We start from the raw sequence: 57,671 nt of genomic DNA on the forward strand, positions 1-57,671 counted from the left end.
AATGTTGACCTTGCCGAGCGGGTCGTTTAGCGCAACCAGAAAAAGCACTCCCCCGTGAACCCCTGACTGCGCATGAGCGGGATACCTTTGCCACGAACTCCCCGATAAACTGCAATTTAAAGAAAGTCCGCTGACAACTTCGTCAGTGGACTTTTAGCGTTATAGGGGCTATTTTTTTACCGGTTCTTGCTGATTTAGCCGGTGTTTATTGGGGGATAAGGCGGAACAAGATGGTATGGGCTGAGATAATCTGGGCGTGGCGGGCGAAGAAAATCAGGCCGTCATGCGGGGCGCGGATTTCTTCGTATACTTCTGCCGTATATGGATCTACAATATTGGCGATGATTTCGCCGCTTTTGACCTGCTGGCCTACCTTGCGGCAGTGGAGCAGGATGCCTCCGTAGCAGTTCCGTACGGTGAGAAGATTATTCTCTTTTATTTCCTGCGTCAGTGCCCCTGCTGGCAGCGCGGCGTCTTTAAGGAAGCCGTGACAGGCCAGAAAGCGCAGAATGCTGTCTGTGGCTTCCTGTGCGCTTTCCTCGTCAATGAAATCGGTGGCCTTGGTATAGAGGGAAAAGGTACGGGTTTCCCAGACCTGCCAGTTATAGTTCAAGGTGGTGGTGTCGTAGGGATGGGGCTTGCGGGTGATCAGATAGGGCAGGCCGAAGTCCAGCCCTTCCTCGTTATCCTGCCAGCCCGTGTCCATAATGCGGATATGGGGCACGAAATCACCGGGCAGGTAGAGGCTGGTCAGATGGATGCCAAAGGTATAGCCCTTGAGCGCCGCAAAGATGCGGGCGGCCAGCCGCTGGGTGGTTTCGCCTTTTTCATAGCCTGGGAACATGCGGTTGATATCCGTATTGTCCAAGGGCCAGAAGCGGCGGCTGACATTCATGGAGAACTGGCCCGCGCAGGGAATGACCAGGATGCCGCAATCATCTGCCAGTTTACCTGCGGCTTCCAGCTCGGAAAGCTGCTGTACCAATTTGGCCGCCGTATACATCTGCTGGAACTCATCACCGCGGATGGCGCCCATCACCGCCAACGTCTTTTTCTCGCTGCCAAAAAAATAGCCATAGACCGGAATAGATTGACGGTAGGGCTGGGCATCTATCGTGAATAAAGTTTTTCTCTTCATAGGGTAGTGCCTCCTAGTATCCGGGCAATCAGCGAGCCTTCATTGACCACCGGGTATTCCCGCAGGGTGAAGATAAGACCGCTGGCAGGGCTCTGCAGTTCTTCCCGGATTGTACCGGTCAGCGGGTCGGCAATTATGCCGATAAGCTCACCCTGCTCCAAACGGTCGGCATGCTGTACCTTGGGGATAAAGATGCCCGAGGTATTGGCATTGACAAAGGAAACACTGCCGTCACTGCTGATGATGGGCGGCGCCACGGGCGGGGCCGGTTCGGTCAGCATTCCGAGTTTTGCCATCACAGAAAGGATTCCCGTAATCAGCTGGTCGCCGTAACTGCGGGTAATCCGCATGCCAACGCCCATTTCTACCACGAGAGTGGGCGTACCGATGGCGTTGAGGCTGTAGGCCAAAGTGCTTTCCAGCACTGTGGCGGCGCTGTGAATCCAAAGAAAGTCCATGTTCAGATGCCTGGCCAGCGGCACCAAGGTTTCGGCACTGATTTCGTTGATGCGCACTTGGGGGATTTCCCGCAGGAAGATATTGCTGGCATGGATGTCAATGCAGAGGTCGGCACCGGCAATATCTTCCACGATGCCATGGGCGATGTATTCGTACATGGTCTCGTCCGGACTCCCTGGGAAAATCCGGTTCATGTCCAGGTCGAATCCCGGTAGTCCTCGGTATATCGTGCTGATGCCCAAGGGGTTCAGCGCCGGGTATATATCTACCGTACCGCAGAGGGCGGGCAGTTTTTTTTTCAGTACCCGGGCCAGCTGGAAGGCCACATACTGACCTTCCAGTTCATCTCCATGGGTGCCGGTGACGATGGCCAGCCGGTGCTTGTGCGGCTCCTGGCCTTCGATGCGGTTCTTTTGTATCACGAGTGTCTCGCCCACGGGCAGGCGGGCGGACACCACTTCTTCAATCATATTCATGCCTCCGTCACTTTCATAAATACGGTTTGGAGCTGATCGGCTTTGCCGGAAAACATCCCTCGTTCCAGTGGGCAGTCGTTGTAATCCCGGCCCACGCAGAACTTGAGATAGCCTTCGTCGGCAGGGCAGTCCCTTGTTGGATCAAGTCCGTGCCAGAAGCCATCGGCCCAGATTTCTGCCCAGGCATGGCTGGCCCCTTCGCCGAGGGGCAGGCCACTGACATAGCGGGCGGGGATATGGGCCATGCGGCACAGCGTCAGGAAAACATGGACGTAATCCTGACAGACGCCAGTGCCCTGTTGGAAAGCCTCGGCGGCAGAGGTAGACACGTCCGTTTTGCCCGGGGCATAGGTAAAGTGGCGGTGTACCCGGGCCGCCAACCGTTTGGCTGTTTCCAGGGTTCCCTGCTTTATGGGCAGGGCGGCAAAGAAATCCTCCAGCTCCTTGGTGGGCTGCGTCAGCGGGGAAGGATAGAGATAATAGGGCGCCGCAGGGGCTTTTTCCCGCTGCGTATCATCGCGATAGCCTTTTCCCTGCAGGGTATAATGGAATATTTTGTGGGGCTTTTCCACCCGGCCGGCGCAGTAGCGGTTGCCGAAGGCATCCTTGCCCAGACTGGATACCGTACATTCCGGCAGCAGGGACAGGGAATGTTTTTCTATTTTCTGCTCCGGCAAATCGGCGGGCAGGCAGCGCAGGAGAAATTCGTGTTCCGTAATGGGTTGGGAAAATTCCAGTTTCGTATCAAAGTAAAATTCCAGAGAACGTCCCATGGCCGTTCGCCTCCTTTTCAGCAGCTAAATTTCAAAGGGAAAAATACGCTTCTACCGCCCGCAACAGAGTCAGGCGATTATCTCCTTTCAGGGGCAGCGGCGTGTCCTTGATAATCTTGAAGCACTCCGGTGCTGGCGTCAGCCTGGCCCGCTTGGTGCGATAGAGGAGCCGTCCCACCTCGGTGGGCAGGAATTCCAGACGCCAGCCCAGGCGCAAGTAGAGGCTCAGCCGTTCCACGCTGGCGCCGCATTTGATGATGTTGCGCACTTCCATATCGGGAATGCAGTCATCATAACAGCCCCGGAAGGCCAGAATGTAATCGATGGTGCGCTGCAGCGGCAGAGTGGGTGAGAGGCTGCCAATGCCGCTGTCCATGGCGGTGACGGCCAGTTCCAGATAGGACAGGGTGCGGCTGCCGATGGTTTCTCGCAGCATCATGCCATTACCCAGCATATTGTCCGCCGCCATGCGCAGGGAGTCGGGATTGGTACTGTCAAAGACATAATCCTGCAGGAATTCCTCGGCGGAAAGATAGAAGCAGTCAATCTCCAAGGCCTTGCAGAACGTCTTGTAATCGGGGGGCTCCCCATCAATCACTTTGTCATACCAGCTCCAGAGATAGGTGAGCGTGGTAACCGTGCGTTCGTAGTAGCGTCCCAGCCAGAAGAGCCGGGAGGCTTTGCTTAATGGCATAGAATCCATGTGTCCTTGAAACCTCCTCCTTGTGACGAGTTGACAACGAAGCTGTCGGGATTGCGGGAAAAGCGGGTAAGGCCGCTGGGCCAGACCACGGGCTTTTCCGCCGTGAGGACAAAGGCCCTGAGGTCAGCCTTGCGCTGGACGATTTCCTCTCCTTCGGTCACGGGCATATCCTGGAAATCCACTACCTCCTGCGCGATAAAGCGGCGGGGAGAGGTGCGGATGGCAGCTTTTAGTTCATCGAGCTGGCCCTTGGTGAGGTCTTCGCCGAAGATGACACCATAGCCACCTGCTTCCGACACATCCTTGACGACCAGCTGGCCAATATGCTCCATGACAAAGGCAAAATCCTCGGGAAAATAGGGCAGGTAAGTCGGGGCGTTCTTGAGGATGGGCTCCTCGCCCAGATAATAGGAAACCATGCGGGGCACGAAGTAATAGATGCCCTTGTCATCGGCCACGCCATTGCCCGGCGTGTTGAGGATGGCCACATTGCCGGCCATATAGGCATCCATCAGATTGGGAATGCCAATCAGGGACGAGGCCTCGAAGAACAAGGGATCAAGATACTCATCGCTGATTCGGCGGTAAAGGGCGCCCACCTGAGTGGCCCCGCAGCTGGTATGGCAGTAAAGCTTGCGGTTCTCTACAAAGAGGTCGCCGCTTTCTGCCAGCACAGCGCCTGCCTGCTCGGCCAGATAGGCATGTTCAAAATAGGCGGCATTATAACGGCCGGGCGTGAAGATGACGTTGATGCCGCCGGTGTTCACATAGTCCATGGTATGCTTGAGCAGTTTGCCATAGTCCCGGTTGTCTACCACCCGGTGCTGCCGGAAGGTGGCAGGGCTGCAGCGGCGGCAGAGTGTCCGGGCAATCAACGGATAGGAGGCCCCGGAGGGAATGCGCAAATTGTCCTCCAGCACATACCATTCCCCGTCCTTGCCCAAAACCAGATCGATGCCGGAAATATGGCTGTAACGATCCTTGGGCGGTGTGATGTCCTCACATTGGGCCAGATATCCCGGCGAGCGGTAGACGAACTCCTCCGGCACGATCTTGTCCTTGATGATCTTCTTCTCGTGGTAAATGTCATAGAGAAAATGATTTAAGGCGGCCACCCGCTGGGCAAGGCCCTTTTCCAACTGCCGGAAATCGTCAGCGGCAATTTGCCGGGGATGGGGATCAAAGGGGAACAGCCTTTCCTTGAAATTGCCATCCTTGTAAATCCCAAATTTTACGCCATAACGGGCGAGCTGCTCATTGATTTCATCTTTATGGGCTAGTAATGCGTCCATATCGTCTCCCTCCTAGTCTTTTTCGGGCAAAGCAAAAAGTGCCTGACGGGCGGGGATAAACCGCCACAGTCAGACACCTTTGTCCTGCCTTTGGTAGATGTGTATAGGCCGATAGCGTGTTATCCAAGGAGCGGGAAAGACAGAATAAAAGCCCGGACGAATCATTATCATTCGTCCGGGCTTCGTTGCCACGCTATCGATGCTTTTATTTTACGCGGAAAGACACATGTTTGTCAATAAAAATATTTGCGATTACAAATTGCATATGTTTGCGGCCGCAAAACTGTAATCATGTTCATGGGGTTATGCTTGGGGATCCTGGGCCAGGATAGGGGCCAGTTCCTGTTCATCCGGGGTGATGTAGAGGGTTTTCTGATTGGTGAAAATCACAAAGCCCGGTTTGCTGCCGGAAGGTTTCTTGACGTAGCGGATTTCCGTATAGTCCACGGGAACCTTGGAGGAGCCCTGTGCCTTGCTGAAATGGGCGGCAAGGCTGGCGGCTAAAAGAATATTATCCTCGCTAAGTTCTTCGCCGCCATTGCGTACGATCACATGGGAACCGGGGATGTTCTGGGTATGAAACCAAGTATCATTGAAGCTGGCGGTCTTGCAGGTCAGTTTGTCGTTCTGGTAGTTGTTCTTGCCCACAAGGATCTGCAGGCCGTCTGGTGTAGTGAAGCGGAAGGGATGGGAGGGCTTGTCGTTGTTCTTGCGCTTGAGTTTTTCGCGCAGGTAGCCGCCCTCTACGAGTTCATTATGGATTTCGGCGATTTCGCCGAGGCTCGATGAAGCGGAGAGGGATGCTTCAATGCTTTCGAGATAGCTGATGGAAGCTTCGCATTCCTGCCGCTGTACCTGCAAAAGTTCCTGGGCGCGTTTGAGCTTGTCGTATTTTTTGTAGCAAAGCTGCATATTCTGGATGATGGTGAAACGCTGGTCGAGGGGAATCGTGATTTCCTCGCCGGTTTCACTGTAGATATTGACCACGGTGATTTCAGCATCTTCATGGTCATTATATTGATACTGATAGGTCATAAGGTTGTCGCCGCGGACTTTGTATTCCTCGGCATTTTCGGCGGCGGCTATTTCCTCATCGAGCTTCACCAGCTTGTTTTCGGCGCGGTGCAGTTCGTTCTTCACGAGTTTCTTGAAGCGGTCCTTATCGGGCAGCACATAGCTGCCGGCCAGTGCGCTGGCCTTTTCGAGCATGGCGCTGATGGTATCGAAGTCCAATGTGACAGCCTGAGGCAGATAGTGGAGGGGGAAGGAGGCCATGGCCAGCACTTTCTGGTTTTCGTCCATCAGGATTACGGGCTGGGCTTCTTCACTGCTGGCGGCCTGGCGGATTTCGGCCAAAGCCTGCTCGATGGAAGTAAAGTCAGCTTCGTCCAATGTATTCAACCTGGTGCTCGGAGCAAAGCCCGCGCAGAAGCAGACTTCCTTAGCTGACACGGGGCCAAAGCCCATGCAGGCGCCAAGGATGGCTTTGTCGAGACGTTCTTGGCTGTCTGTTTCTTTGATGCGCTCCATGACTTGAGCCAGGTCTGTGGCAAAGAGGTCGAGCTTATCCTGCCCCGGGGGCAGTTCATAGGCATCGCCGGGCAGTACTGTGCGCACGCGGCTGCTGTTGCTGCCAATCTTGCGCAGAGCATCGATGATAGTGCCATCCTGTACGAGGATGATATTGCTGTATTTGCCCATGAGTTCCATGACGAGCGTCTTGGTCACGATCTTGCCGCCCGCGGCAATGGAGTCCACATCCATCAGGATCAGACGGTCAAGGCCGTGTTGACGGATAGCGGCAATGCGGCCGGTTTCCAGCTGCTTGCGGAGAACCATGCAGAATACGGGCGGTTCGGGCGGATTTTCCAGATTCTTGGCCATGATATGGGCGGCAGGATTCTGGGAATTGATGCTGATATGCAGTTGATGGTTCTGCCCCGGCTGGCGGATGGACAGGACGATGGATTGTTTATTGGGTTGGGTGATCTTATCGATGCGGCCCCCGGCAAGCTTGTCATTCAGCTCGCGCACGAGAGGACGCATGGAAAAGCCGTCAAGACTCATAGTGGTAAATCTCCTTGTATTACGAAATATAGATTAAATCATTATACTTTAGGTGCGGGGAACGGTCAAACCTCAGCGAAATACAACTGGCGGATGTTTTGGGCTGCTTCCCGGATATTGGTGGGACGCACATGGACGCCATAACCGATGAACAACGGCGGTGTGGCAAAGCGCGGCACGATCTTTCCATAGATTTGCCCGGCCAGCTGATAGAAAAAGATATTGTAGCTTTGCACGCGTCCCTTGTGGAATTGACTGGTCAGATAACGTGTTCCGGTTTGCAGGAAATGAGCCATAGCCTGGATGGCGCAATCGCTTTCAATTTCCTGCGGTACGATATTCAGTTCCCAGAAGCCAATCCGCGGACTCGTGGAAATATTGAATTCTACATTATGTTCCGTGGTAATGATTTCACCGGAAAATTCCTCCGGGTAAACCTGCAGGGGCTGATTTAGATGGGGGAAGGCCACGATTTGCATATGGGGATGTCGGATCGTGCCCCCGGACAGGGGGCCATAGTTTTTGAAGAAGACCACATCCGCGTATTTTCCGGAATGCAGCATTGCCTGCCAGTGATGAAGGCCAAAGCGCAACAGTCTTTGCATATGTTCGGGGCTGTAATCCGGGATATCGCTCTGGCAGATGTCGCTTTCAATCAGCACGAATTGTTCTGTGCCGGCAAGGACATTATATTTATTGCGCAGGAGGATGATGGGGCCATCGGTCGCTATGATGTCGGTCAGTTCCTCGGGATGGCAAAAAGGACAGTAGTTATCCGGATGACGGATGGTCTCCGGTTTCTGCCGTCCGATTTTCATATCAAAGTCGATGAGATTATATGGTAAAGCCATGATTTTTCCTCCCTGGTGCGCCCGTCGTTAAGTCCTAGTTTAGCACAGTGATTCTGGAAAAACAATGAAGGATGAGATTCGCCGATTTTTTACAAAAATTTATGAATCGAGCGATAATTCTAGCAGGAAAAATTTACCCTCCTGTCGTATAAGAAAAGCAAGTGTAGTGAGGTGTATAGGAAGTGCATAAAGGAGATGAGGGAATGGGCGGATTATTAGACCGGCTCAATGTCAAACAGAAGATAATGGTATCCGTGTCGGTGCTCTTTATCTTTGTGATGGCAGTGCTGGGATTTGTGCTGGATGGTATCATCACCGACAGCCAGATGAACAATTTTGAGGAAGAGGCAGATCTGCAGTCTACACAGGTGGATAATGCGATGGATCTGTTCCTCATTGGCTTGCGGGATGGCCTGGTGAATATGGCCAATGATCCTGTACTCAGGGCGGGCGGCGAAATCACCCGCTATATGGATGAGGCCGTAGCTGCTACGGCAGCTTCCGATGGCAATATCACCATGGATCCGCAGGCAAAGGGCGGCTTTGAACTGGCAGCTTATCAGGTCTTCCAGCGATTTGGCGAATCCCATAAGACCGCTGTATCGGTAATCAGCTATGGTACGACGGATGGCGGTTATCTGCAGTATCCGGCCGTGAAACGCAAGAAGGGCTATGATTCCCGCAAGCGCGACTGGTTCAAGGAAAGCATGGCCGATGTGAGCAAGGTTCGCATCACGAAGCCGTTCAAGACTTCCAAAGGGACGCCGACCGTTGGTATCTTCGCGACGGTCAAGGGGATGGATGGCCAGCCTTTGGGTGTTCTGGGGCTCAATATCGATTTGCCGGTGGTTACGGATATGATTTCCGAGATCAAGGTGGGGGAGACCGGCTATATCATGATGTTGGATGCGGATGGCGTGATTATCGCAGATCCCAAACATCAGGATGCAGCCTTCAAGAAACTGGCGGAAGCAGAACTGGGTGAGTTGTCCAACCTGGATACGGCCAAGAGTCTCAAAGGCCTGCGGGAAGTGAATCTGGATGGCAGCAGCAAGATGGTCAATACCTATGTTTCGGAAAAGACCGGTTATCGTTACCTGACCATTGTGGATCGTTCCCAGCTCATGCAAAACGTCAATCACATGCGCATGATTCTGGGCGGTGTTTTGGTCGTTGCTCTGCTTTTGATTTTTGCGGCTACCTATTTTATCTCCAATCTCATCGTATCCCCGCTCAGAGGCCTGCAGGCTTCGGCAGAGCGGCTGGCCGATGGCGATTTGCGTAATAACCAGCTCGCTGTTGATTCGGATGATGAAATCGGCACGCTGGCGCAGTCGTTCCATAAGATGACGACGGAACTTACTACACTTTTGAAACAGATCAAGGGCAGTGCCGATGAAGTATCCAACTCTTCCGGTCAGATGTCCAGCGGCGTAGAGCAGGTGGCTGAGACCATCACCCACGTAGCTGAACAGGTCGGTGATATCGCGGAAGCTGCCAGCCATCAGAGTGAGACCATCAATAATGTCGTGGGCAATATACGGCAGATGACGGACCATGTCAACGGTATTGCCGATAAATCGGCCAATATCAGCAAGACCTCCGGCATGGCAGGCGTAGCGGCCAAAGAGGGTGTTGCCGCCATTGAAGCAGCGGTAGAACAGATGAAGGTTGCGCATAAGACGGTCGTGGAATCCGCAGCAAATGTGGATGAACTGGGCAAGAGCTCCGAACAGATTGGCGAAATCATCAACACCATCCAAAGCATTGCCGAACAGACCAATCTTCTGGCACTGAATGCCGCTATCGAAGCAGCACGGGCCGGTGAACAGGGCCGCGGCTTCTCCGTTGTGGCTGATGAAGTTCGCAAACTGGCTGAGCAGTCCTCCGAAGCTGCTACGGAAATCGCGCAGATGATCAGTGGCGTGCAGCAGGTGACCAAACGTGCCGTGGAATCCATGAATGTGGGTACGGAACAGGTCAGCACCAGCGGCCGCACGGTTGTCGAAGCCGGTGAGAAATTCCGCCAGATTGCTTCGCATATCGAAGAAGTGGATAATCTGGTCAAGGATGCGGCACATAGTGCTTCTCGGGTAGCCGATGACAGTGTGAGCGTACTGCGGGATGCTGAAGATGTGGATGAAACCACCAAGCAGATCACTCAGAACATCGCGTCCATCTCGGCGGCAACCGAGGAACAGTCTGCTTCCATGGAAGAATTGGCTGCTTCCAGCCACAGACTGGCTAATATGGCAGAAGAACTCCAGAAGGAAAGCGCAAGGTTTAAATTCTGATTGTTATAGCAAACTTTGTGTAAAATAAGAAACGTGCAGTGAAATCGGATCACTGCACGTTTTTCTTATTATGATATTCAGTCTTTATCTACACCCCAGGCATGGATGCCATGTTCGTCGGGCAGGATAGCCGGATCGAAGACCGGTTCAACGCCGCGTTTTTTCTGCTCTAAGTAGCTGACGAAGGTTACATGAGCGTATTTATACAGGCGGGAGATCGCATAGAGGTTGGTCAGGCACAGGAGCCCCATAAAGAGGTCGGCCAGGTTCCAAACCAGAGAAAGTTCGGCCATGCTGCCGAAAACGACCATGAAGATGACCAAAGCTCGGAACAGGAAAAGAGCGGTCTTGCCCTTGGCTTCGAAGAAGGCGATGTTGATTTCACCATAGTAGTAGTTGCCGACGATGGAACTGAAGGCAAACATCAGAATCATGAAGGAAACCGCTGCCGGTGCCGAAGCACCGAAGATGCTGGCCAGCGATGCCTGTGCCAGTGCAATACCCGTAAGCTCGCCGCCCACGGTATACTGACCGGCTAGCAATACGATGAATGCGGTAGCCGAGCAGACCAGCCAGGTATCCACATAAACGCCGAACGCCTGGATCAGGCCCTGTTTGACCGGATGGCTGACATCGGCCGTGGCGGCAGCATTTGGCACGGAACCTTCACCGGCCTCATTGGAGAACAGGCCGCGTTTTACGCCCGTGAGGATGGCAGAGCCAAGGCCGCCGCCTACTGCTGCCTGCGGGGAGAATGCGTCATGGATGATCATGGCAAACATCGCCGGCACCTTGTCGATATTGATCACGGTAATGATAATGGCCACGAGGATGTAAAGGCCTGCCATGATGGGAACCAGGAATTCCGTGACCTGGGCAATGCGCTGAACGCCGCCACAGATTACGAGCCCCGTGAAGAATGCCAGCACGCCAGCTGTTACATATTGTGGCACATTGAAGGCCGTAGCGGCCGAAAGGGCAATAGTGTTGGCCTGTACGGAGTTGTAGATCAGGCCGAAGGTGACAGCCAGCAGCACGGCAAAGAGCTTAGCCACACCCGTCTGATGCAGGGCATTCTTGATGTAGTAAGCCGGACCGCCATGGAAGGAACCATCGGGACGCTGAATCTTGTAAATCTGCGCCAGGGTACTTTCCACAAAACCCGTAGCGCTGCCGATAAAGGCGATAACCCACATCCAGAATACGGCACCGGGTCCACCTGTGACGATGGCAATGGCCACACCGGCGATATTGCCGACACCTACACGGGAGGCTGTACTGACGCAAAAGGCCTGGAAGGAGCTGACAGCCCCGCCTTCTGTCTTTTTGCCGATGCCCTCTGTCAGGAGCTTTACCATCTCCGGCAGCAGGCGCAGCTGCACGAATTTGGTGGACAGGGTGAAGTAGATGCCGCACCCAATCAGGATGACGATGAGCACATAAGACCAAAGAATGGTATTGATGCTATCGACAACAGAGTTTAACAAGATCATAAACAACCTTCTTTCTATAAAAAATATAAAACGCCCTTTGTTTCTGCCGATAAATAGAGACAGAAATCCTGTCTGCTTTGCCGGGGAGAAGCAAAAGGCGCCATTGCCTAAGAATATAATCTTTTATGCATAGATATTATAACTAAAAAGTTTACATGTTGTCAATGATAAGACAGTTTTCTGTAATCTTATCGGTTAAAATTGACAAAGCAGAGCGGAAAGGGTAAAGTATTAGAAAGAGATTAGATTTTTATGAGAGCTTTCTTAAAAGTGACGGTGATACAGATGAAGCAACAGTCGAATAACGCTCATGGCAAGGGGGAGAAATCCCTGATGATACTGGCCGTGTTGGTATTGCTGCTCGTGTCCTTCTGCCTCTTTGGTATCATCTGTGATCCAGGCGGGGGCGGATATGTGGAGGAACCTCCTAATATGGTGACGGCTGCCAATACCGGCAGTGATGCGGAAGGGCCGAAAATAGTCGGTGGGTTTGTGCCGGAACGTCATATGGGACCGCCACAGGCCAAGGAAGCGCCATTGTTCCTGAGTTGGAATTTCATCAATGGGCTCTTTGTCATCATCATCCTTTTTGAAATCATCGTGTTCCCGTTGTTATTCTGGTTGTGGTTTGGCAAACAGCAGCATATAGAAGAACAGTCTGACCGGTCAAATTGACCGGTTTTTTCTTTGTTTACCGGAAGAGAAGAAATTTGTTTCGCATCAGGTACTAGGAAAAACAAGCAAAAGACGCTATAATAAGAAGGAATGTTTACAGATAGGACGATAGTTTATGATAATCACCATCGAAAATTTTACCAAGAGTTATGGCGAGAAGGTCTTGTTTTCGGGCATTAACTTCAGCATGGATGCTGGGGACAAGGTGGGCATTGTCGGCGTCAACGGTACCGGCAAGTCCACTTTCATGAAGGCGGTAGCTGGACTGATTCCTGTGGATGAGGGCACGATGACCACCATGCGTGGCTTGCAGCTGGAGTATCTGGCGCAGGATAAGGTCTTTGCCCCGGGAAATACGGTGCTCATGGAGGTGTTCCGCGGACTTTCGCCGTTGATGCAGGCTTTGCGCGGCTATGAGCTGGCCATGGCCAAGGCGGCGGAGCATCCGGATGATAAGGCCCTGCAGCAGGAAATCATGCGTTATACGGCCGTGATTGACGAACATGACGGCTGGCAGCTGGAAAGCTCGGCCAAGACGGTGCTGACGAAATTGGGCATCAACGACTTCACGGCGCCTGTGGGCACGCTGTCTGGCGGCCAGCAGAAGCGGCTGGCGCTAGCCACAGCCTTGATTCAGCCCTGCGACCTGCTGATCCTCGATGAACCGACCAACCATCTGGACAGTGAGACCATTGTCTGGCTCGAGGAATATCTGCGGGGGCTCAAGGGTGCGCTGTTGATGGTGACACATGACCGGTACTTCCTCGACAATACGGCCAACAAGATCTTGGAACTGGATCAGGGTTTGGCCTATACCTATACGGGCAATTATTCGGAGTTTCTCGAGCAGAAGGCCGCACGCCTCGAGCGTTTGCAGGCCACGGAGGCTAAGCGGCAGAACTTCCTGCGCAATGAACTCAAATGGCTGCGCCGCGGTGCGCAGGCCCGTTCCACGAAACAGAAGGCGCGCATCCAGCGCTATGAGGAAGTCAAGAGCCAGAGCGTAAGTATCAGCAATGACACGGTGGAAATCGGGTTGGCAGGCAGCCGTTTGGGGCGTACGGTCATTGAGCTCGACCATGTGCACTATGAGGTGGATGGCCGTACCATCGTGCAGGACTTCACCTATACGGTGCTGCGCAATGACCGCGTGGCCATTTTGGGGGCCAATGGCACGGGCAAGACCACGCTGCTCAATATCATCGCCGGCCTGCAGCAGCCGACCTCCGGCACGGTGACCATCGGCCAGACGGTCAAGATCGGCTACTTTGCCCAGCAGGCCCGGGAGATGGATGAGCGTCTGCGGGCCATCGAATACGTGCAGGAAGCTGCTCATTATATTACCTTGGCGGATGGCACGCGGATTTCGGCTTCCCAGCTCATGGAGCGTTTCCTGTTCCCGGGAGACCTGCAATGGACGCCCATTGCCCGGCTGTCCGGCGGCGAGAAGCGGCGCCTGTATCTCCTGCGGGTGCTGATGGAAGAGCCCAATGTACTGCTGCTCGATGAGCCGACCAACGATTTGGACTTGGAAACCATGGCCGTGCTCGAAAGCTTTATCGACGATTTCCAGGGCGCAATCATCTTCGTGTCTCATGACCGCTTCTTCGTAGACCGGTTGGCCGATAAAGTCTTTGCCTATGAGGAAGGTGGCAGGCTGCGGATGTACGCCGGTGGCTATTCCTATTACAAGGAGAAGCTGGCCGCGGAGCAGGCAGAAACAGAAGTCCTGGCTAAAACCGAGAAGCCTGCCGAGGCTAAGCCAAAGGCAGCGGCCAATCATAACAGTGAACCTGCCGCCAAACGGCGCTTTACCTTCAAGGAACAGAAGGAATATGCGGAAATCGAGGGCATCATAGCCAGCAAGGAAGGGGAACTCAAGGTGGTGCAGCTGCAGATGGCCGAAAACGCCACCGACTTCGGCAAGCTCAACGAGCTGGCCAAGGAGGAAACACGGCTGAACGCCGAGCTCGAACATCTGATGGAGCGCTGGGAGTATCTTGAGGCCATTGCCGAAGAGCAGGCATAAAAAGCCTTCCCCTTGAGGGGAAGGGGGACCGCGTAAGCGGTGGATGAGGTGTCAAGCATTTACTTGCTTAATATACAAAAAAGGGGAAAAAGAAAATGGCATTTAACAAGGAACAATTTGCAAATCTGATTGAGGAGTTCACGGTCAAGACCGAACAGCTACGCGAAATCGCCGCTGACTTCCGCTATGACCTGCGTCTGGGGCTCAAAGATCCGGATCAGTCCTCCCTGCGCATGCTGAAATCCTACGTGGGTCTGCCCACGGGCAAGGAAACAGGGGAATACCTCGCTCTGGATTTCGGCGGCACGAACCTGCGTGTCCTGCGCATCAAACTCTTAGGGGAAGGCAAGTTTGAAGTGCTCAAGAAAGTCGCTAAGCCGCTGAAGGTGGAAGGCGTCTATGACTTTATCGGTGCAGATTCCACTGCTGAAGAGATGTTTGACTTTATCGCCGAACTTGTGGATGAAGCCGTGGAAGGCGACCACACGACGAAATATCTCTTGGGACATACGTTCTCTTTCCCGTCTGAGCAGACGGATCTCTACAATGCTAAGCTGATCATCTGGACGAAGGAATTTGCGACGCCGGGCGTGGAAGGCAAGGTTGTCAATGACCTGCTCAAGGAAGCGCTGCACCGTCAGGGCATCGACAATGTTGAACCGACGGCCGTTATCAACGATACGGTAGCCGTACTGCTGGCTGCTGCTTACAAACAGCCGGATATCTACATCGGTTCCATCTATGCGACGGGCCACAACACCTGCTATCTCGAACCCTATGCCGACAGTGCCGATGCGCCGATGATCCTGAATCTCGAATCCGGCGGTTTCATGAAGCTCGTGCCAAGCCGTCTCGATATTGAATTCGACAAGGCATCCGAGAAACCGGGCGAACAGCGTCTGGAAAAGATGGTGTCCGGCCGCTATATGGGCGAGCTCTTTGGCATGGCTCTCGCAGAACTGCTGGATGAAAAAGGCAAGAACTATGGCTTTACCAGCATCGATATGAGCAACATCATCCTCGACGAAAGTGCTGACAAGGCTGAAGTCGTGAAAATCGTAGCGGCTAAGACCGGCAAGACCATCGACGCAGCCGATGCCGAAATGGTACGCGAATTGGCCAGCACGCTGGTCATCCGTTCTGCCCGTCTTGTGACGGCTTCCTTTGTCGGCATTATCTGGCAGCTGGCTGGTGAAGGCAAGGCACCGAAGCAGCATATCGCTGTGGACGGTTCTGTCTACGAGAAAATGCCACTGGCCAAGGAAAACATCATGCGTGCCCTGTCCGAACTGCTCGGCGAAGAAGCCAGCGTGGTGGACACGGTACTCGAAAACGGTGGCAGCGGCTTAGGCGCAGCGATTGCGGCAGCCATGTCCCAGAAATAAGCAACAATCACAATGAAGGAGTATCTCCATGCAGCAGGAACAATCCCTAAATATGAACCTCTCGCAGCATCTGGCCATGACCATGAAGCTGCAGCAGGCCATACAGATCTTGCAGTTATCCGCACAGGATCTGAAAAGTGAAATCGAAAAAGAATATTTGGAGAATCCTGCGCTGGAGATGGAATACGGCGATGGTGCCGGCGAAAATCAGGGCGAGCTCTTCCGGGCGGATAACCTTTCGGCTTTGGCTGATTATCTGGGGGAGGACGCGAGTGATTTCAGCGGCGGCTTCGCCGAGCGGGAGCATGTCTTCGAATCGGCGGCGCCCGTGAGCACGACGCTTGAGACTGAATTGCTGGAACAGGCGGAATTTGCCTTTGCCGACGAGCAGGAACGGGCTATTGCCACCTTTATCATCGGTTCCATTGACGATTGGGGGTATCTGACCTTATCGTTAGAGGATATCGCCAAGACCATGGAGGCAGATGTAGCCTTGGTGGAGAAGGTTTTGACCGTAGTGCAGGGCTTTGAGCCGGTGGGGGTTGGCGCCCGCAGCCTCAGCGAATGTCTGCGTCTGCAGGCACAGAAACTGGGCATTTACGATGGCCTGGTGGCAGCACTGATTGACAAACATCTGACCGCTGTGGCCGATGCCCGCATCAAGGAAATCGCCGCAGCCGAGGGCTGCAAGCCTGCCGAAGTGCAGATGGCCGTGGATATCCTGCGCAAGCTCGATCCTAAACCAGGCAGTGCCTATGGCGGCGAAGCTGCCAATTACATCACGCCGGATGTACTGGTGCAGAAAACGCCGACGGGGTATCAGGTAAGTCTTAATGATACTTACATCCCGAAACTGAAGATCGCCCCCATGTATAAGGAGGCGGCAGATTTCGACAAGGATACCCAGAAGTATATCAGCAAGCGTCTGAGTGCGGCCTCCTGGCTCATCAACAGTATTGAACAGCGCCGCAGTACCATCAAGAAAGTGGTGGAAGAAATCATCCGTGTGCAGCATGATTTCCTTGAGGAAGGCCATGCGAGCCTGCATCCCCTGACCATGGGGGATGTGGCCGAAGCCATCGGCGTCCATGAGTCAACGGTCAGCCGTGCAGTAGCCAATAAATACGTGGAACTGCCCAACGGCATCATGGCCCTGCGGAAATTCTTCACCGCCAGCCTCAACAAGAGCAGCAATGGCGAAGACTTCATCGCGAGCCAGGCCAAGGCCGCTATAGAGGAGCTCATCAAGGGCGAAAATCCCCAGAAGCCCCTGAGCGACCAGAAGCTCTGCGAACTCCTGCAGGCCAGGAATATGGAACTGTCCCGCCGTACGGTCATGAAGTACCGGGAACAGCTGGGTTATCCATCATCCGTGAAACGTAAACGATATTAAAAAATTGACCGGTCAGATTCTGACCGGTCAATTTTTGTCCTGCTATATATATGGTATGATAAGATTAGTTCTTGTCGCAGCTATCAGCTTTAGCCAGTTTGGCGCAAGCGGCAGCAATACGGTCGATGAAATCATATTCCATGGAAGTAGCTTCAAAAGCCTCCTGGAATTCACGGCTGCCCAGTTTCTGATCGAGAATCTTTTCGCAATCACGCATGGTCAATTGTCACCTCCAAATTTTTGTTGGTACCTCTTAGTACCTGCTAACAGAAATCTATTATAGCAGGTTAAATCATTTTTGCAAGTAATTTTTTGAAGTATTTACCATAAAAATTTTTTATAGCGAATAGGGGGAAACTATGTGTTTGCTGACAGGAATACCCTTTACAGTTCAGCCGTTCTTGTGTATAATCTAATATATTAACACTTTACGACACTAAAGGAGAAAGACGCATGGAAAAACTTTGGGACACATTCCTGCTGATGCTGGATGGTTCGGAAATAACATTGGAAATATTCTTCGTCACGCTGATACTGGCTTTGCCTTTGGGGATGCTGGCGGCTTTGGGGCGCTTGTCCACCTTTAAACTGGTGAGCCGGCTGGTGGAATTCTATATCTGGATCATGCGCGGGACACCGCTGATGTTGCAGTTGCTGTTCGTTTACTTTGCCCTGCCGATGGTGGGCATCCGCCTGCCGGATATTGCGGCGGCGCTGCTGGCGTTCACGCTGAACTATGCGGCCTACTTTGCCGAAATTTTCCGCGCGGGCATCCAGGCCGTACCCAAGGGGCAGTATGAGGCAGCCAAGACTTTGGGCATGAGCTATCCTCAGACCATGCGCCGCATCATCCTGCCGCAGGTCATCCGCATTGTCCTGCCACCGGTCAGCAATGAGACCATCAACCTGGTCAAGGATACCTCTTTGGTCTACATCCTGGCCATGAATGACCTGCTGCGCGTGGCCCGTACCATTGTCCAGCGTGAATTCGATATGACGCCGTTCCTGTTTGCGGCCATCTTCTATCTGGCAATGACTTTTGTCCTGACCTGGGGCTTTAAGAAACTGGAGGCATATTATGGCAAATATTGATAAGGGCGAAGTCATGCTGAAAATGACGGATATCCATAAATCTTATAATGACCTGGATGTATTGAAGGGCATCAATCTGGAAGTGCGCCGGGGAGAGGTGCTGGCTATTATCGGTCCGTCCGGTTCCGGCAAGAGCACGCTTTTGCGCTGCATCAACAAACTCGAAACCATCGACAAAGGCAGTATCGCCATCAAGGACCGCTTCCTCGTGCAGACAAAAGCGGATGGAGCACAGTATGCCAGCGGCAAGGAGGAACGGGAGATTCTCGCAAGCACAGGCATGGTATTCCAGCAGTTCAACCTGTTCCCGCATATGACGGTGCTGGAAAACCTGCTGGAAGCTCCCATGCAGGTGAAGGGGCAGAAGCGCAATGAAGTGGAGCCCTATGCCCGCGAACTGCTCGCTAAGGTGGGACTCTCAGACCGGGCGGATTATTATCCCTCCCAACTTTCCGGCGGCCAGCAGCAGCGCGTGGCCATCGCCAGGGCCTTGTGCATGAAGCCGGATATCATGCTCTTTGACGAGCCAACCTCGGCGCTCGATCCCGAACTGACAGGTGAAGTCCTGAAGACGATGCGCGAACTGGCTGCTGAGCATATGACCATGGTGGTTGTGACACATGAGATGGCTTTTGCCCGCGAAGCAGCCAGCCATGTCATCTTCATGGCTGATGGCAATATCGTGGAAGAGGGAGAGCCGGAGTCGTTCTTTGCGGCTCCCAAGGAAGAACGTACCAAGGCATTTTTGCAGAATATGTTGTAGGATGGACATTGACCTATGGAAAATTCCTGCGAAGGGCGTTATAATTAGAATTATCAAAGGATATATTTAAATCCGGTGTAAACTTGTAAACCTTCGCCACATATTGTAAAATAGGTAATGTTGAGTGTAAATACTGTATGAGGATTTTGCTATATGAGTACATCTACCTATACGAAACGCATTATTCCCTGTCTGGATGTCAAAGCCGGCAGGGTGGTGAAGGGCACGAATTTTGTCGGCCTGCGGGATGCCGGTGATCCGGTGGAGCTGGCAGCCCGTTATGACAAGGAACGTGCAGATGAATTGGTATTCCTGGACATTACCGCTTCGAGCGATCAGCGGGATACCATTGTACAGGTTGCCCAGGATTGTGCCAGTCAGGTGTTCATTCCTTTTACCGTAGGCGGCGGCATCCGCACGGTGGAGGATATGCGCCGCATGCTGAAAGCCGGTGCGGACAAAGTATCCGTGAATACGGCGGCAATCAAGAATCCCGAACTCATTCGGGAAGGCGCGGCGAAGTTTGGCCGCCAGTGCGTGGTTCTGGCCGTGGATGCCCGGCGCAGCGGTGAGGACAAATGGGAAGTCTATGTCAATGGCGGCCGCACGCCGACAGGGCTTGATTGTCTGGAATGGATAAAGAAGGCCGTGGATCTGGGAGCAGGCGAGATCTTGCTCACGAGCATGGACGCCGATGGCACAAAGGACGGCTATGATATTGCCCTGACCAGAGCCGTTTCCGAAGCGGTGGATGTCCCGGTCATCGCTTCCGGCGGCGCAGGCAAGTTGGAACATTTCTATGATGTGCTGACTGAAGGCAAGGCAGATGCGGTACTGGCAGCTTCCGTATTCCATTACGGGGAGTTCACGGTACGGCAGGTCAAAGAATATCTGAAATCGCGGGGCGTGGAGGTAAGATTCTGATGAATGAAGTTGACATTTCCATGATTAATTTTGACGAAAAAGGGTTAGTGCCCGCAGTGGTGCAGGAAGAAAACGGCCAGGTCCTGATGCTGGCCTATATGAACGCCGAATCCTTGCAGAAGACCATCGAGACGGGTTACACCTGGTTCTACAGCCGCAGCCGCCAGCGCCTTTGGAACAAGGGCGAAGAATCCGGCAATAAGCAGAAAGTAAGGGAAATCTCCTACGACTGCGATGGCGATACCCTGCTGATCAAGGTTCATCAGACCGGTGTGGCCTGCCATACGGGTACTTATACATGCTTCAGTGGCCGCAAGCTCGTGGAAGAGAAGGAAAAAGGCCTGGTCGTGGTTGAGCCGGAAGAGGAAACTTCACTGGCTACCGTGCTGAACGATCTGTACAATGTCATCCAGAACCGTCAGCTTAACCCCGTGGAAGGTTCCTATACGAACTACCTCTTTGAAAAGGGGCAGGACAAGATCCTCAAGAAGGTCGGCGAAGAAGCCGTAGAAACGGTTATCGCTTCCAAGAACAACAAGAGCGAGGAAGTCCTTTATGAGATGGGGGACCTCTGGTATCACTGCCTGGTGCTGCTGGCGTTCCACAAGCTCACGCCGGACCAGTTGCTGGACGAACTCATGAGCCGCCGCAAAGGTGCCTCCTATCACAAGTTTACCGGCAAGACGGGCGTAAGACCTGATCTATAAGATTTATTTCGGATTAAGAAAGGACATTTTTCTGCTTTATGGCGGGGAAATGTCCTTTTTCCGTTGCAATATGCCTTCCGGAATGATAAAATAGGGGAGAATGAATTGTTCGGACTTTGATTGCGCAGACGCAATGAAATATATGAGTTAAAAATTTGAGTAAGAAGACAATTGAATTATGGAGGTGTAATTTTTGTCAAAAGCACAAAAACTACAGATTATTCCCTTAGGCGGACTGGGGGAAATCGGCAAGAACATGACCGTTGTTCGGGTTGAGGATGAGATTCTCGTAATTGATTCCGGTCTCATGTTCCCCGAAGAAGATATGCTGGGGGTTGACCTGGTTATTCCGGATATCAGCTATCTTTTGGAGAATCGCGATATGATCAAGGCGATTGTCCTGACGCACGGCCACGAGGACCATATCGGGGCGCTCCCGTATGTTCTCAAGCAGCTGAATGTACCGGTATATGGTACCCGCCTGACGCTGGGAATCCTGGAAGGCCGTCTCAAGGAAAACGGGGTGGATTCCAGCAATCTGCATTCGGTGATGCAGGGGGATATCATTAACGTGGGCTGCTTCAGTGTCGGCTTTATCCGCGTGAACCATTCCATTCCCGATGCAGTGGGGCTTTCCATCAAAACTCCGGTGGGCATGATCGTTCATACCGGCGACTTCAAGCTGGATTATACGCCCATCGATGGCAAGATGACGGATTTCCGCCGCTTTTCGGAGCTCGGGAACAAAGGTGTCCTGCTGATGATGGCCGATTCCACCAATGCAGAACGGGCCGGTCATACGCCTAGCGAAAGCACCGTGGGTGCGTCCTTTGACAAGGCATTCCATGGAGCACGCAGCCGCATCATCGTAGCGACGTTCTCGTCCAACGTGCACCGCATCCAGCAGGTGATTGACACGGCTGTGCGCTATAAACGCCGCGTCGCTATCTTGGGCCGCAGCATGGTGAATGTTGTGACCATATCCCTGGAGCTTGGTTATATCACCGCTCCGGAAGGAACTATAATCGATATTGATGAGATCAATAACTATCGTCCAGAACAAATCGTTATTGTCACCACGGGCAGCCAGGGTGAACCCATGTCGGCTCTTACCCGCATGGCTCTGTCCGACCATCGCAAGGTGACCATTGTTCCCGATGATACGGTCATCATCTCGGCAACACCAATCCCGGGCAATGAAAAACTGGTTTCCAAGACCATCGACAATCTGATGCGTCTCGGTGCCAACGTCATCTATGGCCGGGATAAGGAAGTCCATGTATCCGGTCACGCCAGCCGCGAAGAATTAAAACTCATGCACAATCTCGTGCGCCCGAAATTCTTCATCCCCGTGCATGGCGAATACCATCATCTGGTACAGCATGCCAAACTGGCCCAGGAACTCGGTATGGCCAAAGACCATATCTTCCTCGGCGAGAACGGCTATGTATTCGAATTCACCCGGGATAAAGGCCAGGTGGCAGGCAAGGTTCCCGCTGGTATGGTCATGGTTGATGGCTTGGGCGTCGGCGATGTGGGCAACATCGTCCTGCGTGACCGCCGCCAGCTGTCTCAGGATGGTATCCTGATCATCGTCGTAGCCATGGACCGGGCATCCAACACCGTTGTCGGCGGCCCGGATATCGTATCCCGCGGTTTCGTCTACGTGCGTGAGTCTGAAGCCCTGATGGACGAAGCCAAGGCCCGCGTAGAGCAGGCACTGGATCGCTGCCAGGAAGAAGGCGTAAAGGAATGGGCCGCCATCAAGGCCAACGTTCGCGATGCGCTGGGCCGTTATCTCTTCGAGAAAACCCGCCGCAGACCGATGATCCTGCCTATCATTCAGGAAATCTAATTAAATAGCATACAGTTAAAGACTGCGAAAGATCGTAAGATTTTTCGCAGTCTTTTTTTGTGCTTATTTTGCAATAGACATTACATTATTATTGTGCTAAAATAAAAACCGTTGAATTAGTGCAAATAATATTATTAAATACACTAAAATGAAAGGGTTAAAATGACATTGACTGTAGCAAGAAGTAACAATTCCATAAGGCAAAAGGTACGGCGTTACCTGACACCTGTCCTGTTCCTCATGATGGACTACCTGGCAGTCATTTTGACCGGTCAAATGTCAACGTCAATATATGACCTGTCAATTCACAAGGCCTACCTCTACTTTTGGCTGCCATTGACCTTTCTGCTATTCCTCGCCCAATCGCGCGTCTATAATACGATGCAGCCATTTATCTATACAGTGCGGAGCATTTTCTACGGCGTAACCTACGCCATGGTAGCCTGCGTGGTGGCGTTGTACTTCTTTACCAGTTGGCAGGCACCAAGGTCATTTTTTCTGACATTCTGGCTTTTGATGCTGATCATCATCTATATAGAACGACTTCTGGTCAGTGCTTATCTGAAAAAAAGTGGTCACCTTTATTATGAAGTGATTTTTATAGGCGCAGGTAAAACGGCTGAGCGGGCACTGCATTTCTTCCGGGATGATTTAGGCTATCGCTACAATATTGCTGGTTTTATCGATGATCACCCGGTTTCCCAGCGAATCCCGCAGCATTACAAAATATTAGGGAAGATAGACGAAGCAGAGGAAATCATCAAGTCCAGTACGGCAAAAACAGTTATCATTACGGTTCCGGGGATGGAGCGGGAGAAATTGCAACATCTGATAGCGGTGGTACAGCCACATGTCAGGCATCTGTCCTATGTACCGGACCTTATCGGTACGCCAATGGCCGATGTGGAAGCACAGTCGCTGTTCAGTGAAGAAATCCTGATGCTGCATATGAAGAACAATCTGGCTTTGCGGCGCAATCGGATTTATAAACGCCTGTTTGATCTGACACTGACCGTTATTGGCGGGATTCTTATCAGCCCTATTTTGCTGCTTCTGGCGCTGTGTATAAAGATAGATTCTAAAGGCAGCGTATTCTACAATGCAGAACGTATTGGTAAAAGTGGCAGAAACTTTAAGTGTTATAAGTTTCGTACCATGTATACCAACGGTGATGAAATTCTCAAAAAATATCTGGCCAGCAATCCTGCTGCGGCGGCAGAATGGAAAGAATACGCCAAACTGCGGGATTACGATCCCCGGGTTACCAAGGCAGGTACTTGGATGCGCAAGTACAGTCTGGACGAGTTACCGCAAATTCTGAATGTTATAAAAGGCGATATGAGTCTGGTAGGTCCAAGGCCGTACCTGCCGAGAGAAAAAGCAGATATCGGCAAGGACATCAACACCATCACCCTGAGTCTTCCCGGCATCACCGGCTACTGGCAGGTCAGCGGCAGAAACGACGTCAGCTTTCAGGAAAGAGTCACCATGGATACCTGGTATGTCAGAAACTGGTCCGTATGGCTCGACATTATGTACCTGGCCAAAACCTTCACCGCCGTTCTCTTCGGCAAGGGAGCTTATTAAGGCCTTCTCCTTGAGGAGAAGGTGGGCGCGAAGCGCTCGAATGAGGTGTTTAATCCTCAAAAATAACTTTTAAGGAGCAAATCTCAATGGAACATAAACCACAACATTTAGAAGAAGACACCATCGACCTCGGCAAATTAGCCAACATCGCCATCGACCATAAAAAACAGGTAGGCGGCATCATCATTGGTTGCACTCTGTTGGCCGCTGGCATCAGTTTCATCCTGCCGAAGCAGTACGAATCCACCACATTGGTACAGACCAGGGATGCTGGTCAGGATATCAGTGGTGCCGCAGCTATGGCGGCGATGATGGGAGTGAATACAGGTACTGGCAGTTCCACCACCAATTATATGGAACTGATGAAATCCCGCCGCGTATTGGAACCCATCATTGACGATATGGAATGGGAAGATGAGAAGAAAAAGCCTGAGGCCGAGGATTTTGCTAAGAAATATCTGGACATCAAGAATACAAAGCAGACGGATCTTATAACCGTTACTGCCAAGGGCAGAACGCCGGAAGAGGCCCAGAAAATATCGCAGGGCGTGGTAGACAACTTCCTGCTCCTGCAGACGGATATGAACCAGCAAACCCAGAGCCTGCTGGTGAAATTCCTCGAAAAACGTATTGATGAAGCAAAAAAAGATGCGGAAGAAGCCAGAACTAAATTTGCTGAATACCAGCAGGAACATAAAATCTACAGTCCGGATGAACAGGCCAAAGCTGCTGTGTCGAAAATGAGCGCCTTTGATGAAGCCATCAGCAACATGCAGGTACAGGAAAAGGCCAATCAGGCAAAACTGGATGCTGTGGGTGCAAAACTAGGCGATATCAGCTCTAGCAGTCAGAATTATAACATCAATGATAATGAAATTGTTATGGATTTGCGAAAGCAGATTGTAGCAGCTCAGGTTGATCTTGTGGGGTTGAGGGAACGCTACACAGAAGAAAATCCTAGTATTATTTCTGCAAAAGAAAGAATCGATGCCCTGCAAAAGAAACTGGCTAGTGAAGTAAATACCATCGTAGCTTCCAAATACACCACAATGAATTCCACCCAAGCAGGCCTTATCGGTGAGCAGGCGAATGCCGAAGTCAGCGTAGCCGTGGCCAAGGCCAGTGAAGCGGCCATAAGACAGCGCCGGGAAGAGGAAGAAAAGAAACTGGACGGCTTCCCGAAAGCCGTGTTGGAATATTTGAACCTTCAGCGTGATACCGGCATTAAGGAACAGATCTATACCAACCTTATCAAGCAGGCAGAGGATAAAAAGCTGAAAGAAGCTTTGGACAGTATGGATGTCCAGATTGTCGATGAAGCCGATTTACCGAAAAGCCCGGCTTTCCCCAATAAAATGCTATTCTCAGTTATAGGCTTTTTATTAGGAGTAATGATGAGTTTTGGTTATTGTTTGAAGCAATATAGACGGGAAGCTTGATGCTATGAATGGAATAAGGTCTATTGGCTTAAAGACATGGATAAATACATTGTTTAATAATCAATTTAAGGTAGTCGCATGGTGGATTTGGCTGATTATCATAAGCAAGTTGGTCCGGTATACGGTATTGTATGAAACTTTGGTTAAGGCAAGTATTGGATGGTCCTATTTATCTGTTCTTAATTCGCATCAGGCATGTTTAGGCGGAATTAGTTTGTCAAGTGACGATGTAATAAATCCCAGTGATAATGCCCTGTTTTTATTGCAAATATTTTCTTATTTTGGAGTCACATCTTACTATGGATATGAAATATTGCTGACGATTATTGGAAATGCTGTTCTGTTTTATATCATAAGAAAATGTAGAAGTAGATATTCGTGGATAGAATCATTGTTCATAGTTATAGGTATTATGACCATCAACGTATTTGCTTTTAATTTATCAAAGGATGTCATTCAGCTTCTTTTATTTGTGGTCTTGTTCATAATGATGAAGGATATCCACAACTCAAGAATAAGAAATGCTTTGAGCTTGGCATTTGTGATAGCAATTGCAGCTTTATTATTTAGACTTTATTACATGTTGCTGGTGTATTTTTTTCTGGCAGCTTACGTGGCTGATAGGATTATGCGTAATGTGTCTAATCGATGGGTACGTATGATTGCTATGTGGATAATGATTACATGTTCGTATTTGGCAATATTATACATTGTTCAGCAGATATTACCCGGCTATCATGATGAGATGTTGCGTGTTCGTAGTCGAGAAAGTGATGCAACTACCGATATAAGATTGTTGTTTAACTCACAGGAATTATGGTTGTGGGGGCTGGATTATATGATTATGATTCTTCGGCTATTGTTTCCTGTTGAATTAATTTTATTTGGGCCTAAGTTTTTGGCATTTCTAGGAGTACAGCTAACATATACAATTGCTTTTTTATATGCTTTTTGGCATAAAATTTCGGTAGAAGGAATTGAAAGAATAGCTGTATTGATATATTTAGCTTTTGTAGGTATGTCGGCAACCTTTGAACCGGATTTTGGTTCATGGATCAGGCATGAATGCATAATATTTCCAGTGCTGTTGATCGCATTGGGACTAAATCGGCAAAAGATGGAGAGATAACTTTGCAAAGAGATTCAATAAGAGTGCTACAAATAATCGGTATAGTCTGCGGTGGCGGTGTTGAAGCTGTTATCATGAATTATTATCGTAACCTAGACAGGAGTAAAATACAGTTTGATTTTGTTGTGGATGGTTATGATAAGACAATTCTTGATGATGAAATATTGTCTCTTGGCGGCAAGGTTTATCATGTGGAGCCCTATCGTAGAAATATTTTCCGTTACATGAAGCAAGTTTATTGGATCGTTAAGAAGGAAAATTATGACATCGTGCATGTTAATATGAATACATTGTCCATTTTTTCTCTCTTTCCAGCATGGCTGGCGGGAGCCAAAATCCGTATTTTACACAATCATTCGACAGCCGTGAAAAACGAAGGTGTTCGTTCTATATTGAAAAAGGTGTTGCGTCCCTTAGCACCGTTATTTGCTAATCGTTATGCGGCTTGTTCTGTATTAGCGGGCAGGTGGATGTATGGCGAAAAACGTGTGAATAGCGGTGGGATAAAGATTATCCGTAATGCCATAGATGTGAACGAATATGCATATTCATCGGATTTGCGCAAGAAATATCGCACGGAACTGGGGATTGCCGATGATATATTGGTTATCGGTCATGTTGGACGTTTTATGTTTCAAAAGAACCATGCATTTTTGCTCAAAATATTTAATGAAGTTTGCAAACGTAGTTCCAAAGCCATGTTGCTGCTGGTTGGTGAAGGGGAACTGCGTATGGAGATGGAGAGGTGTGCGGCGCGTTATGGTATAGCCGATCGTGTTCGTTTCTTAGGATTACGCCGTGATGTACATCAGTTATACAATGCCATGGATGTATTTGTCCTTCCCTCTTGGTATGAAGGTTTGCCGGTGGTATCAGTAGAAGCGCAAGCTAATGGCTTGCGATCCTTGTTTTCAACGAATGTAACGGCAGAAAGTGGTATTACTCGATCAGCCGAATTTTATCCCTTAACAGAGGGAGCCGATAAATGGGCAGAACATATTTTACAAGGCAATAATAGAAGAAACGAAAACGCAAGTGCAGATTTGCGCATGTCTGGATTTGAGATACATAGTCAAGCCGAGGCATTAATAGCTTGGTATGAAAAAGAAATTGCAATTAAAAAGAGGAGTTAGTGGTGAAGAAAAGGGTAAATCTGGCAGCCTGCTATTTTCAAAAAAATTATGGAAGTATGCTGCAGGCGTATGCATTGCAGGAAGCAGTTAGTTCATTGGGATACGAAGCGGAGAACCTGCGGATTGATGGAATTGCCAGGGAGATTCGCAATAAAAAGCTGGGTTACTATGCTCGCCAACTGGCAGACTGGTCCGTGGTGAAAGAAAAGGCAGGCATGGTGCGCAAAGTATGGCAGAAGAAGAGAAATAAGACCTTTGCCTGCAATAGCCAGATTCGCAATAGAAAATTTCAGGAATTTCAACAGTCGTTTTTTAAAGTATCCCCCTATTTTGCTTCTAAAAAAGCCATGGGGGAATATGTAAAAGACTGTCAGGCAGTAATTGTCGGCAGTGACCAGCTTTGGCTTCCTTCGAACATAACAGCGGATTATTACACCTTGAATTTTGTACCCTTGGAAGTCCGAAAAGCTGCCTATGCTACAAGTTTTGGCGTAAGCAACCTGCCTAAACGTATGCATGAGTTTGTCGCGAACTTTCTGAACCGCATAGATTATGTTTCTGTGCGGGAAGAAAAAGGCCGTGAACTGGTAGCCAGCATTGCGCATCGGGAGGTGCCAGTCGTTTGTGATCCAACCATGTTGTTTGCCAAGGAAGAATGGGCAAAACTGATTGCCCCGCAAAAGATTATTCAGGACAAATATATTTTCTGCTACTTCCTGGGAAATAATTTTTGGCAAAGGGAGATTGCATGCAAGCTTAGGGAAAAAACTGGCTATAAAATTGTTTCCTTATTACATATGGATGAATATGTGGCGGCAGATGAATTCTTTCCGGACATTGCCCCCTACGATGTAGGCCCGGCAGAATTTGTGAATCTGATAAGGAATGCGGAATATGTACTGACAGATTCCTTCCATGGTACGGTCTTTTCCGCCCTTCATGGCAAGGATTTCTTCACTTTCCGCAGATTTTCGCAGAAGGCTACTCTTTCTACCAATTCCCGGATGGATTCGCTCTTTTCCTTATTGGGAGTTCCGGAGCGCCTGTTGGATGAACATGTAAACGTGGAAGATATGCTGAAAATGTGCTTGGATGTTGATCGGGTTTTGGCAAGAATAGAAAAACTGCGCAGACCTTCATGGGCATATATTAAGCAGGCGATAGGAGATTGACATGATAAAAATAGAGCGAGAAGAAGACTGCTGCGGATGTTCAGCCTGTATGGCGGCCTGTCCAGTAGATGCGATAAAAATGCTGGCAGATGAAGAAGGCTTCCTGTATCCCAAGGTTGATAAAGATAAATGCGTTAACTGTGGCAAATGTGATCGGATCTGCCGCATAAAGAACCCGGTTGTGGAGGTGTCCAAGGAACAGAAGGCCTATCTTTTCCAGTTGCAGGATAAAAAAATGCGGCTGGATAGTACATCTGGAGGGGCGTTCACCGCTATCGCCAGCGCTGTACTGCGCAATGGCGGTGTGGTTTTCGGCGCTGCATACACGGATGATTTGCGGGTGATACATACCTATGTGGAGAAGGAAGAAGATTTATGGCGTTTTCGGAACAGCAAATACGTGCAGAGTGATGTGCGTAATTCCTTCCGGGAAGTCAAAGCGTTCCTGCAGCAGGGGCGCAAAGTATGCTTCAGTGGCACTCCTTGCCAGGTAGAAGGTTTACATAGTTATTTGGGAAATGTGGATAAAGAAAAAAGTTTAATCTTAGTCGATTTAGTTTGCCACGCCGTACCATCACCGTTATTTTGGGAAAAGTATGTGGCATGGCAACAGGAACGCCTGAGCAGTGAAATAGGAAATATCCGTTTTCGTGACAAACGTCATTATGGATATAAATATCCACAAATGGTTATAGAAGATAAAGCAGGAAATGTTATTTATCATAACGGCGTGGAAAGCGATCCGTATCTAAGAGCGTTCTTCAGTAATCTAAGCGATAGGCCCTCCTGTTACGAATGTAAATTCAAGAAAAGATACCGTGTCAGTGATATGACAATTTGGGATTGTTTTGATGTGGGGTTGAAAGCACCAAACATGGATGATGATCAAGGGACTACCAATATTCTTACACATACATCCAAAGGAGAAAAATTTTTACATGAGATTTTGATGAGCACTGATAGGATTGAGTGTATAGATCCTGATTATTGCGTAAAAGGTATGTGGGAGTTAGTGTATTCCGTTTCGAAGAATAATTGGCGTGATGAATTTTTTAAAGATGTATCTAGTAATGGTATGGAGTATCTTATAGATAAATATTTCCCGGATACATCGGTAATAAAAGCAAAGCGACTATTGCGTAAGACGCTGATATGTATGGGGATATATGGAATGATAAAAAAATGCATAATGATAATACGAAGATGATTATTTACATGGATATAATAAATTAATTTACAAAGATATTTTCAAGATATATTTTGTTTTTTAAAAGCGTATATGAATCAATAAAAAACGCTACTAATTTGATAAAAATGATGAGGAGTTATAGAAATGAAAAAAATCTTAGTAAATTATTTAGGAAGAAAAAGTGGTACAGCAATGTACTCATATGAGATGACAAAAGGCCTGATAGAAAATGGAGCAATTGTATATGCTATAATATCTGAGCAAAATACTATATTAGATGAATGGAAAAAACTTGGGTTGCAAGGTCTTTGTGTATATCCTACATATAATTCTTTATGGTCGTTTATTAAATCAACTATTAGATTTTTAATATTAGGTAGAAAGGAACTAAAAAAAATATGTGAAACATGGGATATTGATGTTGTCTATGTTCCTGCATTTCATCTTTGGAGTGAACTGGTAAACAGGTTGTTTCCTACAGCACATAAGATAATAACAAATCATGATGTATTGCCACATAGCGGAAATATATTTAAAAATAAAATAATATGGTATTATAATTTTATTTCATTAAAAAAAGCAGATGATATAGTTATATTGTCTAAACAATTTAGTGACGTGATAAAAAAAAGAACTGGATTAGATAACAACCATATCCATGTAATACCTCACGGATGTTTTAGTTTATATGAAAGAATTTACAATTTGAAACGATATGATTATGGAAATCATAAGGTAAATTTTCTTTTTTTTGGTAGAATTGAGCCATATAAAGGACTTAATGTATTAGGCGAAGCTTATAAAAGAATACTTTGTGATGGATATGACGTATCATTAACTATTGTAGGTAATGGAGATTTTTCACTCTATAGTCATACTTTCAAAGATTTAAAAAATGTTAATATCATTAATCGTTGGATAAAAGATGAAGAGGTATTGAGCTTCTTTCAAGAAGATAATATAGTCACAGTTTTGCCTTATTTGGATGGAACTCAATCTGGTGTGATTAATATAGCAATGAAACATAGTTCATTAGTCGTTGCATCGAATGTAGGTGGAATAAAAGAACAAATTAAAAACATGGAAACAGGGATACTGGTAGAAAGTAATGATGTTGATTCATTGTATAATGCGATGAAATTTACGTTGAATGATAATTGTGAAATTGGTAGGATGAAGCAAAACGCTCTTCGTGAGATGAGAGAATTATCGTGGGATAAATTATCAAAGAAAATATTAGACATTATTCCATAAAATGGTTACGGTAGCTTCTTTTAACTAGGAATATTCATAAGGATGTGGAATGGAAGTGTCAAACGAATATAAATACAAAATAACCATTATAACTGCTACGTATAACAGTGCGATTACGTTAGAACAAACAGTAGCAAGTGTGGCACAACAAGATTATCCTAATATAGAATACATCATAGTGGATGGAAAATCAATCGATGGGACACTTGATATAATTAGAAAATATGAGGATAAAATTAATTTAAAGTGGATAAGTGAGCCAGATAAAGGTATATATGACGCCTTTAATAAGGGGGTAGATATGGCCACTGGAGATTATATTTATTTTCTTGGCTCGGATGATGCTTTGTGTAATGCGCATATTATTTCGGATATTGTAGCGCATATAGAAGCTGATACGGATGTCCTATCAGCAGCGATTATTGTTGTAGACGAAAAAAGTAAAAAGTGTTATCCAACATACAATCATCATGCATTAAACAAAGAAAAATATATTGGTGGTCCGATTCCACACCAAGGGATGTTCGTAAGAACCTCAGTGGTGAAAAAATATAAATTTGATTCAAGTTATACAATAGCAGCAGATTATAAGTTCTTTTTGCAATGCTATTACAATGATGTTGTTAAATTCAAATTCATTGATGAGCCTGTGGCTTTCTTCGCGAATAATGGCACAAGTTCTAATTTAGAAGAATGTTTTAAAGAAAATAATCGCATATACAATGAATTGCAAGTACCATTTCAAAATTCTATAGTTTTCAATTTAAAGAAATATATGAAAATAGTATTATTGAATATACATTTATTGCCTTGGTTTACAAGATTAAAAAGACAGAGAAAAATCAAATCGTTAAAGACTAAGCATACATGTGATAATAAAATATGTCGTTGGTGTGGACGTTTGTAATTATTAAAATGGAGTATATTTAATGGATACTGCTAATAAATTGCTAACCCAACTTATGGTTAATAAAGTTAATCTTGATAAAGATATTGTTTCTCAAGCTCGTAAAAGCAGAGATAATTTGTTAGAAAATATAAAATCATTTTCAAGTGAAGAAGATTTTTTTGAGCTTTGCGATGATTTTAATATTCAATTTGGTTCATTTGCTCGTAAAACAAAGTGCCAGCCATTAGATGATATTGATTTGATGATCGGTTTATCTGCAAGAGGCGCAACATATTCGGGAAACTCATGGGATGAAATAAAAATTAGTATTCGTAATCCTGATTTTGGGCAAAAGATGTGTATGAATGATGATGGTACATTAAATAGTAGAAAGGTACTTAATCAGTTCAAGAGAAAATTACAACATGTCCGAGAATATGCAAGGTCTGAATTGAATAAAAGACAAGAGGCCGTCGTATTAAATTTGATATCTAAAGATTGGTCTTATGATTTGGTTCCATGCTTTCATACTACGAAGGAATATGATGGACGGGAATACTTCTTAATTCCCAATGGGAACGGTAACTGGAAGAAAACAGCACCTGATAGAGATAGAGCGTATGTCACGCGTGTTAATCAGGAAAAAGATGGGATGCTGCTGGAATTAGTACGGCTATGTAAATATTGGAAAAGCAGAAAATTAAAAAATATTTTACCATCATACCTGCTTGAAACAATTCTAGTGGTTCATTCAAAAGAAGTTCAATATTTGAAAGGTAATTTATTAGAGAGATTTGCCGATGCCCTATGTGCTATAACAGATAAAATATGCTATAGCGTTCCAGATATGAAGAATATACAGGATGATATCAATGATTTAGATGTAAGTGATAGGCATGCAATTTATAATAAAGCATGTGATGATTATAATAAAGTCTTAGACGTCATTAATTATGAAAGAATAGGATCATATACAAGGGCAATAAATATACTAACAGATGTTTTGGGAGATGAACTGTTAGATGAATGAAAAGTCCATATTTCATATACAGAATGATGAGTTTATATTAAGATGCTTGCGGACACAAAGCCAGATGTATTCTAAGGCTAAGAAATATAATATATATGAAGCAGTTTTAACCTTTATACTGCCCGTTTGTGCTGTATTCATAAATTTAATAAATATTCTAAGAGAATATAGTGACTATATTAATTGTATGGCGTTTTTATTTATTGTAATTACTTACTTTATAGCGAATAAATCAATACAAATGAAGACACAAGCTGCAATGATTCAACAATATATAGATTCATCGTTATACAACAGGGTATTAATGGATGATAAAAATGTTTTTAAGATTAGTGACCTAAATAAAAACAATATTGCGTTATTGATTGCTAAATATGGTAACGATGATACGGATGATTTTAGAAATTGGTATGCAGATTACTCGATGTTTCCAGCGGAAATGCAGATTTTTTACTGTCAAAAAGATAATATATATTGGGACGGTTGGTTAAGGAAAAAATTATACGTGGCAATCGCTATAGGCATGTTTCTAGCGTTGGCGTTGTTGTTACTAATTAGTTGCTATTATTCGATGTACCTAATTAATCTTTTGAATATATGTAGTGCAATTGCTGTTTTTAGATTCATATGGCCAGTATTTATGAAATTGCATAAAGATGTGAGTCGAATGGATGAGATAGGCGATTATATAAAACATATAGAAATGCAATTACAAAATAACAATGTTAATGATTTGTTAGTGGAATTGACAATGTTACAGGTAAAAATTATGGAGCATCGTAAAAATGCTGTATTAGTTCCAGATTTTATTCATAAAATATTTAAGAGTAAAATTCAAGAAGATATAGAAAGAAGAATTAAATTTAATAAACTGATGAGTGATTTTGAAAATAATCAAATATCGAAATAAGTTTTCTTGATATGTTATTGAGAAGAATAAGAGGCGTGTTTGTTTTAATAAAGCGTGGTTCAGGCATTTTTTCGGAGATCAGTTGCTTAGTCAGTTTTTCTACATTATTTGAGTTCATAATATCCCCCTTGTTCAGCGTATACATATATCTATATTTTAACATATTTCGCGTAAAAATGGAAAAGGAGCGTTTAGTTTGAAAAAAGCTTTAATCACAGGCATTACCGGGCAGGATGGTTCCTATTTGACGGAACTGCTCCTCTCTAAAGGTTATGAGGTGCATGGTATTGTGCGGCGGCATAGTACGTCATGCACAGAGAGGATTGATCATTTGCTGGGGGATGAGGCCAATAAGGATTGCTTGTTCCTGCATTATGGGGACTTGACGGATTCATCGAATTTCCATCGTTTGATTATGGAGATTAAGCCGGATGAGGTTTACAATCTGGCGGCGCAGTCGCATGTGGCGGTGTCTTTTGAGGTGCCGGAGTATACGGCAGATGCTACAGGTGTGGGGACGGTGAAGCTTTTGGAAGCTATCCGCCAGTCCGGTTTGCCAATCAAGTTTTATCAGGCGTCTACGTCGGAATTGTTTGGCGGCATTCCGGAGACCGCACCGCAGAGTGAGAAGACACCGTTCTATCCGAAATCTCCCTATGGTGCGGCGAAACTCTATAGCTTCTGGATTACAAAGAACTATCGTGAATCCTATGATATGTTCGCCTGTAATGGTATTCTCTTCAACCACGAATCCCCGCGCCGCGGTGAGACTTTCGTCACGCGCAAGATTACGCTGGCCGTGGGCCGGATCATGGCCGGCAAGCAGGAAAAACTCAGTCTGGGCAACCTTGATGCCAAACGTGACTGGGGATTTGCCGGTGATTATGTGGAAGGCATGTGGCGTATGCTTCAGCAGGATAAGGCCGATGATTATGTACTGGCCACCAACGAGACGCATACCGTCCGTGAATTTGTGCAGCTGGCGTTCAAGGAAGTTGGCGTGGATATCGAGTGGCAGGGTATTGGCGTTGAAGAAAAAGGTTACTGCAAGAAAACCGGCAAGCTTTTGGTGGATGTAGATCCGCAGTTCTTCCGTCCAGCAGAAGTGGAACTCCTCTGGGGCGATAGCACGAAAGCAGAACAAGAACTGGGCTGGAAGCGCAAGGTTTCCTTCCCGGAGCTGGTGAGCATGATGGTCAAGACAGATTGTGAGAAGGCAAAAAAATGACAAGTCAGATTGCGGTCATTTGACTAGCTGACTTGTCAGACGGATAGTGTATTCAACGGAAATCTTTTACAAAATGCTTGCAGTATGCCGTGTACTTATCCTGTGCGGACAAGCATGTATCTGTCAGGTAGCCGGATTCGCGGTAAATTTCTCGTAAGCCGCGAGAGTAGAACTGCTTGTGATCGTTGTCAATAATGAAGGGGATTATGCCATGGTTCAGGCATTCCTTGAAGAGCAGCAGTCTTCCTACCCGGCCATTGCCATCCTGAAAGGGATGGATAGCTTCAAAGTCAACGTGGAATTTAAGCAGGGTGTGGAAATCATACTTTGAGAGCATCAGGTAATCATCAATGAGTTTTTCCATATCACTGGTTACTTTATCTGGTGGGGAGTTTTCCTTGTCACCAATTGTATTGGCCAGGGCCTTATACTCTCCGACGTTGAACCAATCTAAATCGGCATCGGTGGTATTTGTTTTGAGAATCTTGTGCAGATGTTTGATGATTTTTTCATTCAGAGATTGGGCGTAGTTTTGCAGGATAAAGTCAAACGCCCGGAAGTGATTCATGGTTTCAGTAATATCATTGCTATCAATGACTTCATTGCCGTTACTAAGAATTGTGTGGGTGTTAAAGAGATTGACAGTATGCTTGTGACTTAGCTTGCTGCCCTCAATGCGGTTGCTGTTGTAAGCCAGATTTGTCTGGGTGAAATGATAAATGCCATTTTTGTATTTGGCGTTTTTTTTCAGAGATTAGTTGCTTAATAAGCTTTTCTACATTATCTGAGTTCATAGTATCCTCCTTGTTCAGCGTACATATCTATGTTTTAACATATTTTGGGTGAAAATGGGAAAAGAATTGATGGTGGTGATCAGTGATTGATAGTCGAAGCAGGAATGTAAAAAAAAATATAGCATGGTCTTTTGTATTGAAGGCTGTAAGTGTAGGTTTGTCCTTCTTAGTGTTGCCGTTGACGGTCAATTACTTGACAGCGGTAGAGTATGGCGTTTGGGTGACGTTGTTTTCCGTGATGAACTGGGTGAATATGCTGGATATGGGTATTGGCTTAGGATTTCGGAATAGACTGGCAGAGGCGGTTGCTAAACAGGATATTTCACTTGTAAGATGCTATATGTCAGCGGGTATTTTCTCTTTAAGCGGTATTGGCTTATTATTGTTGATATTGTTTTTGATAGGAATAAATTTTGTTGATTTTCAAGCTGTATTTAATAGTCGGGAAATCAGTGAAGCTGATTTATATACAGCTACGCTTTATACAGGAATCTTTGTTATTGCTACCTTTGTGTTATCAGTAATCAATCAGATTTACTATGCATATCAGCAGGCCGCTAAAACAGGTTTTATTAATATTGTACATAATATGTTGATGTTAATATGCATATATTATTTAACGTTACAAGCAGAACATAAGCTCGTATACTTTGTTTTTTGTTTTGGTATAGCTTCATTGTCATCAAGAGTATTGTTCCTGGGAGATTTTTTTGCTCGAAATCGTAATGTTTGGCCATGCTTATCTTTGGTGAAAATAAGTTATATAAAAAATATAACTGGTATTGGTGTGCAATTTTTTGTTATTCAACTGGCAGTAATATGCTTATTTTCTTCATCTAATATACTCATAACGCAGCGACTGGGGCCGGAACATGTACTGGCATATGATATTGTGTTCAAGATATTTAGTATAGTAACTATGATTCATGGTATTATCTGTGCGCCATTATGGAATGCCTATACAGAAGCATATGTGAAAAAAGATTTTATTTGGTTGCGGCAGACGATAAAACGAATGATAAAGCTCATGGTACCAATTGGTGCGATGTGTGTGGCGCTTATATTGCTAAATGAATGGCTTATTGCCGTATGGATACGGAAAAATGTAGAAATTCCTTCATGTTTGGCACTTTCAGCAGGATTGTTTGCTTTTATCAGCTGCCTCAATAATGTATTCGCGATATTTCTAAATGGTGTGAATAGAATCAGATTGCAGATGTATCTAAGTATTATATCCGCCATGGTAGTTATTCCTTTGGCATGGTGGCTGATGGGGGTTATGGATGTTACAGGGATGATGTTGGCAATAGTTATTTGTATGTCTGTAGGTACTTTGCCTCTAGGGATGCAAGTTAGAAATATTTTGCGAGGTTGATTAATCGTGAAAAAGTTGACTATATTTGTACCAACGTATAATACCGTCTGATTTGCAAGCAGACTTGTTGTTAGATATGCAGCAAAGAACAAGTGTTTGGACGAAAAATTAATTTTAGGGGGAAGAAGATTGAAAGTTGTATTACTTGCTGGTGGATTTGGCACAAGAATCAGCGAAGAATCACAGTTCAAGCCAAAACCAATGATTGAAATTGGTGGCAAACCAATGCTTTGGCATATCATGAAGGAATATCTGCATTATGGTTTTGATGAATTCATCATTTGTGCAGGCTACAAGCAGGAGTATATCAAGAATTACTTTGCGCATTATTTCCTGCAGGCTAGTGATATTTCCTTTGATTTTCGCGTGGAAGGGGAGCGGGAACATCGGGGGATTATTGCTACGGCATTTGAACCTTGGAAGGTGACGGTGGTGGACACTGGACTGGATTCCTTGACGGGCTGGCGTATCAAGCAGGTGCAGGATTATATCGGAGATGAACCCTTTCTGATGACCTATGGGGATGGTGTCTGCGATGTCGATTTGAAAGCACTGGTGGAGTTCCATAAATCTCATGGTAAGGCTTGCACGTTGACCGCAGTAAAACCGGAAGGGCGTTTTGGCATCTTGGATTTGAATGGCAATAATGTACAGTCTTTTCGGGAAAAGAGCCGGGATGATGTGGGGTACATCAATGGCGGTTATATGGTGTTGGAACCGAAGGTCTTTGATTACATCACCTCCAATGTGATGTTCGAGCGTGATCCCATGGAGCATCTGGCTGATGATGGTGAGATTATGGCCTTTAAGCACAAAGGATTCTGGCAGTGCATGGACACGCTGCGGGATAAGCAGAAATTGGAAGAGATGTGGCTGGCGGGCAAAGCTCCCTGGAAAGTGTGGCAGGAATGAAGTTAAATCCAGAATTCTATCAAGGAAAAAAGGTATTAGTTACCGGCCATACAGGCTTCAAGGGCATGTGGCTGTGCAAGATGCTCTCCATGTTTGGGGCCAAAGTGACAGGGTATGCTTTGTCTTCGCCAACAGAAGAAGGCGGGAAGGTTTTCCGTGAGGCCGGAGTTGAAGCGGCTATTCATTCTGTTATTGGCGATATCCGTGACTGGGCGCATCTGGCCAAGGTTTTTGCCGAAGCGCAGCCGGAAATCGTATTGCATCTGGCAGCCCAGCCTTTGGTCATCAAAAGTTATGAAGAACCAGCACTGACCTATGAAACCAACGTGATGGGCACGGTCAATGTGCTGGAATGCGTGCGTCAGACAGAAAGTGTCAGGTCATTCCTCAATGTCACCACGGATAAGGTTTATGAAAATAAGGAATGGTCTTGGGGATACCGGGAAAATGAACCTTTGGACGGTTACGATCCTTATTCCAATAGCAAGAGTTGTTCGGAGTTGGTGACGCACAGTTATAAAAAGAGCTTCTTTGCGGATGGGCGTTGCGCGATATCTACCGCAAGGGCAGGCAATGTGATTGGTGGTGGAGATTTCTCTGAAAACCGCATTGTACCGGACTGTATCAGGGCGGCCTATGTGAGGCAGAAAATTGAAGTGCGCAATCCCTATTCTACCCGGCCTTATCAGCATGTGCTGGAGCCGTTGCATGCATATCTTTTGATTGCGCAGGCGCAATATGAAGATGGTAAATATGCGGATTGGTACAATGTCGGCCCGGATGAGTGCGATTGCGTGACCACTGGAGAACTGACGGATATCTTCTGCCGTCAGTGGGGCGAGGGGCTGACTTGGGAAAATGTCAGCGTGGAAGGCCCCCATGAGGCCAATTTTCTCAAGCTGGATTGTTCCAAGATAAAAAGCCGCCTTCATTGGCAGCCGCGCTGGCATATTGAAGATGCCCTACGGGAGACCGTGACCTGGGCAAAAGCATGGCAGCAGGGCGAAGATATCGCCAAGGTAATGGAAATGCAGATCAATGAATTTTTAGGAGAGAATCAGCAATGAATAAACAGGAAATGCATGACAAGATCCTCGCTATGGTGCGGGAATACTGCGATACTTACCATAATCAGGAGGGAGCGTATAAGGAAGGCAATCGCATTCCCTATGCTTCCCGTGTCTATGACCATGAGGATATGGAAAACCTCGTGGACAGCGCATTGGAGTTCTGGCTTACGTCCGGCCGCTATGTGAATGAGTTTGAAAAGGGGCTGGCAGAGTATCTGGGCACGAAGTTCGTGTCTGTGGTGAACTCTGGTTCCTCGGCCAATCTGCTGGCTTTTATGACGCTGACTTCACCGCTGTTGAAAGAGCGCCGTATCCGTCGTGGTGATGAGGTCATTACGGTAGCCGCAGGTTTCCCCACTACGGTTTCACCGATTATTAACTACGGTGCAGTGCCGGTGTTCGTGGATGTGACCATTCCCCAGTACAACATTGATGTGACCAAGCTGGAGGCAGCCCTGTCCGAAAAGACGAAGGCGGTCATGATTGCCCATACCTTAGGCAATCCTTTTGATCTGAAAGCTGTCAAGGATTTCTGCGATAAGCACAATCTCTGGCTGGTGGAGGATAACTGTGATGCGTTGGGCTCCCTCTATACCATTGATGGCGAAGAAAAATTCACGGGCAGCATCGGTGATATCGGTACTTCCAGCTTCTATCCGCCCCATCATATGACCATGGGACAGGGCGGTGCCGTCTATACGAAGAATCCGCTGCTCCACAAGATTATCCGTTCCATGCGCGACTGGGGCCGGGATTGTGTCTGCGCATCCGGTCAGGACAACTTCTGCGGTCACCGCTTTGACGGTCAGTATGGGGAACTGCCGAAAGGTTATGACCATAAATATGTCTATTCTCATTTCGGCCTGAACCTCAATATCACGGATATGCAGGCAGCCGTAGGGGTGTCCCAGCTGAAGAAGTTCCCGAAATTCGTGGAACGCCGCCGTTATAACTTTGACCGCCTGTATAAGGGTCTGCAGGAAGTCAGTGACAAACTGATTCTGCCGGAGCCGGCAGCAAACAGCAAGCCCAGCTGGTTCGGCTTTATGATGACCTGCAACGGCGTAGACCGCAAAAAGGTCGTGCCCTATATCGAAAGCAAGGGCGTACAGACCAGAATGTTGTTCGCCGGGAATCTCATCAAGCATCCGTGCTTTGACGAAATGCGCGCCAGTGGCGAGGGATATCGTGTGGTTGGCAGCCTCGAAAATACGGATCGCATTATGAACGATACCTTCTGGGTGGGTGTGTATCCCGGCATGACGGATGAAAAGCTGGATTACATGATTAAGGTCATTAAAGAAGCGGTGCAGCAGTAATGAAGAAATGTTTTTTGGTAACAGGAGCGACAGGCTTTTTGGGCAGTCATGTTGTGAAAAAATTAGTGGCAGAAGGGCAGAATGTTGTCCTTTTAAAACGCAGTTTTTCCAATATCAGTCGCTTGGCATCTGTGATGAAAAATGTCAAAAGCTACGATATTGACAAATTGGATGATTTTGCCCAGGTGTTTGATGACCAGCATATCGATGTAATAATCCATACGGCAACCTGCTATGGGCGGCAGGGGGAGGCTGTGGAGCAGATATACGATGTGAATCTGCATTTTCCATTGAAATTGCTGGAACTGGCTTTGCGCTTTAATACTGATACTTTCTTTAATACTGATACTATTTTATCGAAATACCTTAATTGGTATGCACTATCCAAGAAACAATTTTCCGAAATCGGCCAGCAGTTTGCTGGCCAGGGCAAGATAAATTTCATCGATGCCAAACTGGAGCATATGTATGGCGAAGATGATGCCAATACCAAATTTGTAACTTATGTAATAGAAAAGTTGCAGGAAAATATTGACGAGTTGAAGCTGACAAAGGGCGAACAATGTCGTGACTTCATTTATGTCGATGATGTGGTGGAGGCCTATTGGAAAATCTTGTGTAATCAAAATGAGGATAAAAAGTATCAGCAATACGAAGTGGGAACGGGCAAAGCCGTCAGTATCAAAGAATTAGTAACGCTAGCTAAATCCATAACCAAAAGCCAGACAAGATTGGCTTTTGGTGCTGTGCCTTATCGGGAAAATGAAATCATGGACTCAAAGGCAAATATCGAGTCTTTGCAGAAATTGGGCTGGCAGCCACGAATGGATTTGGAAGCAGGTATCAGAAAAATAGTGGGGGCAGGAAAATGAAATTGCAGAAACTCTTGATTAATGGCGGTTGTGGATTTTTGGGAAGCAACCTGGCGCAGCATGCCTTGAAATCCGGTATTGAATTGGTGGTCTTTGATAATCTCAGCCGCTTGGGTGCTGCAGATAATCTGAAATGGCTGCAGGCACAGGGGGATTTCAATTTTATCAATGGTGATGTGCGCAATGCCAATGATGTGGAAAATGTTATCCGCAATGAAAAGCCGGATGCTGTGTTCCATGTGGCTGGGCAGGTGGCCATGACCACATCTATTGCCAATCCCCGCAAGGATTTTGAGATCAATGCTTTGGGCACATTCAATGTGTTGGATAGCATTCGCAAATATTCTCCGGATACCTGTATGCTCTTTTCCTCTACGAACAAGGTCTATGGCGATTTGGAACAATATCACTACACGGAAACAGATACCCGCTATGTTTGTGATGAATTTCCTGACGGCTATGACGAAAGCGTACCATTGGAATTTCATTCGCCCTATGGCTGCTCCAAGGGAACCGCCGACCAGTACATGCAGGATTTTGCCCGGATTTTCGGCCTGAAGACCTTGGTGTTCCGTCATTCCTCCATGTATGGTGGCCGTCAGTTTGCCACCTATGATCAGGGATGGATTGGCTGGTTCTGCCAGAAAGCTATTGAAACCAAGCGGGGCGAATTAAAAGAGCCGTTCACTATTTCCGGTGATGGCAAGCAGGTCCGGGATGTACTGCATGCAGAAGACATGGTACGTCTGTACTTTGCCGGCGTGGAGCATATGGAAGAAGCCGCAGGGAAAGTTTGCAATATCGGCGGCGGTATGGATAACAGCCTGTCCCTGCTGGAACTTTTCGCCCTGCTGGAAAAAGAGCTGGATGTGAAGCTGAATTATAAGAAACTGCCTTGGCGGGAAAGCGACCAGAAGGTATTCGTGGCAGATACGGCAAAAGCTCAGTCATTGCTAAACTGGAAACCTCAAGTATCCAAGGAAGACGGCATTCGTAAGATGCTGGATTGGGTGAAGTCTTTATGAGTTATATGACAGAAAAGCCTTTGGTCAGTATTCTGATTCCTGTGTATAATCGTGAGGATTTAATCAGGCCGTGTATTGAATCGGCTTTGGAGCAAACTTATGAGAACACAGAAATAATCGTAGTAGATAATAAAAGTACGGATAATACGTGGAACGTAGTCAAGGAATATGCGAGAAATTATCCTAAAGTCAAGGCTTTTCAGAATGAAGAAAATATTGGTCCAGTGCGTAATTGGCTCAGTTGCATGAATCATGCTACAGGCAAGTTGGGAAAAATACTGTTTTCTGATGATTTGATGTATGAAACCTATTTGGAAAAGACAGTGCCTTTGCTAACTGATAATGTAAGTCTAGTTTTTTCTATGGTCGAAATTGGGGAGGGGCGTGGACAGGGTAATGTTAGTTATCGATATAAAGAACGGACTTGCCGAATAGAAAGTAGAGAATTTTTAAGGGATTCTCTGTTGAGCAAATTGGGACTGGTTTCTCCAGGAGCGGCACTATTCAGATTATCAGATCTACGCAAAAATTTGCGCTACGGAGATAATGTTATTCCCTCGCCAACGATTTATGATTTTGATCGTCATGGTGCTGGGCCGGATTTATGGTTGTATTTGGCTGCCGCTGGTCAATATGATCAAGTGGCATATGTCGATGAAGTGCTTTGCCTGTTTCGAGCACATCCTGGATCGATATCGATTATGGATTCCAAACTGCAATATTTAGACAAGTGTTATTTTCAGGCTAGGATCGCATATTGTGAAGAACGGATGCCAGAAATGACTGAAGCAGTGTTATGCCGAAGATGGATGAAGGATTTGAAGAAAACTAAAAAAATAATATCATTTCGTAAATGGGCAAATAGTTATGTACAAAATGGTATGCAATATGAAGTTTCTGTCTCATTAGTGATTAAGTCATTAATTGAATGGATGTAAAGAAAATGTTTTTGCAAATAAAAATTATTGTAAAGACTTATTGATCTGTTCTGTTGCCCAATCTTCTACGTTTAAACCTTTTACACGTTTGAATTCACGTGTATTGTTGGTTACCAGTGTCATGTTCAAAGCTTTTGCATGGGCGGCTATTTGTGTATCAAGCGGACCGATGGGCGTTCCTTTTGTCTCCAGGTCAGCACGGACGATGCCATACTCATAGGCGGCAAGTTCGTCAAAGGGCATGATGTTTATGGCAGATAGGAACAGGGTGAGAGCAAGTCTGTTACGAGCCTTTGCCTGACTCTTCTCTACGCCGTGGCACAGTTCAGCGTAGGTGATGGATGAAATGCAGATTTCAGAAGGTTTATGGGACTGTAATTTGGCTAATACCTTCTCTGGACGTTTTTTTATGGCGAATATGCAAATATTGGTATCGAGCATATACATTAAAGTACATCCCTTTCCTGCTCTGAAACAGTATTGCGACCATCAGCCATAAAGTCCTCACTGAATAGGTCAAGGCTGGTAAGTAACATGTTCCAGCTATCTTCCTGTGATTTTGGGAAGAGCATCACGACATCTCCGACTTTGTGGGTGAGGACCTCGGTGTCGTTGAAACGATACTCTTTGGGCAGACGCACAGCCTGACTTCTCCCGTTCTGAAAAATTTTTGCAGTAAGCATAAAAATCACCTCTTTGATATAAGTATATATCAAAGTATATACCTGGTCAAATTCTTTATATTTATGTATAGGAGTGATTCTTTGCATATCGTGTTATTATCCGGTGGTTCTGGCAAACGTCTGTGGCCGCTATCGAATGACATTCGCTCGAAGCAGTTTATTCCGTTGTTTCCCCAGGTGGATGGGGCGTATATCTCTATGGCCCAGCGGGTTTTCCGGCAGATTCGTAAGGTTGATAGACAAGCGGATATCACGGTGGCGACTTCAAAGTCTCAGGTGTCCACGCTGAAAAATCAGCTGGGCGATCAGGTGGATATTTCCGTGGAACCCTGCCGTCGGGATACGTTTCCGGCTATTGTGCTTGTCAGTGCCTATCTGCATGATGTAAAAGGTGTGGGGCTGGATGAAGCAGTGGCGGTCTGCCCGGTTGACCCCTATGTGTCCACGGATTATTACAAGGCAGTCGCGCATCTGACGGAACTTGCTGCTAAGGGCACGGCTGATTTGATGCTGATGGGCATTGAACCAACTTATGCGAGCGAAAAATATGGTTATATTATGCCGACCTCCAAGGATGAAATTAGCAAGGTGGCTTCGTTTAAGGAGAAACCTACGGAAGCTAAAGCGGCAGAGTATATCGAAAAGGGTGCTCTTTGGAACAGCGGTGTCTTTGCATACCGCCTGGGTTATGTGCTGGAAAAAGCCCATGAACTCCTGGATTTCAAGGGCTATGAGGATTTATACGCGAATTACGGCAATCTGACTAAAATCAGCTTTGACTATGCCGTGGTGGAGAAGGAACAGAGCATTGGCGTTCTGCGTTATGCCGGCGAATGGAAAGATTTGGGCACCTGGAATACACTGACGGAAATCATGCATGCGCCATCTATTGGTGACGTGACCATGGATGATAATTGTGTTGATACCCATGTGGTCAATGAAATGGATGTGCCTATCCTCGTGATGGGGGCGAAAAACCTAGTCGTTGCGGCAAGCCCTGAGGGAATTTTGGTAGCTGATAAAGATGCGTCCAGTCATATCAAGCCCTATGTTGAGAATCTCACCCAGCCGGTGCGTTTTGCCGAAAAATCTTGGGGCAGCTTCCAGATTATTGATGTGGAAGCTGACAGCCTGACCATCAAGGTTACATTAAATGCAGGGCACGGTATGAATTATCATAGCCATACACTTCGCAATGAAATTTGGAATGTTGTTAGTGGTGAAGGGAAAGTCCTACTTGATGATAGGGAACAGGTGGTTAAGGCTGGCGACATTGTTGAATTGCCTGCGGGGTGTAAACATAAGATAACGGCAGATACCTGCATGACTATTATTGAGGTTCAGATGGGCGAAGCTATTAAGAAGTCAGATAAGATCAAATGGGAGTAAAAGGCATAAATTATGGATAAAGTAAAATACCTTATTTTGGGGGCAGGGCCAGCAGGATTGACTTTTGCGAATAAGATAAAGAATCATACCGATGATTTTATTGTTTTAGAAAAAGAATCCACGGGGGGGGGTTATGTCGTTCTGTGGATGTAGATGGTGCACCTTTCGATATTGGTGGAGGACATTTTTTAGATGTTAGAAGACCAAATGTGAATGAATTTCTTTTCCAATTTATGCCTGAGGATGAATGGAACCTTTTTAGTAGAAAGACTACATTACATGTCAATGGCAATGTAATTGGCCAACCAATAGAGGCTAATATATGGCAGATGAGGCTTGAAGACCAAGTGGATTACCTAAAATCAATAGCTATTGCTGGCTGCAATCTTGACGAACCTATGCCAACGCGTTTTGTAGATTGGATTTATTGGAAATTAGGAAAAAGGATAGCCGACGATTATATGATTCCCTACAACAAAAAAATGTTTGGTAAGAATCTTAATAAATTAGGTACTTATTGGTTGGAAAAACTTCCTAATGTTAGTTTTGAGGAAACCTTACTATCGTGTTTAACAAAAAAAGCTTATGGTAAAGATCCTGGTCATACGCAATTCTATTATCCTAAAAAGAGTGGGTATGGTGAATTATGGTTAAGAATGGCAGAAGCGATAAAAGATAGGGTTCAGTATAATAGCACAGTAAAAAGTATTAATTTTGAAAATCATACAGTTACTACGAGCGGGGGGAATGTATATAAATCGGATTTTATTATTACAACTATCCCTTGGATGGAGTTTAGCGAACTTTCCGGTATGCCAGACGATATAAAGGATGGTATTAACGAATTAGAATATAGTTCAATACAAACAAAGTATTATCCTGAAAGATTAAATACTGATTCTCAATGGGTGTATTTTCCAGATTTAAAATTACCATATCATCGTATCTTAGTAAGACATAATTTTGCTCCGAATAGTAAAGGATACTGGACAGAAACTAATTGTGAACGTATAAATGAAAAAGATGAAAGCCAGTATTTTTCGTATACAAATAAATATGCATACCCTTTAAACACTATAACAAAGCCTGTGATAATGAAAAAATTATTAACCTGGTGTAGAGAACATGATGTATATGGTCTGGGACGATGGGGGGAGCATTCACATTATAATTCAGATGTTACGGTAGATTTAGCTATGAGACTTTCTGAGGAGTTGATAGATAGATGAAACTAAAAATTTTGTCAGAAAGGGCATATCAAAAATGGCCTTCATGGCATGTAGTATATGAATGGGAAGACATCATTGCGGAAAAAGCCAATATACCGATTGTCAATTATTCTAATGATATAGGAACTAGGATTCATAGTTTTTTTAGACGATTATGTAAAAAGTTTTACAAAAAATGGATGCCTGAATACAAATTCAATTTGAGCTGTGAATGTTATATTATGTTTATAATGAATGCTGCTTCATATCATATATTACCTACAAATAATATTATTCCTATATTTTTGGACTTTCCAATTAATATGATAGATGACATTACACGAGTAACTAAAGGATTGCCAGTTTTTTTTGTAACATGTAAGGATATATATAATATTTTATCAAGTAATGGCGTGAAGAATGTTCGTTACATGCCTTTGTCAATATCTGATAAACATGTTCAAAGTGATGTACCTAAAAAAACTATCGATGTGATTCAATTTGGACGAAAAAATAATGTTCTACATGATTATATGCTGAAATATTGCAAAGAAAGACCTAATGTTGAATATATTTACCAAACGGATAATGGTACATTGACCTATATATCGACCACGAGAGGCATAATAGGTAAGTTTGATAGTCGTGATGAATATTTTGATTTGATAAAATCTAGCAAGATTAGTTTAGTTTCAACGCCTGGTTTTGATAACTCTCGAACTGCAGATTTTGGTAATATTGATTTTGTCACGCCACGTTTTTATGAAAGCGCTGCGTCTTTTTGTCACATGATTGGTAGATATACAAGTAATGATGAAACAACAGATTTGCGATTAAGTGATGTGTGTCCAAATGTAAGTAGCTATAGCGAATTTGCAAATCTAGTAGATGCATATTTAAGCGAAGATTATGATTGGCATATACAACGGGAGTTTGTAAACAGTAATCTTACGAGTCTACGTGCGGAATATATAATTAATGAGATTGAAAAGGCAGTTTATAATAATGAAGAGGCGCAAAAATCATGATGGAAAAAAATGCAAAAATCTATGTGGCAGGCCACAGAGGTATGGTTGGTTCAGCCATTGTACGGGAACTGAAGCGTCAGGGTTATACCAATATCATCACCCGCACGCATAAGGAATTGGATTTAATTGACCAGGTGGCTGTAAATACGTTCTTTGTCGAGGAAAAGCCAGAGTATGTATTCCTGGCAGCGGCAAAGGTCGGCGGCATCGTGGCCAACAGTGAAGCCTTAGCAGATTTTATGTATGACAATATGATGCTGGAGATGAATGTGATCCATGCGGCTTGGCAAAATGGCTGCAAGAAGCTGGAGTTCCTGGGGTCTAGCTGTATCTATCCCCGTTTGGCTCCTCAGCCCATGAAGGAAACCTGCCTGCTGACTTCGGAACTGGAGAAAACCAATGAGGCTTATGCCTTAGCCAAGATATCTGGCTTGAAATACTGCGAGTTCCTGAATAAGCAGTATGGCACGGATTACATCTCTGTGATGCCCACCAATCTTTATGGGCCGAATGATAACTACCATCCTACTCACAGCCATGTACTGCCGGCTCTTATCCGACGCTTCCATGAAGCGAAGGAACAGGGCTTGACTAAAGTAACTTGCTGGGGGGATGGATCGCCTTTGCGTGAATTCCTGTATGTAGATGATTTGGCCAATCTCTGCGTGTTCTTGATGAACAACTACAGTGGCGATGAAACTGTCAATGCAGGTACGGGGAAAGAACTCACCATTAAGGATCTTACTGAACTGGTGGCAGAGGTTATCGGCTACGAAGGCGAAATAGCCTGGGATACCAGCAAGCCCAACGGCACCCCCCGCAAGCTTCTTGATGTGTCCAAGGTGGAAAAATTAGGCTGGACCTACAAGACGGAGTTAAAGGATGGCATTAAGCTGGCTTATGAGGATTTCTTGAATAATCCCATGCGGGCAGAGCGTTGACAAGGTAAGGAATGAACTAATGAGTTATTGCACAGAGGCCTTTGGTGCCTATGATATCCGGGGAATTTATCCGGAAACGATAAATGAAGATATTGCCTATCGCATTGGCAGATTTTTTACTGGCCTGTTCGGGGCGAAGAAAGTGGTTGTCGGCAATGATATCCGTTTGTCTGGCACCACGCTGAAGGAGGCTTTAATTAAGGGCCTTACGGAGTCTGGCTGTGATGTGCTGGATATCGGCCAGTGCGGCACAGAGATGATTTACTTTACCACGGCTTATCTGAAGTTAGACGGTGGTGTTATGATTACCGCCAGCCATAATCCGAAAGAATACAATGGCATGAAGTTTGTGCGGCAGGCAGCCAGACCGATTTCCGGAGATAACGGCTTGCGGGATTTGGAGGCAAAGGTAGCTGAGAGTGAGTTGCCGGCTATGGCTGATAATGTTGGCAAAGTGGAAAAGCTGGATATCACTGAAGATTATGTCAAGCATATCCTGTCCTATGTGGATGTATCCCGGTTGAAGCCCTTGAAGGTAGTGGTCAATGCCGGCAATGGTGCGGCAGGGCCAATCCTTGATGTGATGGAAAAGTACTTGCCCTTTGAACTGGTAAAGGTACATCACGAGCCGGATGGGAATTTCCCTAATGGCGTACCGAATCCGCTGCTACCGGAGAATCGTGAGGCTACGGCCAAGGCTGTGCGCGAATCCGGTGCCGATGTAGGCGTAGCCTGGGATGGAGACTTTGACCGCTGCTTTATGTTTGACGAGCAGGGAAATTTCATCGAGGGCTATTATATGGTAGGTTTCCTCGCGCAGGCTTTCCTGCAGAAGCGGCCGGGCGAGAAGATTATCTACGATCCGCGCCTGACCTGGAACACCGAGGAACTGGTGGAAGAAAATGGTGGCATCCCCGTGATTTCCAAGAGCGGTCATGCTTTTATCAAGGAAAAGATGCGCAAGGTTAATGCTATCTATGGCGGCGAGATGAGTGCGCATCACTATTTCCGTGATTTTTCCTACTGTGACAGCGGCATGATTCCCTGGCTGCTGGTACTGGAACTGCTGTCCAAGGCGAATGGTAAAAGGCTGTCGGAATTGATGGAAGAACGTATGGATAAGTATCCCTGCTCTGGTGAAATCAACAGCAAGGTCAGGGATGCCGATGAAGTATTGGCAAGGATGGAAGCAGAGTATGGTCCGCAGGGGCATGTTACGAAAATCGATGGCTTGACCGTAGAATTGGCTGATTGGCGCTTTAATCTGCGCCAGTCCAATACGGAGCCGGTCATCCGGCTGAATGTGGAGACCAGGCAGGACAGCTGTTTGCTGCAGGATAAAACGGCGGAGTTATTGGCGAAAATCCGCAGCTGACGGGTTAAAGTTTATATGGTTGAATCGGTGTTGTGATCAGGAGGAGGTTTTGTAATAGCCTCCTCCTGATCCATTGTACGGAAATGTGAAAATTGCTCAATTGATTCGAGAAAGTGTGAATTTGCGAGAAAAACCTTGAAAATTTACGAAAATGCAGGTATTATAATAAAGATATCGAAATAGGTAGGAGGCATAGTGTTCATGAAGAATTTTACGAAATGGCAAGGCTGCGGCAATGATTTCGTGCTGCTTGATTGCTTGCAGGAAGATATTCAGGATTATGCAGCTTTAGCCCGCAAGGTCTGTGACCGTCACTATGGTGTGGGGGCAGATGGGATTTTAGTAGTGCTTCCTTCTGATAAAGCGGATTTCCGCATGCGGATTTTCAATACCGATGGCAGTGAGGCCGAGATGTGCGGCAATGGCATCCGTTGCTTTGCCCGCTATCTCTATGACTTTGGTCTGACGAAGAAGACCAGCTTTACGGTGGAAACCGGGGCAGGGATTCTTGTTCCGGAGATTGTGCTGGCAGATGGTCAGGTCAGGGGCGTCAAGGTGGATATGGGTGAGCCGCATCTCTTGGGTGAGGAGATTCCTGTCGTCGGGTTTGACGGTCAGAAAGTCATCAATCAGGTCATGACTGTCGAGGATCAGGAATATCACTTCACGGCTGTATCCATGGGCAATCCCCACTGCGTGATTTTCGTAGATGATGCGGAGCATTTTCCCATTTACGAGCTGGGACACAAGTTTGAGACGCATGAGCTGTTCCCGCGTAAGACCAATACGGAATTCGTAGAGGTCAAAGACCGGAAGCATGTACGCATGCGTGTCTGGGAACGCGGTGCTGCTGTGACACTGGCCTGTGGTACGGGCTCCTGCGCTACGGTGGTGGCTGGTATCCTCAATGACAAGCTGGACCGCGAGGCCGAAGTGGAATTGGATGGCGGCAAGCTGCTGATCCATTGGGCGGATAACAATCACGTCTTCATGACGGGGCCGGCAGAATTGGTATTCAGCGGTGAACTGGCAGATTGTGAGGCGGCGTCATGTTAAAAAGTATGACGGGGTTTGGCGCAACTGTCCTGGAAACAGATGACTACAAGGTGACGGTGGAAATCAAAGCCGTCAATCAGCGCTTTTTGGAGCTGAATTTCCATATGCCGCGGCAGTTGGGACAGTGGGAAGAAAACTTGCGACAGCTGGTTCGTCAGACTGCGGCCCGGGGAAAAGTGGATCTCTTCATTAACTATGCAGATAAGCGGGAGTCCAAAAGCTCCATCCGGGTAGATAAGGGCTTGGCGCTGGCTTATCAGTCTGCTTTGAATGAACTCAGTGATACCCTGCATCTTCCGCGTCCGGATAGTGCGGCTTTGTTTGCCGGTTTTCCAGATGTCCTGCAGGTAGAGCAGACCACGGAATTGGATGGCTTCCAGCCTGTCCTGGAAGAAGCTATGGGAAAGGCGCTGGCGGCCTTTGATACGATGCGTCAGCGTGAAGGTGCACATATCGCTCAGGATTTCGAGCACCGTCTGACCAAATTGGAGACTATGCGTCAGCAGGTTATCGAACTGGCACCGTCCATCGTGGCGGAACGGCGCCAGCATCTGCAGGAAGTGCTTGCAGATGCTTTGGCCGGCAAGGATTTTGACGAAACCCGAGTGATTCAGGAGACCGCGCTCTTTGCGGACCGGGTGAATTACACGGAAGAGGTCGTACGGCTGGAAAGCCATATTGCCCAGTTCCGTCAGATCATGGCCGCAGACGAGCCAGTGGGCAGGAAACTGGATTTCCTGATCCAGGAATTCAACAGGGAAACGAACACCATTGGCTCCAAGGCCAATAGCAAGGACGTCGCGCAGCTGGTGGTGGATATGAAGAGCGAGATCGAGAAGATTCGCGAGCAGGTGCAAAATATCGAGTAAAGGGGAGATACTGATGGATATCAAACTCATCAATATCGGCTTTGGTAATATTGTATCGGCCAACCGCATTGTGGCCATTGTCAGTCCTGAGTCTGCACCAATCAAGCGGATCATTCAGGAAGCCCGGGATGGGGAACGGCTTATTGACGCTACTTATGGGCGCAGGACAAGAGCTGTCCTGATCATGGACAGCGACCATGTCATTCTTTCTGCGGTGCAGCCGGAAACGGTAGCACATCGGGTGGAGGATGACGATGAAGATGTAAAGACGGAGAAAGAGAAAGAAGACGAAGAATAAATGAACAAAGGATTATTGATCGTGGTTTCCGGACCTTCGGGAACGGGCAAGGGAACTGTGTGCAGTGAGCTGCTGACGCAGGCCCAGGATCTTGCTTACTCCATTTCTGCTACTACGCGTCAGCCGCGTGCAGGTGAGGTAGATGGCAAGAACTACTATTTCATGGATAAGGCGGATTTTGAAAAGAAGATTGCAGAGGGCGGCTTCTTGGAATATGCCAATGTATATGGCAATTACTACGGCACCCCGTTGGCTAAAATCGAGGAGCGTCTGAGCGAGGGAGCAGATATCCTGCTCGAAATCGATACCCAGGGGGCGCTCAATGTCATGAAAAAGTGCCCGGATGGGCTCTTTATCTTCCTGGTGCCGCCTTCCATCGCTGAGCTGGAGCGCCGTATTCGTGGCCGCGGCTCGGAGACGGAAGAATCCCTGAAAAAGCGTATGGGTTCGGCCCGCAAGGAAATCGAAGATGGCAAGAAATACGGTTATGTGGTAGTCAACGATACGGTCAAAAACGCGGTCAGCCGCATTTTGGCAATTCGCACTGCTGAACATTGCCGTGTAGATAAAAATCAGAACATATTTGAGGAGTTGGCAGAGTAATGAAAGTAATGAGCAAACCGGAAATGAGCATGGTGAACCCGTCTACGGATAAATTGATGTCCCGCGTGGACAGCCGTTATGGTCTGGTCGTATGCGCTTCCAAGCGTGCACGCCAGCTGGTGGATGGCGAAGAACTCAAGGAAATCGAGATGAAATCCACCAAGGATGTAACCAATGCATTAGAAGAAATCGCAGAAGGCAAGATTGCCTACAAGATTTCCAAGGCTGACCTGTAAGATGGGCGCCTTAGAGAGCAAGAAAATTGTTTTGGGCGTGACGGGAGGCATTGCCGCTTATAAGGCGGTGGAGATTGCCTCCCGTCTCCGCAAAGCAGGGGCAGAAGTCCATGTGATCATGACAAAAGAGGCCACGCAGTTTGTCACAGAGCTGACCTTCCGGGAAATCACAGGACAGCCTGTATCCGTGGATATGTGGGGCAAGGTGGCCAATTTCAATGTGGAACATATCGCACTGGCAAATCTGGCGGATCTTGTGCTGATTGCTCCGGCTACGGCCAATATCATGGCCAAGATTGCGGCGGGGATTGCCGATGATATGCTGAGCACGACAGTTCTGGCAACCAAGGCACCAGTGATGCTGGCCCCCGCTATGAATACCAATATGTATGAAAACCCCATCACCCAGCGGAATATGTCCGAACTCAGGCAGCGGGGCATGCAGCTGATTGAGCCGGCTGCCGGGCATCTGGCCTGTGGCATTGAAGGCAAGGGTCGGCTGCCGGAACCTGTAACCATTGTGCAGGAAGTCATGGACTTTATGACTGGCGAGCAGCCTTTGAAGAGCCGGAAAATCATCATTACGGCGGCCGGGACCATTGAGCCCTTAGATCCTGTGCGCTTTTTGGGCAATCATTCCACGGGCAAGATGGGCTATGCTATCGCAGCCGAAGCTGCTCGACAAGGTGCAGACGTATTATTGGTGTCCGGCCCCAGCGCTTTGCCGAACCCGGCAGGCGTGCGTATGAAACGGATTCAGACTGCCCGGGAGATGCAGGCCGCTGTAGAGGCGGAATATGCCCAGGCTGATGCTGTCATCATGTCGGCGGCAGTGGCCGATTATCGTCCGAAGACCGTGGCGGCAGAAAAGATCAAGAAGAGCGATGATGAGCTGGTGTTGCATCTGGAGCGCAATCCGGATATCTTATGGGGATTGGGACAGCAGAAGCAGCAACAGGTTCTCGTGGGCTTTGCGGCGGAGACCTGTAATGTGGAGGAGTATGCCAAGAAGAAGCTGACGAAAAAGAATCTGGACTTTATCGTGGCTAATGATGTTTCAGCCAAGGATGCGGGCTTTGCCGTGGACAATAACCGCGTTCAGCTCTATTTCCGCGATGGCCGCACCGAAAAATACCCATTGATGGCAAAATCTGAATTAGCCAAGGTCATATTGGACAAGCTGGCAGCAATCCTGCCCTGACCAAAAGGAGGCGCACTATGCCTAAGGTTACCCGTGAAGATATTCCCAATTGGTTCCAGCGTAAGACTGGTTTTAATGTCGATGTGGAAGAACTGAAGAAAGCGGCGGAACTTGACCGCATAGCCTGCGCTGATGAACCCATGAAGATGATGCGCGACCTATGGGGCATCACGCCCCGGGATTGTGAAAAGCTTTTGGGAGCGCCCAGCCGCACGGTGGAGATGTGGTTTCACAAGGATGCTTCCCGGCCGCCCTCCTGGGTGGTGCGCCTCATCGTGGAGAAGTGCGCAGAACTCCATGAACGGAGGCTGCAGCGAGAGAAGAAGCGGCGCTGAATACATATGAACAGATATACAACTGATAATCTTACTCAATTAACTTGACAGATTAGGCAAAGACATGTAAAATGAGGCCTGTTCTCATTTCACAGTTTATTTCTCAAAGAGAGGAGTGCTTAGTTTGAAGAAGTTCATGAGTATATTGTCAGTTGTTTTTTTATGTCTGGCAATGGTTGGCTGTGGCAGCCAGGCTGGGCAGGATAAGAAGGAATTTACGATTGTCACATCTTTTTATCCCATGTACATTGATGTACTGAACATCACCAGGGGCGTAGAAGGGGTAAAGGTGGTCAATATGACCAAGCCGCAGACGGGCTGCTTGCATGATTACCAGCTGACCACAGAAGATATGAAGACGCTGGAGAGTGCAGACGTGTTCGTGGTCAACGGTGCGGGCATGGAGAGTTTCTTGGATAAAGCTGCCAAGCAGAATCCGAAGATGAAGACCATTGAGGCATCCAATTACAAGGATATCAATCTGCTCAAGGATGGGGATGAAGAAAATCCACATGTCTGGTTGTCGGTTACCTATGCGATTGCGCAGGTCAAGGCCATCACAGCTGGTCTGTGCGAAGCTGATCCGCAGCATAAGGAGCAATACCGCCAGAATGCCTTGGATTACTGCATGAAGCTTGAGGCGTTGAAAAAGGAAATGCATGAGAACTTAGATGATCTGTCGCATAAGGATATCGTCACGTTCCATGAGGCTTTCCCGTATCTGGCGAAGGAATTCAAGCTGAATATTGTCAGTGTTATCGAAAGAGAACCTGGCACGGAGCCTACGCCCCAGGAATTGGAAGATACGATCAAACAGGTAAACAGCCTGTCTTCCAAGGTGCTCTTTACGGAGCCGCAGTATTCGCCGGCAGCTGCCGAAACCATTGCCCGGGAAACCGGGGCAACGATCTACCAGCTTGATCCGGTGGTAACGGGAGAAGCAGATGAAGGTGCTCTTGATGCCTATATTGATACGATGAAAAAGAACATGGCCGTATTGAAGGAAGCACTGAAGTAAAGATAAATTTTCATAAATAATAGGAAATCGTCGTCAAATCAATCTTGACGGCGATTTCTTTTCGTGCTAACATAAGTCGTGGGACATAATTACTACATAGTAGTACGATAATCTATGATTATAATTCATAATACCTATAACCTGATGTTATCATTGATGGTAAAAAGGGAATCATAGTTATGGTTTATTGGTGGCGATTGGTCCATGTTATTAAAATCTGTTGCCGGAATCGAAAATGAGTCGGCACTGATGAGGGAGGATTTTTCATGATTGATATTCTCGACCGCGTGCGCAACAAAGAGTTGCAGAGCAAGATTGTCACGGCGGAAGAAGCAGCAGCTTTTTTCAAAGAAGGCATGAATGTTGCAACCAGTGGTTTCACAGCTTCGGCATATCCGAAAGCTATTCCACTGGCACTGGCTGAACGGATGAAGAAGGAACCGTTCACCATCAACCTCTGGACGGGGGCTTCCACAGGCCCGGAGCTGGATGAGGCTTTGGCCAAAGTCCATGGTATCAAGAAGCGTTTACCCTACCAGACGGATAAGGACCTGCGCAATGAGATCAACGACGGTTCTGTAGATTATCTGGACCTGCATCTTTCCGAATCAGCCCAGCTCAGCCGTTGCGGCTATCTTGGCAAGGTGGATGTGGCCGTGGTAGAGGCCTGCGCCATTACGGAAGAGGGCAATATCATACCGACGACTTCCCTGGGCAACGCTGCTTCCTACGTGCAGAGCGCCGATACGGTCATCGTGGAAGTCAATACTTCCCAGCCGCTGGAACTTGAGGGCATGCACGATGTGTATATCCCGATGGACCCGCCAAACCGCTTGCCGATTCCTATCGTCAAGGCAACGGACCGTGTAGGTACTTCTTACATTCCCTGCACGCCGGACAAGATCAAATACATCGTACCTTGCGATATCCCGGACCATACGCGTCCACTCAAGGCCATCGACGATGATTCCCGCAAGATGAGCCAGTTCACGCTGGACTTCCTCAAGAAGGAAGTGGAAGCTGGCCGCATGCCGAAGAACCTGCTGCCGCTGCAGTCTGGTGTCGGCAACGTAGCCAACGCTGTTATGGCCGGTTTCGTGGATTCGGACCTCAAGGACCTGACGGTTTACACCGAAGTCATCCAGGATGGCATGCTCGACCTCATCGATGCCGGCAAGCTCCTGATTGCTTCTGGTACGGCCTTCAGCCCGTCGCCGGAAGGCATGGCCCGTTTCTATAAGGATGTAGCTAAGTATAAGAAATACCTGCTGCTGCGTCCGGAAGAGATTTCCAACAGCCCGGAGGTTGTGCATCGTCTCGGCGTTATCGCCATGAACACGGCCATCGAAGTGGATATCTACGGCAATGTAAACTCCACGCATATCACGGGTACCAAAATGATGAATGGTATCGGTGGCAGCGGTGACTTTGCCCGCAATGCTTACCTGACCATCTTCTACACGCCGTCTGTTGCCAAAGACGGCAAGATTTCCGCCGTTGTGCCGATGTGCTCCCATATCGACCATACGGAACATGATGTGGATATCATCATCACGGAACAGGGTATTGCCGATCTCCGTGGCAAGGCTCCGCGTGAGCGTGCCCTCGAAATCATCAATAACTGCGCCCATCCGGACTATCGTCCGATCCTGCTGGATTACTTTGAGAGAGCAACCGAAGCAACCCATCATGCCAACACGCCGCATATCCTCGAAGAGGCCCTGTCCTTCCATGAGCGGTTCGTGGCTACGGGCAGCATGAAAAAATAAGGTAGACTATATAAAATAAAAACAGAAC

At 47.2% G+C, this 57,671-nt stretch carries 56 protein-coding genes; 43 read left to right on the top strand and 13 right to left on the bottom strand.

The genetic code is table 11. The annotated features are described in order from the left end of the window. Window positions 1-205: 205 nt before the first annotated feature. The 7 genes from BLQ59_RS02545 to BLQ59_RS02575 form a co-directional block, all read right to left on the bottom strand. Window positions 206-1,138 (bottom strand): M14 family metallopeptidase, encoded by a 933-nt coding sequence (locus BLQ59_RS02545; protein ID WP_074571364.1) that lies wholly within the window; start codon window positions 1,136-1,138, stop codon window positions 206-208. Further along, a complete protein-coding gene (locus tag BLQ59_RS02550; RefSeq protein WP_074571365.1) occupies window positions 1,135-2,067 on the bottom strand; it encodes a M14 family metallopeptidase in 933 nt (310 codons plus the stop codon). The genes BLQ59_RS02545 and BLQ59_RS02550 overlap by 4 nt, the downstream gene beginning before the upstream one ends. Window positions 2,068-2,069: 2 nt before the next feature. After that, window positions 2,070-2,846, bottom strand: coding sequence for a transglutaminase family protein (locus BLQ59_RS02555; RefSeq protein ID WP_074571366.1), 777 nt, complete (start codon window positions 2,844-2,846; stop codon window positions 2,070-2,072). A 31-nt stretch (window positions 2,847-2,877) separates the two neighbouring features. Continuing rightward, on the bottom strand, window positions 2,878-3,540 hold the full coding sequence (locus BLQ59_RS02560) for an alpha-E domain-containing protein (RefSeq protein WP_176756699.1): 663 nt from the start codon (window positions 3,538-3,540) through the stop codon (window positions 2,878-2,880). Beyond that, entirely contained in the window at window positions 3,531-4,841 is a 1,311-nt protein-coding gene (locus BLQ59_RS02565; RefSeq protein WP_074571368.1) for a circularly permuted type 2 ATP-grasp protein, read from the bottom strand. Before BLQ59_RS02565 ends, BLQ59_RS02560 begins: the two co-directional genes overlap by 10 nt. A gap of 303 nt (window positions 4,842-5,144) precedes the next feature. Next, entirely contained in the window at window positions 5,145-6,908 is a 1,764-nt protein-coding gene (locus BLQ59_RS02570; protein WP_074571369.1) for an Rqc2 family fibronectin-binding protein, read from the bottom strand. A 65-nt stretch (window positions 6,909-6,973) separates the two neighbouring features. Beyond that, a complete protein-coding gene (locus BLQ59_RS02575; RefSeq protein WP_014424732.1) occupies window positions 6,974-7,759 on the bottom strand; it encodes a DUF4931 domain-containing protein in 786 nt (261 codons plus the stop codon). Between the two features lie 203 nt (window positions 7,760-7,962). On the opposite strand from BLQ59_RS02575, the gene BLQ59_RS02580 reads away from it, so the two are divergent. Continuing rightward, entirely contained in the window at window positions 7,963-10,053 is a 2,091-nt protein-coding gene (locus tag BLQ59_RS02580) for a methyl-accepting chemotaxis protein (RefSeq protein WP_074571370.1), read from the top strand. Window positions 10,054-10,130: 77 nt separating this feature from the next. Here BLQ59_RS02580 and BLQ59_RS02585 read toward each other — a convergent pair whose 3' ends face one another. Next, on the bottom strand, window positions 10,131-11,546 hold the full coding sequence (locus BLQ59_RS02585; protein ID WP_074571371.1) for an alanine/glycine:cation symporter family protein: 1,416 nt from the start codon (window positions 11,544-11,546) through the stop codon (window positions 10,131-10,133). Between the two features lie 252 nt (window positions 11,547-11,798). Between BLQ59_RS02585 and BLQ59_RS02590 the strand changes: the two genes are divergently transcribed. The 4 genes from BLQ59_RS02590 (at window position 11,799) to rpoN (ending at window position 17,028) form a co-directional block, all read left to right on the top strand. After that, complete coding sequence (locus BLQ59_RS02590; RefSeq protein WP_074571372.1) at window positions 11,799-12,221, top strand: hypothetical protein; 423 nt, start codon at window positions 11,799-11,801, stop codon at window positions 12,219-12,221. A gap of 115 nt (window positions 12,222-12,336) precedes the next feature. Further along, window positions 12,337-14,250: an ABC-F family ATP-binding cassette domain-containing protein gene (locus BLQ59_RS02595; RefSeq protein ID WP_074571373.1), complete on the top strand. Its 1,914-nt coding sequence runs from the start codon at window positions 12,337-12,339 to the stop codon at window positions 14,248-14,250. 95 nt (window positions 14,251-14,345) lie between these two features. Continuing rightward, window positions 14,346-15,635 (top strand): hexokinase family protein, encoded by a 1,290-nt coding sequence (locus BLQ59_RS02600; protein WP_074571374.1) that lies wholly within the window; start codon window positions 14,346-14,348, stop codon window positions 15,633-15,635. Between the two features lie 28 nt (window positions 15,636-15,663). Further along, entirely contained in the window at window positions 15,664-17,028 is a 1,365-nt protein-coding gene (gene rpoN, locus BLQ59_RS02605) for an RNA polymerase factor sigma-54 (RefSeq protein ID WP_074571375.1), read from the top strand. Window positions 17,029-17,092: 64 nt separating this feature from the next. On the opposite strand, the gene BLQ59_RS15890 is transcribed toward rpoN, so the two are convergent. Then, window positions 17,093-17,251 (bottom strand): hypothetical protein, encoded by a 159-nt coding sequence (locus BLQ59_RS15890; protein WP_176756700.1) that lies wholly within the window; start codon window positions 17,249-17,251, stop codon window positions 17,093-17,095. Window positions 17,252-17,481: 230 nt separating this feature from the next. On the opposite strand from BLQ59_RS15890, the gene BLQ59_RS02610 reads away from it, so the two are divergent. The 16 genes from BLQ59_RS02610 (at window position 17,482) to gmd (ending at window position 35,329) form a co-directional block, all read left to right on the top strand. Further along, window positions 17,482-18,120, top strand: coding sequence for an amino acid ABC transporter permease (locus BLQ59_RS02610; protein WP_074571376.1), 639 nt, complete (start codon window positions 17,482-17,484; stop codon window positions 18,118-18,120). Continuing rightward, window positions 18,107-18,883, top strand: a complete 777-nt coding sequence (locus tag BLQ59_RS02615) for an amino acid ABC transporter ATP-binding protein (RefSeq protein WP_074571377.1) — start codon at window positions 18,107-18,109, stop codon at window positions 18,881-18,883. Before BLQ59_RS02610 ends, BLQ59_RS02615 begins: the two co-directional genes overlap by 14 nt. Before the next feature lie 153 nt (window positions 18,884-19,036). Next, window positions 19,037-19,807, top strand: a complete 771-nt coding sequence (hisF, locus tag BLQ59_RS02620; protein WP_074571378.1) for an imidazole glycerol phosphate synthase subunit HisF — start codon at window positions 19,037-19,039, stop codon at window positions 19,805-19,807. Further along, complete coding sequence (gene hisIE / locus BLQ59_RS02625) at window positions 19,807-20,514, top strand: bifunctional phosphoribosyl-AMP cyclohydrolase/phosphoribosyl-ATP diphosphatase HisIE (protein ID WP_074571379.1); 708 nt, start codon at window positions 19,807-19,809, stop codon at window positions 20,512-20,514. Before hisF ends, hisIE begins: the two co-directional genes overlap by 1 nt. Before the next feature lie 256 nt (window positions 20,515-20,770). Then, entirely contained in the window at window positions 20,771-22,369 is a 1,599-nt protein-coding gene (locus tag BLQ59_RS02630) for a ribonuclease J (RefSeq protein WP_256324589.1), read from the top strand. 162 nt (window positions 22,370-22,531) lie between these two features. Continuing rightward, window positions 22,532-23,956 (top strand): undecaprenyl-phosphate galactose phosphotransferase WbaP, encoded by a 1,425-nt coding sequence (gene wbaP, locus BLQ59_RS02635; protein ID WP_074571381.1) that lies wholly within the window; start codon window positions 22,532-22,534, stop codon window positions 23,954-23,956. A gap of 86 nt (window positions 23,957-24,042) precedes the next feature. Beyond that, the gene (locus tag BLQ59_RS02640) at window positions 24,043-25,395 is read left to right on the top strand and encodes a GumC family protein (RefSeq protein WP_074571382.1); all 1,353 of its coding nucleotides are present in this window, start codon (window positions 24,043-24,045) and stop codon (window positions 25,393-25,395) included. A gap of 214 nt (window positions 25,396-25,609) precedes the next feature. Further along, window positions 25,610-26,524: a hypothetical protein gene (locus BLQ59_RS02645; protein ID WP_143005260.1), complete on the top strand. Its 915-nt coding sequence runs from the start codon at window positions 25,610-25,612 to the stop codon at window positions 26,522-26,524. Further along, window positions 26,461-27,657, top strand: coding sequence for a glycosyltransferase family 1 protein (locus BLQ59_RS02650; RefSeq protein ID WP_256324586.1), 1,197 nt, complete (start codon window positions 26,461-26,463; stop codon window positions 27,655-27,657). The genes BLQ59_RS02645 and BLQ59_RS02650 overlap by 64 nt, the downstream gene beginning before the upstream one ends. A 2-nt stretch (window positions 27,658-27,659) precedes the next feature. Next, on the top strand, window positions 27,660-28,829 hold the full coding sequence (locus tag BLQ59_RS02655) for a polysaccharide pyruvyl transferase family protein (RefSeq protein WP_081342419.1): 1,170 nt from the start codon (window positions 27,660-27,662) through the stop codon (window positions 28,827-28,829). Between the two features lies 1 nt (window position 28,830). Next, a complete protein-coding gene (locus BLQ59_RS02660; RefSeq protein ID WP_074571385.1) occupies window positions 28,831-30,036 on the top strand; it encodes a Coenzyme F420 hydrogenase/dehydrogenase, beta subunit C-terminal domain in 1,206 nt (401 codons plus the stop codon). Between the two features lie 126 nt (window positions 30,037-30,162). Further along, window positions 30,163-31,272, top strand: a complete 1,110-nt coding sequence (locus BLQ59_RS02665; RefSeq protein ID WP_074571386.1) for a glycosyltransferase family 4 protein — start codon at window positions 30,163-30,165, stop codon at window positions 31,270-31,272. Between the two features lie 49 nt (window positions 31,273-31,321). Next, a complete protein-coding gene (locus BLQ59_RS02670) occupies window positions 31,322-32,179 on the top strand; it encodes a glycosyltransferase family 2 protein (RefSeq protein ID WP_074571387.1) in 858 nt (285 codons plus the stop codon). Window positions 32,180-32,201: 22 nt separating this feature from the next. Then, window positions 32,202-33,191, top strand: a complete 990-nt coding sequence (locus BLQ59_RS02675) for a hypothetical protein (protein ID WP_074571388.1) — start codon at window positions 32,202-32,204, stop codon at window positions 33,189-33,191. Continuing rightward, window positions 33,184-34,101, top strand: a complete 918-nt coding sequence (locus BLQ59_RS02680) for an S-4TM family putative pore-forming effector (protein ID WP_074571389.1) — start codon at window positions 33,184-33,186, stop codon at window positions 34,099-34,101. The genes BLQ59_RS02675 and BLQ59_RS02680 overlap by 8 nt, the downstream gene beginning before the upstream one ends. 196 nt (window positions 34,102-34,297) lie before the next feature. Continuing rightward, window positions 34,298-35,329, top strand: a complete 1,032-nt coding sequence (gene gmd / locus BLQ59_RS02685; RefSeq protein ID WP_074571390.1) for a GDP-mannose 4,6-dehydratase — start codon at window positions 34,298-34,300, stop codon at window positions 35,327-35,329. A 52-nt stretch (window positions 35,330-35,381) separates the two neighbouring features. On the opposite strand, the gene BLQ59_RS02690 is transcribed toward gmd, so the two are convergent. Together BLQ59_RS02690 and BLQ59_RS16310 are read right to left on the bottom strand one after the other, a co-directional pair. Then, a complete protein-coding gene (locus tag BLQ59_RS02690) occupies window positions 35,382-35,897 on the bottom strand; it encodes a Fic family protein (RefSeq protein ID WP_218122859.1) in 516 nt (171 codons plus the stop codon). A gap of 103 nt (window positions 35,898-36,000) precedes the next feature. Next, a complete protein-coding gene (locus BLQ59_RS16310; protein ID WP_256324587.1) occupies window positions 36,001-36,123 on the bottom strand; it encodes a hypothetical protein in 123 nt (40 codons plus the stop codon). Window positions 36,124-36,205: 82 nt separating this feature from the next. Here BLQ59_RS16310 and BLQ59_RS02695 point away from each other — a divergent pair, with 82 nt between their 5' ends. The 7 genes from BLQ59_RS02695 to BLQ59_RS02725 all read left to right on the top strand — a co-directional run bounded on the left by BLQ59_RS02695 (window position 36,206) and on the right by BLQ59_RS02725 (window position 43,634). Further along, window positions 36,206-37,498: a lipopolysaccharide biosynthesis protein gene (locus BLQ59_RS02695; protein WP_143005262.1), complete on the top strand. Its 1,293-nt coding sequence runs from the start codon at window positions 36,206-36,208 to the stop codon at window positions 37,496-37,498. A 129-nt stretch (window positions 37,499-37,627) separates the two neighbouring features. Further along, window positions 37,628-38,410 (top strand): glucose-1-phosphate cytidylyltransferase, encoded by a 783-nt coding sequence (rfbF, locus tag BLQ59_RS02700; protein ID WP_074571392.1) that lies wholly within the window; start codon window positions 37,628-37,630, stop codon window positions 38,408-38,410. Continuing rightward, on the top strand, window positions 38,407-39,477 hold the full coding sequence (gene rfbG / locus BLQ59_RS02705; RefSeq protein ID WP_074571393.1) for a CDP-glucose 4,6-dehydratase: 1,071 nt from the start codon (window positions 38,407-38,409) through the stop codon (window positions 39,475-39,477). The genes rfbF and rfbG overlap by 4 nt, the downstream gene beginning before the upstream one ends. Further along, the gene (rfbH, locus tag BLQ59_RS02710) at window positions 39,474-40,799 is read left to right on the top strand and encodes a lipopolysaccharide biosynthesis protein RfbH (RefSeq protein ID WP_074571394.1); all 1,326 of its coding nucleotides are present in this window, start codon (window positions 39,474-39,476) and stop codon (window positions 40,797-40,799) included. Before rfbG ends, rfbH begins: the two co-directional genes overlap by 4 nt. Next, entirely contained in the window at window positions 40,799-41,671 is an 873-nt protein-coding gene (locus BLQ59_RS02715) for an NAD-dependent epimerase/dehydratase family protein (RefSeq protein WP_074571395.1), read from the top strand. The genes rfbH and BLQ59_RS02715 overlap by 1 nt, the downstream gene beginning before the upstream one ends. Beyond that, a complete protein-coding gene (locus tag BLQ59_RS02720; RefSeq protein WP_074571396.1) occupies window positions 41,668-42,696 on the top strand; it encodes a GDP-mannose 4,6-dehydratase in 1,029 nt (342 codons plus the stop codon). The genes BLQ59_RS02715 and BLQ59_RS02720 overlap by 4 nt, the downstream gene beginning before the upstream one ends. Beyond that, window positions 42,693-43,634 (top strand): glycosyltransferase family 2 protein, encoded by a 942-nt coding sequence (locus BLQ59_RS02725; RefSeq protein WP_081342420.1) that lies wholly within the window; start codon window positions 42,693-42,695, stop codon window positions 43,632-43,634. Before BLQ59_RS02720 ends, BLQ59_RS02725 begins: the two co-directional genes overlap by 4 nt. A gap of 24 nt (window positions 43,635-43,658) precedes the next feature. Here the strand turns inward: BLQ59_RS02725 and vapC are convergent, their stop codons facing one another. Both vapC and vapB read right to left on the bottom strand, forming a co-directional pair. Continuing rightward, a complete protein-coding gene (gene vapC / locus BLQ59_RS02730) occupies window positions 43,659-44,081 on the bottom strand; it encodes a type II toxin-antitoxin system tRNA(fMet)-specific endonuclease VapC (protein ID WP_074571397.1) in 423 nt (140 codons plus the stop codon). Further along, window positions 44,081-44,317 carry a type II toxin-antitoxin system antitoxin VapB gene (gene vapB / locus BLQ59_RS02735; protein WP_074571398.1) on the bottom strand — a complete coding sequence of 79 codons (237 nt, stop codon included), beginning with the start codon at window positions 44,315-44,317 and terminating at the stop codon, window positions 44,081-44,083. The genes vapC and vapB overlap by 1 nt, the downstream gene beginning before the upstream one ends. A gap of 81 nt (window positions 44,318-44,398) precedes the next feature. Between vapB and BLQ59_RS02740 the strand changes: the two genes are divergently transcribed. The 15 genes from BLQ59_RS02740 to BLQ59_RS02805 all read left to right on the top strand — a co-directional run bounded on the left by BLQ59_RS02740 (window position 44,399) and on the right by BLQ59_RS02805 (window position 57,643). After that, window positions 44,399-45,706, top strand: a complete 1,308-nt coding sequence (locus BLQ59_RS02740; RefSeq protein ID WP_074571399.1) for a sugar phosphate nucleotidyltransferase — start codon at window positions 44,399-44,401, stop codon at window positions 45,704-45,706. A 12-nt stretch (window positions 45,707-45,718) separates the two neighbouring features. Then, complete coding sequence (locus BLQ59_RS16130; RefSeq protein ID WP_218122860.1) at window positions 45,719-45,859, top strand: NAD(P)-binding protein; 141 nt, start codon at window positions 45,719-45,721, stop codon at window positions 45,857-45,859. Next, window positions 45,850-46,935, top strand: a complete 1,086-nt coding sequence (locus BLQ59_RS02745; protein ID WP_218122861.1) for an FAD-dependent oxidoreductase — start codon at window positions 45,850-45,852, stop codon at window positions 46,933-46,935. The genes BLQ59_RS16130 and BLQ59_RS02745 overlap by 10 nt, the downstream gene beginning before the upstream one ends. Next, window positions 46,932-47,942, top strand: coding sequence for a hypothetical protein (locus BLQ59_RS02750; RefSeq protein WP_074571401.1), 1,011 nt, complete (start codon window positions 46,932-46,934; stop codon window positions 47,940-47,942). The genes BLQ59_RS02745 and BLQ59_RS02750 overlap by 4 nt, the downstream gene beginning before the upstream one ends. Next, complete coding sequence (locus BLQ59_RS02755) at window positions 47,939-48,883, top strand: GDP-L-fucose synthase family protein (RefSeq protein WP_074571402.1); 945 nt, start codon at window positions 47,939-47,941, stop codon at window positions 48,881-48,883. The genes BLQ59_RS02750 and BLQ59_RS02755 overlap by 4 nt, the downstream gene beginning before the upstream one ends. 19 nt (window positions 48,884-48,902) lie before the next feature. Further along, a complete protein-coding gene (locus BLQ59_RS02760) occupies window positions 48,903-50,258 on the top strand; it encodes a phosphohexomutase domain-containing protein (RefSeq protein ID WP_074571403.1) in 1,356 nt (451 codons plus the stop codon). 201 nt (window positions 50,259-50,459) lie between these two features. Next, window positions 50,460-51,314 carry a diaminopimelate epimerase gene (gene dapF, locus BLQ59_RS02765; RefSeq protein ID WP_074571404.1) on the top strand — a complete coding sequence of 285 codons (855 nt, stop codon included), beginning with the start codon at window positions 50,460-50,462 and terminating at the stop codon, window positions 51,312-51,314. Then, window positions 51,308-52,183: a YicC/YloC family endoribonuclease gene (locus tag BLQ59_RS02770; RefSeq protein ID WP_074571405.1), complete on the top strand. Its 876-nt coding sequence runs from the start codon at window positions 51,308-51,310 to the stop codon at window positions 52,181-52,183. The genes dapF and BLQ59_RS02770 overlap by 7 nt, the downstream gene beginning before the upstream one ends. A gap of 13 nt (window positions 52,184-52,196) precedes the next feature. Beyond that, a complete protein-coding gene (gene remA / locus BLQ59_RS02775; protein ID WP_074571406.1) occupies window positions 52,197-52,481 on the top strand; it encodes an extracellular matrix/biofilm regulator RemA in 285 nt (94 codons plus the stop codon). Then, entirely contained in the window at window positions 52,482-53,084 is a 603-nt protein-coding gene (gmk, locus tag BLQ59_RS02780; protein WP_074571407.1) for a guanylate kinase, read from the top strand. Then, complete coding sequence (rpoZ, locus tag BLQ59_RS02785; RefSeq protein ID WP_173437244.1) at window positions 53,084-53,320, top strand: DNA-directed RNA polymerase subunit omega; 237 nt, start codon at window positions 53,084-53,086, stop codon at window positions 53,318-53,320. The genes gmk and rpoZ overlap by 1 nt, the downstream gene beginning before the upstream one ends. Before the next feature lies 1 nt (window position 53,321). Continuing rightward, window positions 53,322-54,521 carry a bifunctional phosphopantothenoylcysteine decarboxylase/phosphopantothenate--cysteine ligase CoaBC gene (gene coaBC, locus BLQ59_RS02790; protein ID WP_074571408.1) on the top strand — a complete coding sequence of 400 codons (1,200 nt, stop codon included), beginning with the start codon at window positions 53,322-53,324 and terminating at the stop codon, window positions 54,519-54,521. A 17-nt stretch (window positions 54,522-54,538) separates the two neighbouring features. Then, window positions 54,539-54,856 (top strand): hypothetical protein, encoded by a 318-nt coding sequence (locus tag BLQ59_RS02795; RefSeq protein ID WP_074571409.1) that lies wholly within the window; start codon window positions 54,539-54,541, stop codon window positions 54,854-54,856. A gap of 115 nt (window positions 54,857-54,971) precedes the next feature. Then, on the top strand, window positions 54,972-55,874 hold the full coding sequence (locus BLQ59_RS02800; RefSeq protein ID WP_074571410.1) for a metal ABC transporter substrate-binding protein: 903 nt from the start codon (window positions 54,972-54,974) through the stop codon (window positions 55,872-55,874). Between the two features lie 266 nt (window positions 55,875-56,140). Beyond that, entirely contained in the window at window positions 56,141-57,643 is a 1,503-nt protein-coding gene (locus tag BLQ59_RS02805; RefSeq protein ID WP_074571411.1) for an acetyl-CoA hydrolase/transferase family protein, read from the top strand. The last annotated feature ends 28 nt before the right edge of the window (window positions 57,644-57,671 follow it).

This window comes from Pseudoselenomonas ruminantium (assembly GCF_900104055.1).
Lineage (GTDB): Bacteria > Bacillota > Negativicutes > Selenomonadales > Selenomonadaceae > Selenomonas_A > Selenomonas_A ruminantium_C.

Excerpts from the sequence above, each read along its gene's own strand:
- BLQ59_RS02580 (WP_074571370.1), top strand. The coding sequence starts at position 7,963 with ATGGGCGGATTATTAGACCGGCTCAATGTCAAACAGAAGATAATGGTA.
- coaBC (WP_074571408.1), top strand. The coding sequence starts at position 53,322 with ATGGGCGCCTTAGAGAGCAAGAAAATTGTTTTGGGCGTGACGGGAGGC.
- BLQ59_RS02545 (WP_074571364.1), bottom strand. The coding sequence starts at position 1,138 with ATGAAGAGAAAAACTTTATTCACGATAGATGCCCAGCCCTACCGTCAA.
- BLQ59_RS02555 (WP_074571366.1), bottom strand. The coding sequence starts at position 2,846 with ATGGGACGTTCTCTGGAATTTTACTTTGATACGAAACTGGAATTTTCC.
- BLQ59_RS02795 (WP_074571409.1), top strand. The coding sequence starts at position 54,539 with ATGCCTAAGGTTACCCGTGAAGATATTCCCAATTGGTTCCAGCGTAAG.
- BLQ59_RS02565 (WP_074571368.1), bottom strand. The coding sequence starts at position 4,841 with ATGGACGCATTACTAGCCCATAAAGATGAAATCAATGAGCAGCTCGCC.
- BLQ59_RS02615 (WP_074571377.1), top strand. The coding sequence starts at position 18,107 with ATGGCAAATATTGATAAGGGCGAAGTCATGCTGAAAATGACGGATATC.
- BLQ59_RS02590 (WP_074571372.1), top strand. The coding sequence starts at position 11,799 with ATGAGAGCTTTCTTAAAAGTGACGGTGATACAGATGAAGCAACAGTCG.
- vapB (WP_074571398.1), bottom strand. The coding sequence starts at position 44,317 with ATGCTTACTGCAAAAATTTTTCAGAACGGGAGAAGTCAGGCTGTGCGT.
- BLQ59_RS02715 (WP_074571395.1), top strand. The coding sequence starts at position 40,799 with ATGAAGAAATGTTTTTTGGTAACAGGAGCGACAGGCTTTTTGGGCAGT.
- rfbH (WP_074571394.1), top strand. The coding sequence starts at position 39,474 with ATGAATAAACAGGAAATGCATGACAAGATCCTCGCTATGGTGCGGGAA.
- remA (WP_074571406.1), top strand. The coding sequence starts at position 52,197 with ATGGATATCAAACTCATCAATATCGGCTTTGGTAATATTGTATCGGCC.
- BLQ59_RS02575 (WP_014424732.1), bottom strand. The coding sequence starts at position 7,759 with ATGGCTTTACCATATAATCTCATCGACTTTGATATGAAAATCGGACGG.
- BLQ59_RS16130 (WP_218122860.1), top strand. The coding sequence starts at position 45,719 with ATGGATAAAGTAAAATACCTTATTTTGGGGGCAGGGCCAGCAGGATTG.
- BLQ59_RS02640 (WP_074571382.1), top strand. The coding sequence starts at position 24,043 with ATGGAACATAAACCACAACATTTAGAAGAAGACACCATCGACCTCGGC.
- rpoN (WP_074571375.1), top strand. The coding sequence starts at position 15,664 with ATGCAGCAGGAACAATCCCTAAATATGAACCTCTCGCAGCATCTGGCC.
- BLQ59_RS02595 (WP_074571373.1), top strand. The coding sequence starts at position 12,337 with ATGATAATCACCATCGAAAATTTTACCAAGAGTTATGGCGAGAAGGTC.
- BLQ59_RS02725 (WP_081342420.1), top strand. The coding sequence starts at position 42,693 with ATGAGTTATATGACAGAAAAGCCTTTGGTCAGTATTCTGATTCCTGTG.
- BLQ59_RS02570 (WP_074571369.1), bottom strand. The coding sequence starts at position 6,908 with ATGAGTCTTGACGGCTTTTCCATGCGTCCTCTCGTGCGCGAGCTGAAT.
- BLQ59_RS02665 (WP_074571386.1), top strand. The coding sequence starts at position 30,163 with ATGAAAAAAATCTTAGTAAATTATTTAGGAAGAAAAAGTGGTACAGCA.
- BLQ59_RS16310 (WP_256324587.1), bottom strand. The coding sequence starts at position 36,123 with ATGAACTCAGATAATGTAGAAAAGCTTATTAAGCAACTAATCTCTGAA.
- BLQ59_RS02690 (WP_218122859.1), bottom strand. The coding sequence starts at position 35,897 with ATGAATCACTTCCGGGCGTTTGACTTTATCCTGCAAAACTACGCCCAA.
- BLQ59_RS02660 (WP_074571385.1), top strand. The coding sequence starts at position 28,831 with ATGATAAAAATAGAGCGAGAAGAAGACTGCTGCGGATGTTCAGCCTGT.
- BLQ59_RS02680 (WP_074571389.1), top strand. The coding sequence starts at position 33,184 with ATGAATGAAAAGTCCATATTTCATATACAGAATGATGAGTTTATATTA.
- BLQ59_RS02675 (WP_074571388.1), top strand. The coding sequence starts at position 32,202 with ATGGATACTGCTAATAAATTGCTAACCCAACTTATGGTTAATAAAGTT.
- BLQ59_RS02805 (WP_074571411.1), top strand. The coding sequence starts at position 56,141 with ATGATTGATATTCTCGACCGCGTGCGCAACAAAGAGTTGCAGAGCAAG.
- BLQ59_RS02670 (WP_074571387.1), top strand. The coding sequence starts at position 31,322 with ATGGAAGTGTCAAACGAATATAAATACAAAATAACCATTATAACTGCT.
- rpoZ (WP_173437244.1), top strand. The coding sequence starts at position 53,084 with ATGAAAGTAATGAGCAAACCGGAAATGAGCATGGTGAACCCGTCTACG.
- dapF (WP_074571404.1), top strand. The coding sequence starts at position 50,460 with ATGAAGAATTTTACGAAATGGCAAGGCTGCGGCAATGATTTCGTGCTG.
- gmk (WP_074571407.1), top strand. The coding sequence starts at position 52,482 with ATGAACAAAGGATTATTGATCGTGGTTTCCGGACCTTCGGGAACGGGC.
- wbaP (WP_074571381.1), top strand. The coding sequence starts at position 22,532 with ATGACATTGACTGTAGCAAGAAGTAACAATTCCATAAGGCAAAAGGTA.
- BLQ59_RS02610 (WP_074571376.1), top strand. The coding sequence starts at position 17,482 with ATGGAAAAACTTTGGGACACATTCCTGCTGATGCTGGATGGTTCGGAA.
- hisF (WP_074571378.1), top strand. The coding sequence starts at position 19,037 with ATGAGTACATCTACCTATACGAAACGCATTATTCCCTGTCTGGATGTC.
- hisIE (WP_074571379.1), top strand. The coding sequence starts at position 19,807 with ATGAATGAAGTTGACATTTCCATGATTAATTTTGACGAAAAAGGGTTA.
- BLQ59_RS02650 (WP_256324586.1), top strand. The coding sequence starts at position 26,461 with ATGCATAATATTTCCAGTGCTGTTGATCGCATTGGGACTAAATCGGCA.
- BLQ59_RS02585 (WP_074571371.1), bottom strand. The coding sequence starts at position 11,546 with ATGATCTTGTTAAACTCTGTTGTCGATAGCATCAATACCATTCTTTGG.
- BLQ59_RS02600 (WP_074571374.1), top strand. The coding sequence starts at position 14,346 with ATGGCATTTAACAAGGAACAATTTGCAAATCTGATTGAGGAGTTCACG.
- BLQ59_RS02750 (WP_074571401.1), top strand. The coding sequence starts at position 46,932 with ATGAAACTAAAAATTTTGTCAGAAAGGGCATATCAAAAATGGCCTTCA.
- vapC (WP_074571397.1), bottom strand. The coding sequence starts at position 44,081 with ATGTATATGCTCGATACCAATATTTGCATATTCGCCATAAAAAAACGT.
- BLQ59_RS02720 (WP_074571396.1), top strand. The coding sequence starts at position 41,668 with ATGAAATTGCAGAAACTCTTGATTAATGGCGGTTGTGGATTTTTGGGA.
- BLQ59_RS02760 (WP_074571403.1), top strand. The coding sequence starts at position 48,903 with ATGAGTTATTGCACAGAGGCCTTTGGTGCCTATGATATCCGGGGAATT.
- BLQ59_RS02630 (WP_256324589.1), top strand. The coding sequence starts at position 20,771 with ATGACCGTTGTTCGGGTTGAGGATGAGATTCTCGTAATTGATTCCGGT.
- BLQ59_RS02550 (WP_074571365.1), bottom strand. The coding sequence starts at position 2,067 with ATGATTGAAGAAGTGGTGTCCGCCCGCCTGCCCGTGGGCGAGACACTC.
- BLQ59_RS02560 (WP_176756699.1), bottom strand. The coding sequence starts at position 3,540 with ATGCCATTAAGCAAAGCCTCCCGGCTCTTCTGGCTGGGACGCTACTAC.
- BLQ59_RS02755 (WP_074571402.1), top strand. The coding sequence starts at position 47,939 with ATGATGGAAAAAAATGCAAAAATCTATGTGGCAGGCCACAGAGGTATG.
- BLQ59_RS02770 (WP_074571405.1), top strand. The coding sequence starts at position 51,308 with ATGTTAAAAAGTATGACGGGGTTTGGCGCAACTGTCCTGGAAACAGAT.
- rfbG (WP_074571393.1), top strand. The coding sequence starts at position 38,407 with ATGAAGTTAAATCCAGAATTCTATCAAGGAAAAAAGGTATTAGTTACC.